Source organism: Kitasatospora sp. NPDC001225 (assembly GCF_053597855.1).
In genome coordinates, this window is record NZ_JBSFJC010000003.1 from 56,505 (window position 1) to 114,175 (window position 57,671).

Below are 57,671 nucleotides of genomic sequence, written 5' to 3' on the forward strand. Positions count from 1 at the left end.
CGGCTGGGCGATCGCCACCATGGTGGTGCTGGTGGTCGGCGTCAACTTCCTGTTCTGGCGGCCGCTCACCGCCTGGGCCGAACGGTTCAAGAACGAGCAGTCCGAGGCCACCGAGGTGCAGCGCTCGGTCGTGCTGGACCTGCTGCGCCGCTCCCGCCTGCCCACCGCGCTCGGCCGGGCGCTGCGGCCCGTCGGCCGGGCCCTGAACCGGGCCGGGCGGGTGTTCGGCACCGCCGAGCGCCCGCCGGCCGTCCACCCCGGCCGGCGGCGGGCCGGGGACGTGGCCTTCGGCCTCGTCTCGGGCGGCATCGTGCTCTGGGGCCTCGTCGACCTCGGCCGCTACCTCGCCGACCGCACCGGCCTCGGCGTCTTCGGCGAGCCGCTGCTGCTCGGGCTCGCCACCCTCGCCCGGGTGGTCGTGCTGGTCGCGGTGGCCACCGTGGTCTGGGTGCCGATCGGCGTGCGGATCGGCTTCTCGCCCCGGCTGACCAGGATCGCCCAGCCCGTCGTCCAGGTGCTGGCCGGCTTCCCGGCCAACTTCGTCTTCCCGCTGGTGGTCTGGCTGCTGCTGCGCACCGGGGTGTCGATCGACCTCGGCGGCATCCTGCTGATGGCCCTCGGCTCCCAGTGGTACATCCTGTTCAACGCCATCGCCGGGGCCATGGCCGTCCCCGCCGACCTGCGCGAGGCGATGGACGACCTCGGCGTGCGCGGCCGGCAGCGCTGGCGGCGGCTGATCATCCCCGGGATCTTCCCGGCGTACGTCACCGGCGGCATCACCGCCTCCGGCGGCGCCTGGAACGCCTCCATCGTCGCCGAGGTGGTCACCTTCGGCTCCACCACGCTCACCGCGACCGGCCTCGGCGCGTACATCGCCCGGGCCGCCGAGCACGGCGACCACCCGCGCCTGCTCGCCGGGGTCGCGGTGATGAGCCTGTACGTCGTCGTCCTCAACCGTCTGCTCTGGCGCCGGCTGTACCGGCTGGCCGAGCGCCGCTACTCGCTGTAGTCCGGAGTCCGCCGATGCGCTTCCCCTTCCGCCGCCGCCCCGTCGAGCCCGCGCCCGTCGAGCCCACGCCCGTCCCGCGCGGGGACGTCCCGCACGACGACGCCCCGCGCCCGGACGACGAGGTCCTGCTGGAGACCGTCCGCCTGACCAAGGCCTACGCCGGGGCCGCCGGCGAACTGCCGGTGCTCTCCGGCATCGACCTGACCGTGCGGGCCGGCGAGATCGTCGCCGTGCTCGGCCGCTCGGGCTCCGGCAAGTCCACCCTGCTGCGCTGCCTGGCCGGCCTGATCCCGCCCAGCTCCGGCACCGTCCGCTACCGCGGCACCCCGCTCACCGGCGCCAACCCCGGCACCGCGCTGGTCTTCCAGACCTTCGCGCTGCTGCCCTGGCTGACCGTCCGGCAGAACGTCGAGCTCGGCCTGGAGGCCCGCGGGGTGCCGCCCCGGGAGCGCGCCCGGGCCGCCGCCCAGGCCATCGACCTGATCGGCCTCACCGGCTTCGGGTCCGCCTACCCCAAGGAGCTCTCCGGCGGCATGCGCCAGCGGGTCGGCTTCGCCCGGGCGCTGGTCGTCGAACCGGACGTGCTGATGATGGACGAGCCGTTCTCCGCCCTCGACGTGCTCACCGCCGAGAACCTGCGCGGCGAGCTGATGGAGCTGTGGGACTCCGGCCAGTTCCCGACCCGGGCCGTCGTGCTGGTCACCCACAACATCGAGGAGGCGGTGCTGATGGCCGACCGCGTCGTGGTCCTCGGCGCCCGCCCGTACGGGACCATCCGGGAGACCGTCGAGGTCGACCTGGAGCGGCCGCGCGACCGCGACTCGGCCGCCTTCGACGAGCGGGTGGACCGGGTGTACCGGATCATGACCGGCCGCCCCAAGGACACCCGGGCGCCCGGCCGCACCGACCAGCCGGGCCCCGACCCCGACCGCCGCACCGTCGCCGGCACCCCGCTGCCCACCGCCGGCGTCGACGGCCTCTCCGGTCTCGCCGAGACGATCGCCCACCGGGGCGGCGGCTGCGACCTGGCCGGCCTCGCCGACGAGCTCGGCCTGGACATCGACGACCTGCTCCCCCAGGTCGACGCCCTCGACCTGCTCGGCTTCGCCGAGGTCCACGGCGACGACCTGCTGCTCACCGACGCCGGCGCCGCCTACACCGGGGCGGACGCCCAGGACTCCCGCGCCCTCTTCGCCGCCGCGGCCCTGGAGGTCCCGCTGATCAAGCTGATCGCCAACAGCCTCGGCGACCGGCCCGGCGCCACCGTCCGCACCGGCTTCCTGCGCGACCTGCTCGGCCGCCACTACACCGTCGAACAGACCGACCGGCAGCTGGAGACGGCGACCGACTGGGGCCGCTACGCGGGGCTCTTCGCGTACGACGCCGACCGGCAGGAGTACCGGCTGGACGCCCCGGACCGCTGAGGGCTCAGCCCGTCGCCGGGCGGCGGCGCACCGCGCGGGCCGCGCGGGCGAAGGGCTGCGGCGCGGTCGCACCGGCCGGGGCGGCGCCGTCGTCGCCGCCGTCGCGGCGGTCGGGCAGGTCGTGGGCGATCAGCGCGGCCTCGGTGAGCAGCCCGCGCACCTCGGTGGCCCGGTAGAAGATCCGGGTCCCCTCCCGCCGTGCCACCACCAGCCCGGCCGCCCGGAGCTTCGCCAGGTGCTGCGAGGTCGCCGCGACGTGCGCCCCCAGCAGCTCGGCCAGCTCGCTCACCGGCAGCTCCCGGCGGCTCAGCGCCCACAGCAGCCGGTACCGCGACGGGTCGGCCACCGCCTTCAGCACCGCCACCGCCCGCTCCGCCGCATCGGCGTCCCAGGCCTCTTCCCGCGCACCACCCATACAGGGATCGTACCGATCCGTACCCGGGCACCCGGAGCCGGGAATCCCCGCCGCCCGCGCCGACGGCGGCCGCCGGGTGAATGAAGCGCGACAGAACCGGGGGTACGCGCCGCGGCGGCGCCTAGCCTGGGCCTGGGCCCGGCCGGAACTGCGCACCGGCCGGGCGGAGTTGGTCCTGTCCGCCGCGAGGAAGGGTCGGCCGTGGCTGCCATCAGTGTGATCCCGGGCGACGGCATCGGCCCCGAGGTGGTCGAGTCCGCGCTAGGGCTGGTCGAGGCGTTCGGCCTGGGGCTGGACGTCGACGTGCTGGACCACGTGGGCGCGGAGCGCTACCGCCGGGAGGGCGTGGCACTGGGCGAGGCGGACCTGGCCCGGGTGGCGGCGAGCGGCGCGGTGCTGCTCGGCGCGATCGGGCGGCCGGACCTGGAGCACACCGGGTACGTGCGCGACGTCCTGCTGGAGCTGCGCTACGCCTTCGACCTGTACGCCAACTACCGGCCGGTGCGCCTGTGGCACGACCGGCTCAGCCCGCTGCGGGACCCGGCCCGGCGCGCCGTGGACTGCGTGATCGTCCGGGAGAACACCGAGGGGCTCTACAGCGGCATCGGCGGGAACCTCCGCGCCTCCTCCGACCACGAGGTGGCCGTCGACGCGGACGTCAACACCCGGCACGGCGTCTCCCGGATCCTGGACTTCGCCTTCGCCACCGCCCGCCGGGAGGTCTGCCTGGTGGACAAGGCCAACGCGGTGCGGGCCGGCGGCCGGCTGTGGCAGGAGTGCTGGCGGCGGGCCGCCGAGCGGCACCCCGGCACGGCCACCCGGCACCTGTACGTCGACGCCGCCGCGATGAAGCTGGTCACCGAGCCCGAGCGGTTCGACGTCATCGTGGCCAGCAACTCGCACGGCGACATCCTCAGCGACCTCGCGGCCGCGCTGGCGGGCGGGATCGGGCTGGCGCCCTCGGCGAGCCTCAACCCGGAGAGCGGCTTCGGGATGTTCGAGCCGGTGCACGGCTCGGCGCCGGACATCGCGGGCCGGGGCGTCGCCAACCCCTTCGCCTGCCTGCTGACCGCCGCGCTGCTGCTGCGCCACCTCGGCCACGACACGGAGGCGGCCGCGACCGAGGCGGCTGTCGCCGGATCGATCGCGGCCGGACGGACCACCCCGGACCTCGGCGGCACGCTGAGCACCCGGGAGGCGACGCGCGCGGTCCTCGCCGCCCTGTGACGGCGCCCGCCGGGGCCGGGACAGCGGGCTCAGGGCGCCGGGTACGCCTCGGGCTCCAGGGTCGAGCTGGTCCGGATCACCTCGGCGACGGTCAACTCGTAGAAGGCGTACCACTTCTCCTTCCCCTGCTGCTGGGCGTTGTGGTGCTCCACGTCGGCGCGCCACCGCGCCAGCGTCTCGGGGTCGCGCCACCACACCAGGGCGAGGCGTTCGCCGTCCTCGGTCTCGTAGTTCTTGACCTGGACGAGGTCGTCCCCGTAGACCGCCCGCACCTTCTTGGCGAGGTAGTCCTCCGTGGTCTCGTACTCGTGGTCGTACCGCTCCGAGAAGCGCGACCTGAAAACGACCAGAATCATCGTTGATCTCCCGTCAGTTCTGGCTGGTGACACGACAGTTCACGCGAATCGCGCAGATCGGGCGGACCGAGCAGGCAGAGCGGACCGGGCAGGCGGAGCGGGCCGAGCAGACCGCGCGGCTCAGCCTGCCCCGGCGAAGGCCCGCAGCTGCGGGTCGGGCAGCTCGGCGGCGCCGGCGCCGTGCCGGCTGAGGATCCGCCGGGCCAGCTCGCGCAGCCGGTGCTCCTCGGTGAGCGCCAGGGAGTAGCTCTCCTCGCTGAACGCGCAGCGCTCGTACAGGGGCCGGAACCGCTCCGGCATCAGGTCGACCAGTCGGCGCGCGATGGCCTCCTCCGCCTCGTGCCGGGGGTCCGGCAGCCGGGACATCGTCCAGTAGTGCCGGTAGGAGATGTCCGCGATCGCGTCGCCGTCGCCCTTGCGGATCCGCTCGTACGCGGCGAAGCCCCGTTCCCAGTCCCGCTCCCGGTCCAGGCAGGCGACCAGGGTGCGGACGTCCTCGAAGGCGGCGTTCATGCCCTGGCCCATGAACGGCGCCATCGCGTGGCAGGAGTCGCCGACCAGCGCGGCCGTGCCGCCCAGGACCCACCGGTCGCACCGGGTGAGCCGGACGGCGGAGACCGGCTTGGCGCCCAACTGCTCCTCCAGGTCCGGGATTCCGGCCGCCAGCCGGGGGAAGACGGCGGCGAACTGCTCGGCCAGGGCCCGCCCGCCGACCGCGGCCCGGTAGGACGGGCGCGGGCCCTCCCGGCGGAAGAACACCGAGCCCGCGAAGCGCCGGCTGGACACCTGCGGGAACGCCCCGAACAGCGCGCCCCCGGCCGGCCAGTAGTGCATCACCCCGCGGTCGCAGTCGGGCAGGTCCAGGACGATCTCCTGGTAGGCCAGTTCCAGGGTGCTCACCCGCGCCCGGGCGCCCCGCTCGACGAGGGCGCCGCGCACCGCCGAGTGGACGCCGTCGCAGCCGATGACGTGCCGGCACCGCACCCACCGCTCGGCGCCGCCCGCCCCGACCAGCAGCGCGGGCGCCGCCGGGTCGACGGCCAGCACCGGGTGGTCGAAGCGCAGGTCGACCCCCGGCTCGGCCTCGGCCGCGTCCAGCAGCAGCCGGTGCAGCGCCTGCCGCTCGACCGCCCAGATCGCCGCGCCGTCCCGGCTGTACGGGGTGACGGCGGTGCTGCCGTCCGGCAGGTGCCCGCACCGGCCGGTGATCGGCGCGCAGATCCGCCGCACCGCCGCTTCCAGGCCGAGTTCCCGCAGCACCCGCCGGCCCCGCTCGGAGAGGATCACCATCAGCGACCGGCCCTGTCCGGCCGGGATCCGCCGGGGGTCCGCGTGCCGTTCCAGGACGGTCACCCGGCCGTGGCGCCGGGCCAGGTAGAGCGCGGCGACCGGGCCGGCCAGCCCGGCCCCGACCACCACGATGCCGCCGCCCGCCGTCGCGGGCCCGTACGAGTCGCTCATCGGGGCCTCCCGCCGCTACCAGGTGACCGGGAGCTCGCGGACGCCGTAGGCCACGCCGTCGTACTTGAACGGGACGTCGGCGAAGTCGATGGCCAGGCGCAGCGTCGGGATCCGCCGGTAGAGCGTGCCGTATACGGTCTGCAGTTCGAGGACGGCCAGCGGGCGGCCCAGACAGTGGTGGGGGCCGAAGCCGAACGCCAGGTGGTGCGCGGCGTCCCGGGTGATGTCGAGGCGGTCCGGGTCGGGGAAGTTGTCCGGGTCCCGGTTGGCCAGTTCGCTGGTCAGGATGATGCCCTCGCCGGCCCGGATCACGACGTCGCCGACGGTGATGTCCTCCAGGGCGACCCGGCGGCGGCCGGAGTGCGAGATGTTGAGGTAGCGCAGCAGCTCGTCGACGGCGCGGTTGACCACGCCCGGGTCGTCGGTCTCCCGCAGCACCGCCAGCTGCTCGGGGTTGCGCAGCAGGGCCAGCGTGCCGAGGGCGATCATGTTCCCGGTGGTCTCCAGGCCGGCGACCAGCAGCGTCATGGAGATGTACGACAGCTGTTCGGGGCTGAGCGCGCCGGGGCGGACCTGGGTCTCGATCACCTCGGAGATCAGGCCGTCGGCGGGCTCGCGCAGCTGGCGGTCGATCAGCTCCCGCAGGTAGCCGCGCAGCGCCTCCTGGGCGCCGACCACCATGTCGGGCGAGCTGTCCCGGTGCAGCATCCGGGTGCTCTCGTCCTGGAAGAACTCGTGGTCGGCGTACGGGACGCCGAGCATCCGGCAGATCACCTTGGTGGAGGTCGGGAAGGCGAGGCCGCCGACCAGGTCGGCGGGCCGGGGCCGGGTGAGGAACTCGTCGATGAGCCCGTTGACGATGTCGGCGACCTCGTCCTTGAGCGCGTCGATGTTGCGGATCGCGAAGGGCGGGGAGACCATCCGGCGCTGGCGGGCGTGCTCGGGGTCGTCGAGGGCGACGAAGGAGCGGCCGTCCTTGCGCCGTTCGCGGCTGCCCAGGTCGAAGTGCGGGTAGCCGGACCTGGTCGAGTCGGCGCTGACCCGGGGGTCGACCAGGAGCTTGCGCCCGAGGTCGTAGCCGGTGACCAGCCAGGGGGTGCTGCCGTCCCAGAGCCGGACCCGGACCGGGCCGGCGCCGAGCTCGCGCATGGCGGAGGGCGGGTCGAAGGGGCAGGCGGGCTCCTTCAGGATGGGGAAGCGGGTGAGCTGCCCGGTCGCGGAGCCGCCGGCGGGGTCGCCGGCGGAATCGGTTGCGGACCCGGTCGCGGAACCGGTCGCGTCGTCGATGGTCACGGAATCTCCCTTCCTCGCCGCGCCGCGCGGGGTCCCGCCGGGCGGCCCTTCGTGGTCTGTCACCCGTGCAGGGCCCGGGCGATCTCCCGCAGGTCCTGTGCCGCGAGGACCGAGCGGATCGGCACGCGCACCCCGAGCTCCTCGCGCAGCGCGCCGATCAGCCGCCCCGCCAGCAGTGAATTCCCGCCCAGGTCGAAGAAGTTGGCCTCCGGCTCGACCCGCGGCAGGTCGAGCAGCCGGGCGATCGTGCGGTACAGCCGCTCCTCCCGGGAACCGGGCTCCGCGCCGCCGTCGGATCCGGTCGCACTGTCCAGGGCAGGACGGTCCGAGGCAGGACGGTCCGGCGCGGTGCGGTCGAGGGCGGCGCGGTCGATCTTCCCGTTCGGGGTGGTGGGGAAGGCGTCGAGCACCTCGATCCGGGCCGGCACCATGAACTCCGGCAGCACGTCGGCGAGTCGGGCGCGCAGCGCCGCGGGGTCGAGGGCGGCGCCGGGGCTCGGGGTGACGTAGCCGACCAGGCGCGCGTCGGCCTGTCCGCCCCGTACCAGCACCGCGGCCAGGTCCACGTCTGGCTGCCGGGTGAGCCGGTCCTCGATCTCGCCCAACTCGACCCGGAAGCCCCGTAGTTTGACCTGCCCGTCGGCCCGGCCGGCGAAGTGGAACCGGCCGTCGGCGGTGCGCCGGCCGCGGTCGCCCGAGCGGTACATCCGGGCGCCGGGGGGACCGAACGGGTCGGGCAGGAAGCGGGTCGCGGTCAGCCCGGGGCGGCCGACGTAGCCGCGGGCCAGCCCGGAGCCGCCCAGGTAGAGCTCGCCCTCCGCGCCGTCGGCCACCGGCCGCAGCCGCTCGTCCAGCACGTACACCCGCGCCCCGGTCCAGGGGACGCCGATGTCGACCCCGTCCGCCGCGTCGATCGGCCCGGCGAGGGTGCAGCCGACGGTCACCTCGGTGGGGCCGTAGCCGTTGAACATCCGGCGCCCGGGCGCCCAGGCGCCCAGCAGTGCGGGGGTGCAGGCGTCGCCGGTGGAGGTCACCGTGCCGCCCTGGAGCACGTTCTGACTGTCCGTCACACTCAGTGCGGCGGGCGGCAGGGTGGCGTGGTCGATCGCGTGCCTGGCCAGCGTCCCGTGCAGGGCGTCGCCCGGCAGCAGGTCCTCGTCGTCGGCGACCACCAGGGCGGCGCCGTGCAGCAGGGCCAGCGAGAGGTCCCAGAACCCGGCGTCGAAGCTGACCGAGGCCCAGGAGAGCACCCGCTCGCCGGGGGCCGGGCGCAGGTGCTCGGCCTGGGTGGCGACCAGGTCGGCGACGCCCTCCTGGGGGACGGCGACGCCCTTCGGCGTGCCGGTGGAGCCGGAGGTGTAGATCACGTACAGCAGGTGGTGCGGCGACAGCGGAGCCAGGCGCTCGTCCTGCCGGACGTTCCCGTCGCCGTACCGGGCGCAGGCCGCCGCGCACTCCGCGGAGTCGAGCACGACCTCGTCCAGTTCCACGCCCTCGGGCCGGGCGGCCGCGGTGCGCAGCAGCAGCCGCGGTGCCGCGTCCCGCACCATGAAGGCCTTGCGGGACGCGGGGTAGCGGGGGTCGAGCGGCAGGTAGGCGCCGCCCGCCTTGAGCACGGCCAGCTGGGCCACCACCAGCTCGGGCGAGCGCGGCACGGCCAGCGCCACCAGGTGGTCCGGGCCGACGCCGCGGTCGATCAGCAGCCGGGCCAGCCGGTTGGCCCGGGCGTTGAGCCGGCCGTAGTCGAGCGCGGTGTCCCGGTACAGCACGGCCGTCGCCCCGGGGCGGAGCGCCGCCTGCTCCTCGAACAGTTCGGCGACCGTACGGGCTCGCGCGGCCGCGGGTGCGGCCGCCGTACGGACGGGCGCGGTCACGGCGCCTCGCCCAGCCGCGGGCGGACCTCGGTGGCGAACAGCTTCAGGCTGCGCGACATGCTCTCCAGCGACTGCTGGCCGTAGTCGAGCTGGAACAGCACCACGTCCGTCCCCAACTCGGCCTCGATGCGCCGCAGTTGCTCGACCGCGCTGCGCGGGGAGCCGATCACCGCCAGGCCCGCCGCCTCGCTGGGGCCGGCCTGGTGCTTGTCCACCATGGCCTCGCGGTAGCCCTGGTAGGAGGTCGAGCTGCGCTCGCGCCAGGACTCCGCGGCCGCGCCGAAGGCGTCCCAGTGCCGGCGCAGCGCGGCGTTGCCCTCCGCCACGGCCTCCTCGTCGGAGTCGGCCAGGTACAGCGCGACGCTGATCGCGACCTGGGGCCGGCGGCCGGCGTTCTTCGGCGCCGCGGCGAAGCGCTGCCGGTACAGGTCGATCATCTCCCGTACCTGGCCGACCTGTTCGCGGCTGGGGGCGGAGGCGATCAGCAGGTTGTAGCCGGAGTCGCCGATCCACTCGAAGCTGGAGCGGGTGATCAGCGCGGCGGCCCACACCGGGGGGTGGGGGTCCTGGGTGGGCAGCGGGAGGGAGTCGGCGTCCCGGTAGCGGAAGAAGGGGGTGTCCTCGCTCACCCGGGACTCGGTCCACAGCCGCACCACCGCGTCCACCACCGCCCGGAACCGGTCCTTGCTGCTGTCCAGGTCGATGCCGAAGGCGTCGAACTCGTACGGCAGGAAGGCGCGGGCGAAGCCGACGTCCAGCCGGCCGCCGCTGAGCGCGTCGAGCTGCGCGGTGCGGGCCGCGAGCTGGATCGGGTGGTGGAAGGAGGCCTGGATGCCGCCGGTCATCAGCCGCACCCGGCTGGTGCGCGCGGCGACGGCGGAGAGGAAGGCGAGCGGGTCGGGGCAGTAGCCGCCGTAGGCGTGCAGGTAGTGCTCGGTCATCTTGACGTACTCGAGGCCGAGGTCGTCGGCCAGTTCGGACACCGCCAGCAGGTTGCCGTAGTACTCCTCGGCGCTGCGCACCAGCGGCGGGGTGTCGGGCAGCAGGGATATTCCGTAGGTCGTCATCTCTGGGCCTCCGTGGTCGGGTCCGATGGTGCGTCGGGCAGGGCGCCGCGGCCGCCGAGGGACCAGTACGCGCGCAGTCCGTGGACCAGCGGCCGCGGCCGTCCGTCGTCCGCCGCGGCGGCCCGGTAGACCTCTCCGAAGAGCACCACGTGGTCGGCGACGGTCACCGAGCCGGTGATCCGGCAGTCGGCGACGGAGTGCGCGGCCCGGTCGAGGTGCGGGCCGGCCCAGTCCGGGCGGGCGGTCCACCCGACGTGCTCGAAGCGGTCGGGCCCCCGGGCGGCGAAGAGTTCGGCGACGGCGCGGGCCCGGTCGTCGAGCAGGTTCACCGCGAAGCCGCCGCTCCGTTCGAGGACGGCGAGGGTACGGCTGGAGCGCTGCATGCACACCAGCAGGGTGGGCGGGTCGGCCGACACGCTGGAGATCGCCGTGCAGGTCGTGCCGTACGGCCGGCCGGCCTCGTCTGCGGCGGTGATGACGGCGACGCCGGCGGGGAAGCCCGCCATCAGGGTTCTGAACGCGGTCGCGGAGACCGGTCCGGCCGTCGTGCGGCCGCCGGCCCCCGTCATGGGCGTGGGGGGCATGGGGAGGAACCTCCTGGCGTCCCGTCGGGAACCGACGGTCGCGCTGTCCTCGGTCACGGTGTACGTCCTGGTCACGGCGTACGTCCTGGTGCGCGGCCTGGTCCTCGGCCGCCGCACACCGACTCTGGCACGGGCCCCGGCCGGGCCGTTCGGCGGAAAAAGATTTGCGAAAGAGGCGCTCCGCCCGCGCTGGTCGGGGCGGCCGGGCGGGGGCCGGAGCCGGGGCCGGGGCGGCCCGCACCACGTCGGGCGCCAGGGCGGCGGCGATCAGCCCGGTGTCCCCGGTGGCGGCCGCGAGCCGGAAGGCCGCCACCGCCTCCCGGTGGCGCTCCGGCTCCACCGGGTGCCGCTCCAGCGGGGACCGCACCTTCTGCCGGGCCCGGCTGGCCAGCTTCTTGGCGGTGGTCCGGCTGCGGTCGAGGAGCGCGCCGATCTCGTCGAAGGGCACCCCGAAGACGTCGTGCAGCACGAACGCGACCCGCTCGGCCGGGCTCAGCGCGTGCAGGACCACCCGCAGCGCGAGGCCCACCGACTCGGCCGCCAGCGCCTCCTGTTCCGGGTCCGCCTCCGCGCCGGGGCCGCAGGTGTGCGTCAACTCCTCGCCCCCGCACCGCTGTTGGCCACCCGACCGGCTGCGCAGCGCGTCCAGGCAGACCCGGGAGGCGACGGTGCGGATCCAGCCGGGCAGGTTGCGCACCGCCGTGGTGTCGGCGCGGTCCAGCCTCAGCCAGGTCTCCTGCACCGCGTCCTCGGCCTCCTCCCGGGAGCCGAGGATGCGGTACGCGAGCCCCAGCAGCGCCGTTCGGCTCTCCTCGAAGAATTCCGCCAGCAGTTGGCGCTGATCCATCGGTCACCTTCCGGGTTCACGGTCCGTCGTACTGATGACCCGCGCACCGCGGGGCTTGTGACTCACGACCGTTCGAAGGAGAGTTCCGATGACGGAGGCCGTCGCCGAGATCCCCGCCTACACCGCGGGAACCTGGAGCATCGACAAGGCCGACCCGCACATCACCCCGGACGTCCAGGCCTCGCTCGACGCCTGAGCCCGGCCCGGCGGGACGCCCTCTGCCCGTGTGAGGTACGGGCAGAGGGCACCGGCCGCATGCCGGGGTGGCGGCGTGCCGGCTGTACGGCGTACGGGCTTCGCGGTGTGCCGCCCGCGCGGGGTGTCAGCCGCGGTCGGCGCCGCCGGTCACAGGCCGTCCGCCTCCAGGATGTAGCCGCGGCCCCACACCGTCCGGATGCAGAGGCCGACCTCGGAGATCCGCCTCCGCAGCCGCATGATCTGCAGGTCCAGGGCGTTCCTGGAGATCGCTCCGGTGGCCCGGACCACCTGCTGCTCCAGCTCGGCCCGGTACACCACCTCGCCGTAGTGGGCGACGAGTTCCTCCATGATCCCCACCTGGGTGGTGGAGATGGCGACCGAGTTGCCGCCGAAGCAGAGCACCCCGGTGGAGTCGACGGTCGGGACCCTGCGCCCGTACACGCGTTGGGACAGCGCCTGGATGCGCGCCTCGACGTCCCCGCGCGGGGCCGGCGACCTGATCCAGTCCTCCCCGGGGTCGACGCACACGGGAGCGTCATTGCCGGCCTCCACGACGAGCAGGCAGGGAATTCCCGCCTTTCGGCAGTGATTCCGTTTGTCCGCCTCGATGGGCCATCGTATTAACGTGACACCTTTGCTCAAGGGTGTCTCCCTCGTCAGAGAAAAAGGCAGTCTCGGCTTTCCTTGCTTTCTCGTACGAACCGCCCCGAAGGCAGTGGGAATCGACGCCCGGCGCGGCTCACGGCCGGGCCCGCGGCCTCCCGCCGGGGCGGGGCTCCGCAAGGCCCGGTTGCACACGTTCACCGACTGGTAAGCACACGTTTGCTGCTGGGCACTCGGCCCTCGGCAGCGCCGTGCCCGCCCCCCTGGAATCCGGGAGCGGGCGCGACGTACCGGTGGTTCGGACCACCTCCTACCTTGCCCGAGCTCTATCCGCGCACCCGCGTGACATGGGTCACGGACGGGGGCGCAGACCCTTTCCGGCCACCGTCACCTCGTCGGCGGACGAACCGCCCGCCGGTCGGGGTCCGGCCGGCTCCGGAGTACTCGACTCCGGGGTGGTCGGCTCCGGGGCCGTCGGCAGCTGTCCGGCGCGCTGCCGGAACCCGGCCCAGGCCAGCACCGCCGCCACCGCCGTGGCCGCGGCGGCGATCCCGATCGACAGCTGGTAGCCGTGCAGGAAGGAGTCGACGGCCGGCTGCCGGAACGGCTCGCCGAGCGCCTCCACCACCGTGTGCAGCCGCCCGCCGCCGACCTCCCGCGACCGCTCCAGCACCTCGGCCCGCTGGGCCCCGTCCAGCCCGGCCGTCTTCTCCTGCCAGGCGGAGACCGCCGAGTTGACGCCGACGGCGCCCAGCACCGCGAGGCACACCGAACTGCCGATCTGCCGCGAGGCGTTCAGCACGCCCGAGGCGGCGCCGGAGGCCCCCGGGGGCACGTCCCGCATGGCCACGTGGGTCACGGCGGGCACGAAGGTGCCGAACCCGCCGCCGTACAGCACGTACCCGAGCGCGCTGACCGCGAAGGGCGTGGTCCCGGCCCGGCTGAGCAGGAACACCCCGACCGCGGCCAGCAGGATCCCCGAGACGGCCACCGTCACCGAGCGGAACCGCGAGTCCAGGCGGCCGCCGAACTGCGCCATGGTGAGGAACGGGATGTTCATGAACAGCCACGACAGCCCGGTGCGCAGCACCGACCAGCCCGCCACGTCCTGGAAGTACAGCGTCACCCAGAACAGCGCGCCGCTCATGCCGCCGTAGCACAGCAGGTAGATCCCCGAGGCGCTCGCGAAGCTGCGCGCGCGCAGCAGGGCGGGCGGCATCATCGGGTGCGGGGCACGGCGCTCCCACCCGAGGAAGGCCAGCAGCAGGACCACCCCGGCCGCCAGCGGGAACGCCACCACGGCCGAGCCCCACGGGTGGTCGGCGGACTCGACGAAGCCGAGCGTGAGGCAGACCAGCCCGAGCGCGCTGAGCACGATCCCCGGCACGTCGAGCCGGCGGGCCTGCGGGTTGCGTGACTCCCGCACCGCCAGGAAGGTGCAGGCGATGCCCAGGGCGGCGAACGGCAGGTTGATCCAGAAGACCGACTGCCAGCCGAAGAAGGTCAGCAGGATGCCCCCGCCGACCGGGCCCGCGCCGAAGCCGGTGCCGCCGATCGCCGCCCAGGCGCCGATCGCCGAGGCCCGCTGCTCCTTCGGGTAGGTCTCCGTGATGATGGACAGCCCCAGCGCGAGCATCGCGGCCCCGCCCAGGCCCTGCACCGCCCGGAAGGCGATCAGCGAGAGCGCGTTCCAGGCCACGGCGCAGGCGACCACGCCGATCGAGAAGACGACCATCCCGGTCAGGAAGATCCGCTTGCGGCCGTACCGGTCGCCGAGCGCTCCGCTGGCCGGGATGACCGCGGCCAGGCTCAGCGAGTACGCGCTGATCACCCACTCCAGCTCGGCGGCGCCCATGTGCAGTTCGCTCTGCATCGACGGGAGGGCCACGTTCACGATGGTCAGGTCGAGCGAGGTCATGAACGTGGCCATGCACATCGCGAACAGGGTCAGCCGCCGGCGTCGCGACTCCGTGAGGGAGAGGGTCATGGCCTCTCGCCCCTCCGGAGTCGTGTGATATGTGTGATACCCAGTGTGATCATCCCGCGCTCCAAGTAAGGTCCACGAACGACGGGGGCGGCTCGCCGCCCCCGTAGTGATGACCCCTCCCGACCGAGGAATGTGACCGTGCCCGACCACGATCGGCTGGCAGAGCAGTTCGAGCGGCACCGGCCGCACATGCGGGCCGTGGCGTACCGCATGCTCGGCTCGCACGCGGAGTCCGAGGACGCCGTCCAGGAGACCTGGATCAGACTCAGCCGCAGCGACGCCGACGAGGTGGCGAACCTCGCCGGCTGGCTCACCACGGTGATCGGCCGGATCTGTCTGAACATCCTCCGCTCCCGCGCCGCCCGGCCCGAGGACCCGGTCGGAGTGCACCTGCCGGACGTCGTCGTCGGGCAGGAGCCGTCCAACGGCCCGGAGGACGAGGCGCTGCTGAGCGACTCGGTCAGCCTCGCCCTGCTGATCGTGCTGGACACCCTCGCCCCGGCCGAGCGGGTCTCCTTCGTCCTGCACGACATGTTCCACCTGCCCTTCGACGAGATCGCGGCCGTCGTCGGGAAGACCCCGGCGGCGGCCCGCAAGCTCGCCAGCCGGGGGCGCCGCCGGGTGCAGGAGGAGCGCGAGGCGGACTCCGGCGGCGACTTCGCGACCCGCCGCACGCTGGTGAACGCCTTCTTCGCGGCGGCCCGGGACGGCGACCTGGACGGGCTGGTGGCCGTCCTCGACCCGGACGTCGAGCTGCGCGCGGACGGCGGGCCCGCCCTCGCCGCCGCCACCGCCTCGATCCGCGGCGCCCGGCCGGTGGCGGGGCGCGCCTCGCTGTTCCGCCAGGGCGGGGTGGCGGTCTTCCCGGTGCTGGTCAACGGCGCACCCGGCGCCCTGGTCACCCGGGACGGCGCGCCGACCTCGGTCATGGGCTTCTCGGTGCGCGGCGGGCGGATCACCCGGATCCAGATCCTGCTGGACCCGGAGCGGGTCGGCGCGGTCGACTTCGCCGCCTTCACCGCGTAGCGGGGGCGGTCCGGGAAGGGTCCGGGAACGCCGGTGGGGCGCCTCCCTCGGGGGGCGCCCCGGCTCGCTGCGCGCGCTACCGCTCCACCTCCGGCCCGACGCCGACGGTGATCGCCCGCGAGGGGCAGAGGTGGGCGGCCTGCCGCACCCGGTCCCCGAGTTCGTCCGCCACCTCCGCCCCGAGCAGCCGGACGGTGCCGTCCTCGTCCCGCTGGGCGAAGACCTCGTCCGCGGTGATCACGCACATCCCCGAGCCGATACAGCGCTGTCGGTCGACCGTCACCCGCATGGTTGTCCCTCTTCTCCGTTCGTTTCCGGTTCCCGGGCCCCGCCCGGGATGCTCAGCGCGGGAGCAGCCGCACCGGCAGGGAGCTGTAGCCGTTGAGGAAGGCGGACCGGATCCGGGTGGCCGGCCCGGTCACCTCCACGCCGCGCACCGCCTCGGCCAACACGCCCAGCAGAGCCCGCAGTTCGACCCGGCCGAGGAAGGCGCCCAGGCAGAAGTGGGCGCCGTGGCCCAGCGCGACGTGCTTGTTCGGGGAGCGGGAGAGGTCGAAGGAGCGCGGCTCGGCGAACGCCCGCTCGTCGTTGTTGGCCGAGATGTTCCACAGCGACACGATGTCCCCCGCCCGCACCTCCTGACCGCCGATCAGCTGGTCGCGGGTGGCGGTGCGGGCGAAGTGGAACGCCGGGGTGGCCCAGCGCAGGGCCTCCTCCACGGCGGAGTCGAGGTCCACCCGGCCGTCCCGGAGCGCCCGCCACTGCGCGGGGTTCTCGGCCAGCGCCTTGACCGTGCTGACGGCGGAGACCCGGGAGGACTCGTCGCCGCCGATGATCAGGCTGTAGCAGTTGAGCGCGATGTCGTCCAGGCTCAGCGGCTCGCCGTCGACCAGGCCGGTGGCGAGCGTGCTGATCACGTCCTCGCCCGGGGACTCGCGCCGCTGCTGCGCCAAGTCCATGAAGTACAGCACCAGTTCGTTGCGGGACTCGAGCGAGTCGAGCTCGTCCGCCCCGGTCAGCGCGCCCTTGCTCCAGTGCAGCAGGTCCGGCCGGTCCGCCTCCGGGACGGACAGCAGGTCGCAGATGGTGTTCATCGGCACGTGCTCGGCGACGTCGGTCGCGAAGTCCACGGTGCCGGCGTCGAGCGCGGCACCGACCAGTCCGGTGGTGCGCCGCTCGACCTTGCGGGCCACGGTGTCGAGGACCTTCGGCGACAGCGCCCGCCACAGCAGCGCGCGCAGCCCGCGGTGGCGGGGGCGGTCGGTGACGGCGAGCATCCGGCCGCCGGCCGAGTCGTCGCCGCGCAGGAGCACGTCGAGCACGGTGCCGCGGCCCGAGGCGAGCGCGTCGGCGGCGCCGTAGCAGGCGACCACGTCGGCGTACCCGGCCACCACCCAGAAGCCCGGCCGGTCGGCCGCGGCGGCGTGCCAGTACACCGGCTCGTTCGCCCGTACCCCGGCGAAGAACTCGAAGGGATCGTGCGCCAGGAAGGTGCGTGAGTCGGTCAGGTCGAGCGAGGCGGTCACGGTTCGGCTCATCGTCCACAAACCCCACGGAAGACGGGAAACGCACTGCGTGCAGTGCTCGGCACGGGCCCGGTGACCGGATCCTCACAGAGGCCCGAACCGGCCCGCGCCAGTTGTGTCGGATCTCTTTCAGTTGTGTCAGAACTCTTTCGTGGCCGGTCCGGTCAGGGAGGAAGAGCCGAAAGATTGCGGACACCTGCCGAAGCACCCGTACTCCGAAGCGGAGGAGTTCCGTCATGCTTCGTACCCGCCGCGACCACTGCCTGCGGACACTGGTCCGAGCGCCCGCGGCCACGGCACGGCTGGTCTGCCTCCCGCACTCCGGCGGCAGCGCGGCCGGCTACGGCCCGTGGTCCACCGCCCTCCCCCCGACCGTCGAGCTACTGGCGGTGCAGTACCCGGGGCACGGCGACCGCTTCGGCGAACCGCCGTCCACCGACGTGCGCGCGCTGAGCGCGGAGCTGGCCTCCGAACTCCTGCGCCTGCCACCGCTGCCCACCGTGCTGTTCGGGCACAGCCTCGGGGCCCTCGTCGGCTACGAGACCGCCGTCACCCTCGGCACCCTGGGGCGCCCGCCGGCCGGCCTGCTGGCCTCCAGCTGCCCGCCGCCCGGCCGGGCCGGACGGATCCGGGCCTGCGGACTGTCCGACGAGGTCCTGTGGTCCCTGATCCGCTCCCTGGGCGGCATCGACCCGGACCTCCCCGAGGAGCCGGAGGTCGCGGAGGCCGTCCTGCCCGTCCTGCGCGCGGACCTCACCGCGCACGAGCAGTACCGGGTGGAGCCGCGGACCGCGCCGCTGGCCTGCCCGGTCCGCTGCCACCACGGCACCCTGGACCCGCTGGTCGACCGCGCCCTGGTCGCCGAGTGGGCGGCCGTCACCACCGGACCGTTCAGCCTCCTCGAACGCGAGGGCCACCACTTCCACCTGTTCCAGCACCCCGAGGGCGTCCTCGCCGACCTCGCCGCCTTCCTCGACGCGGTGACCGTCGACGCGACGGCCGCCCCGGCACCGCGCCTCCCCGCCCCGAGCACCGCCGACCCGAGCACCGCCGACCCGAGCACCGCCGACCCGGGCGCCTCCACCCCGGGCGACTCCACCCCGCGCCCGGCGCGGGCCCTCTGATGCGGAGCTGACCATGACCGAAGCCGTCACCGAGACGATCACCGACCTGACCTACTCCACCTACCTCCAGATGGACACCCTGCTCTCGCTCCAGCAGACCCGCTTCCCCGAGTCCACCGACCGGAGCGTGGCCCTGGCCGAGCACTTCTTCATCGTCGCCCACCAGTCCTGCGAGCTGTGGCTCAAACAGATCGTGGCCGACCTGCGACTGGCCCGGGACCTCCTGAACGCCCCCGGCGACCCGGCCGGCGGAGCCGAGGACGGGGTCGAACTCCTCCAGCGGGCCGCCGAGTTGCTCCGCGTCCTGCACGAGCAGGTGATCGTCCTGGAACGCCTCCCGCTGCGGCACTTCGTCCGGTTCCGGCCCTACCTCGGCACCGCCAGCGGCGCCCAGTCGCAGCAGTTCCGGGTGCTCGGCCGGCTGCTGGAGGACGGCACCGAGACGAGCGAGCTGTACCGGGCCTTCCTGGCCGACGCCGACCGGCAGGGCCTGAGCGCCGCCGACGTCTGCCGCCTCGGCGTCGCCTGCGGCGGCCCGCACCGGGTCGCCGAGGCGCTGCTCGACGTGGGCAACGGTTACTGGCGCTGGAAGGTGGCCCACCTGGGCCTGGTGACCAAGATGGTCGGCGGGCAGCAGGGCACCGGCGGCACCTCCGGGGAGGACTACCTGCTGCGCCGGATCACCCTCCCGTTCCGCGACCTGCGGCAGCTGCGCGGCAACCCGCACACCGAGGTGCTCGCCACCAGCCCGGTGTAGGGCCCCTGCCCCCATCACCCGACGTCCGAAGCCTGAAGTCCGTAGGAGCGACCGAGCCATGCTGCACGTCGACGTGGCATCCATGACCGCCCGCCAGCGCCAGCGCCTGCTGCTGTGGAGCGTGGTCCCCCGGCCGATCGCCATGGTGAGCACGGTCTCCCCCGGCGGGGCCGTCAACCTGGCGCCCTTCTCGTACTACACGGCCGTGGGCTACTCCCCGATGGCGCTGCTCTTCTGCGCCAGCCGGCGGGCCGACGGCACCGAGAAGGACTCCTGCCGCAACGCCCGCCTCCCCGCCGAGGGCGGCACCGGGGAGTTCACCGTCAACGTCCTGATCGAGAAGCACGCCGAGGCCGCCACCACCACGGCGAAGCCGCTCCCGTACGGCGAGTCGGAGTACGACCTGGCCGGGCTGCGCGCCCTGCCCGGGCACGCCGTCCGCTCGCCGCGCATCGACGGCTCGCCGCTCGCCTTCGAGTGCCGCACCTCCTCGGTCGTGCCGGTCGGCGACCACTCCGTGGTCATCGGCGAGGTCGTCCACGTCGTCGCGGAGGAGGGACTGGTCGACGAGACCGGCTTCCACCTCGACCTGGACCGGCTGGGGTCGGTCGGCCGGATGGGCGCCGCCGAGTACGTCCGCACCCTGGACCGCTACGCCGTCGGCGGCTGACACCCGTCCGGCGGGACCTCGGCCCCCGGCCGTCACCTCCTCCGCGCCCGAACCGTTGCAGCAACGGGACGCCCGGCAGTGCCGGACGCGGCCCCGGAACGGTCGGGCGAGGTGTGAGGACGCGGCTGGTGGACGTCTACGAGGCTGTCGAGACCCGTCGGGCGGTGCGGGGGTTCACCGACCAACCGGTGCCGAGGGAGGTGCTCGAACGGGTGCTCGCGGCCGCGTCCCGCGCCCCCTCCGGCGCCAACCTCCAGCCCTGGCACACCTACCTGGTCACCGGGGAGCGGCTGGAACGGCTCAAGCGGCTCGCCGTCGCCCGCGCCTCCTCCGGCGACCAGGGCGACGACCCCGAGTTCGAGATGTACCCGCCCGAACTCAAGTCCCCCTACCAGGAACGGCGCCGGGAGGCCGCCGAACAGCGCTACCGCGCCTTCGGCATCCCCCGCGAGGACCGGGACGCCCGGCAGCGGGCCGTCGTCCGGAACTGGGACTGCTTCGGCGCGCCCACCGCGCTGTTCAGCTACATCGACCGGTCGATGGGCCCGGCCCAGTGGGCCGACCTCGGGATGTACCTGCAGACCGTCATGCTGCTGCTGCGCGCCGAAGGGCTGCACAGCTGCCCGCAGATGGCCTGGTCCGTCTACCACCGCACCGTCGCGGACGTCCTGTCGCCGCCCGCCTCCCTCGTGCTCTTCTGCGGCCTCTCCGTGGGCCACCCCGACCCGGCCGCCCCCCGCTACCGGGTGGGCCGGGCTCCGCTCGACCAGACGGTCACCATCCTCGACTGACCGCTCCCGACACCGCCTTGCCCCTTCACCTCCTTGCCCGTTCACCTCCTTGCCCCTTCACCGTCCGACGGCTCCATGTCCGACGGCTCCACCGACGTACCGCGGAGGCGACCTCCCGTGCCCGAGAGCCCGGCCCCGACGCTCATACCCGGCCGCGCCCCCGTCCCCGTCTACCGGGGCATGGACCGCGCGGCCCTCGACCGCCAGTACACCCCCAGCCACCGCGTCCCCGACCTCCGGGCCTACCTGGACCGCTACGCACGGGACAGCGCGAACGCCCGCCGCCGCCACCCCGTCCTCACCGGCCTCCCGTACGGCCCGCACCCGGCCGAGACCCTCGACTACTTCCCCGCCCCCGACGGCCCCGGCGGCCCTGACGGCCCGCCCCCGCTCCTGGTCTTCGTCCACGGCGGCAACTGGCAGGAACTGTCCAAGGACGACTCCGCCTTCCCCGCCCCGCCGCTGCTCCGGGCCGGCGCCGCCGTCGCGGTCGTCGGCTACGGCCTGGCCCCCGACACCCGGCTGGACGACATGGTCGCCATGGTCCGGCGCGCCGTCCACTGGCTCCACCACCACGCCGACGCCCTCGGCTTCGCCCCCGACCGCCTCCACCTGGCCGGCCACTCCGCCGGCGCCCACCTCGCCGCCATGGCCCTGCTCCCCCGCGTCCCCGGCACCCCCCACCACGGGCCCGACGTCTCCGCCGCGATCGCCGGCGCCACCCTGCTGAGCGGCATGTACGACCTGGAACCCGTCCGCCTCTGCTACGTCAACGACGCGCTCGCCCTCGACCCGGCCGCCGCCCACCGCAACAGCCCACTGCACCACCTCCCGCCGCGCCTGCCCCCCGTCGTCCTCGCCCGCGGCGCCGACGAGACCGCCGAGTACGCCCGCCAGCACGCCCTGATGGCCGCCGCCCTACGCCCCCGCACCGCCCTCACCGACCTCGTCGCCCCCGCCCACAACCACTTCTCCCTCCCCTACGCACTCGCCGCCCCCGGCTCCCCCCTCGGCGCCGCCGTCCTGACCGCACTCGCCCGCGGCAGGCCCCGGAGCGTTCCGGCCGGCCGTTCCAGTCGGGAGTGAAACCGCAGGCCGGAGGGGGGTGGAACCGGTGTCCTTCGCGGTGGACCTCGACGACGACCGGCCGTTCCGCACCGTGGGCGTGCACGACGCGCCGAACTACTTCCCCAACGGCACCTCCTGGGCCCCAGCCCACGCCGGGCAGTAGCCGGGGAGGGCCGGGCGGAGGGACCGGGGCGACTCCGGGTACGGGCGGCGGAGCGGACCGCCCGGCGCCGCCCGCCTCGTGCACCCCGGTGCCCGATGCCGCACCTTCAGGCCAGTCGGCCCGCCGAACGCAGGGCGGCCAGCGCGGTGTTGACCGCCTTCGCGGAGTGGTCCTCGCCGGTCAACCGCTGGTGGTAGCCCAGCCCGCCCGGGTTCTCCAGGTTGACCTCGATCACATACGGGTAGGCGAGGTCCAGCCCGGCCCAGAAGATGCCGTGGTCCATCAGCCGCTTGCCCAGCTTCCGGACGAACTCGTCCTCCTCCGGCGTCAGCCGCAGCGGTTCGTAGCGGGCGCCGACCGTGGCGTTGGCCCGGTTGTCGTTCTCCCGGGGGAAGCGCAGGAAGCCGGACACCGGGGTGTCGCCGGCCACGATGACCCGCTTCTCGTTGCTGCGCACGTTCGGGATGTAGGACTGGAGCACCGCGTGCCGCTTCGTCATTCCGATCACGTCACGGCCGTAACTGACCTGACGGGACTGGGCGTTGCCGGTGGCCGAGGAGAGCAGCGCGGTGCGGTTGCGGTCTCGTTCGTTGACCACGAAGACATCCGCCCCGCACCCCTGGTTGGTCGGCTTGACCACCCAGGAGCGCTCCGGGTCCGCCTCGACCAGCCCGTTGAACACCTCCAGGTCGTTGGAGACGTAGGTGACGGGCAGGTGCTCGCGCGGCACCAGCACGCCCAGGTTGCTCTTCGCGTTGAGGTAGAACAGCGCGGTGGCGTCGTTGACGAACGGCACCCGCTGGTTGAGCTGCCAGAGCAGTTGGACGCAGTCGGTGAGCGCCTCCGGGTGCGTTCCGGCCAGCACCCAGACCAGATCGTACTCCTCGGCCGAGGAGTACGACCGGCGGTGCGCCGGGAAGTCGCCGTCGGCGGCGAACTCCTCACTCAGCCGCACCTGGTCGCACACCACCACCGAATCGTGCACGCCGAGCGAGTCGATGTCCCCCACGTGGACCTCGTGGCCCTCCCGGTACAGCGCGGTCGGGATGATCGACTGGTTGTCGAACATCTTGAACCGGTGCACTTCGGAGATCAGGACCAGGATCTTGTACGGCATCAGCACTCCTCCAGGTTCGCCATCAGCCAGGCCTCGGCCCGCAACAACCGTTCCTCGACCTGCTCCGCGTCGGCACCGGCGACGATCACGAAGCACAGGTGCGAGGCGCTGTAGAGGGTGACCGCCCCGGGCTCCAGTTCCTCGTTCACCTGGTAGTGCCGCACCCACGGGAACGGCGGCCGCCCCGGCGCACGTACCGGCCGCCCCTGCGGCAGGACGGACACCGAGCCGTGCACCTCGGTCGGCGGCGCGGCCGGCGGCGGCTGGACGGGCAGCCCGGCGGACTGGCGCAGCACCGAGGTGTGCAGGTCCACCCCGTAGGTGGCCCGGGTGAGCCACGGAATGCGGTCGCCGCCGACCCGCGAGGCGATCTCGCACATCACCAGCTCGTCGTCCGGTGTGTGGAACACCTCCAGGTGGTAGGCGCTGACCGGCGGGACGTCGAAGGCGGACAGCGTCCGGTCGAGGAACTCCTCCAGCCGCCGGGCCATCCCGCTCTCCGGGTGCAGCTGGACCGAGCCGTTGTTCTGCCCGGTGAAGACCCCGAGGCAGCTGCGCAGGTAGCGGGAGGAGGCGACGAAGCGGTAGCCGTCGCCGAGCACCGCGTCGACGTGGTACATCGGGCCGTCGACGAACTCCTCGGCCATCAGGTCCTCGCGCCAGCGCCGCCGGGCGAAGGCGAGCAGTTCCTCGTCCCCGTGCAGCACCGCGATGTCCCGCGAGCCGCCCTGGCTGACCGGTTTGACGACCACGGGGTAGCCGACCGCCTCGATGAGGCCGGTGAGGTCGACGACCGTGTCGAGCCGGGCCCAGCGGGCGGTCGGCACGGCCCGGCCGGCGACCTCCTTCATCACCGCCTTGTCGCGGAACGACCGGGCGCTGTCCGGGGTCTGGCCGCCCAGGCCGAAGTCCGCGCGCATCCGGGCGGCCCGTTCCAGGTCGTACTCGTTGTCGGTGATGATGTGGGTGAACGGCCGTTGCCGGTGCAGCCGGCGGATCGCCAGCTCCGTGTAGGGGACGGCGTCGGAGTCCGGGACGTACTCGTAGCGGGCCAGCCGCTCGGTGTTCTTGAGCTCGTTCTGGCTGAACACCTGCAGCTTGTCGGCGAGTTCGGGGAACATCCCGGGGTAGTCGTGGCCCTGGCCGTAGTTGAGCACGGCGACGTTGGTCATGATGGGTCGGCCTCACAGTGGACGTGCGGTGCGGGAGGGGTGTTGGTCGGTGCGCCGGTGGGGGGCGGCGCGGGCGGTGCGCGGGGCCGCCGGAGCGAACACCGGTTCGGCGACTGCGCCGACGACATCGAGGACCTGATCGCCGACCAGCGGGAGACGACCCAGCGGGCGGCGGCCGGAGCCTGAGGAGGGCGCGGACCGGCCGGGTCGAGCGCCCGGCCCTCCCGCCGTTCAGCGGTGGACACGGTTCGCCAGGAAGGTGCCGGCCGAGGCGAGGACCAGCCCGGCCAGGGTCAGCGCGCCGAGCGGCTGGTCGAGCAGCACCGCGGCGAAGGCGGCGGTGCACATCGGGACCAGGTAGAACAGGCTGCTGACCTGGCTCGTGCCGTGCCGCTGCAGCAGGTGGTAGAGCAGGCCCACGCCGACGATCGAGTTGATCAGCGCCGTCCACAGCAGCACCGGCCAGTACGAGGCGGTGAACTCCACGGACCAGCCCTCGACCAGCAGCGCGGGAACCAGCGCCGCCGCCGCGGCGGCCAGCAGCTGCACCGCGTTGCCGCCCACCGGCTCCATCCGCGCACAGTGGCGCTTCTGGTGGACGGTGCCGTACGAGATGCCGAGCAGGCCCAGCAGCAGGAAGCCGAGGCCCAGCAGGTAGCCGCCGGACAGGTCGATCCGGTCGGCGACGGCCAGCGCGACGCCGCCCAGCCCGAGCACCAGGCCCAGGCACTGGCCGCGGGTGACCCGCTCGCCGAGCAGCGGCACCGCCAGCAGCGATGTGGTCAGCGGGTAGAGCGCGATGACCAGCGCGGCGAGCCCGGAGGACACCCCGAGCTTCATGCCCATGTAGATGCTGGAGAACTGCACGCCCTGGACGAGCACACCCGCCACCGCCAGGTGCAGCAGCAGGCGCCCGCGGGGCAGGCGCTCCCGGCGGATTCCGGCGATCGCCAGCAGTACCAGCCCGGCGATCGCGAACCGCAAGGTCGCGAAGGTGTACGGCGCGGCGTGCCGCAGGCCGAGCTTGCCGGAGATGAATCCGGAGCTCCAGACCACCACGAGCGCCACACGCAGGGCCGCGCCGGTCCCCCGGCCCCGCCGCTCGTCGGTCCCCACGGGCGGGCCTGCGTCCGGGACGGCTTCGCGCGCGGCGCCCTCGAGCGGCGGGGTCGGCATCGTCATCTCCGAGCTCCTCTGGATCTCCTCGATTGTTCGATATAGAGCACCGTAGAGCAGAATATCGCTCACGTCGAGACGGGCAGGCCCTGCGGCGACATCCCGGGAGCGAAACGCCGACTGCCCCACGGACCGCTGTCCGTGGGGCAGTTGGCGAGCAGGCGGCGACGCCCGGAAGTCAGTAGAGGCTGGAGAAGAGGACCCCCACCAGCTGGGCCGGCTCGTCCGTCTCGTTGCGGAAGCTGTGCGGATGGCCGGCCGAGAACTGGATGCTGTCGCCGGCTCCCAGCACGTGGTCCACCCCGTTGTAACGGACCACCAGCTCACCCCGGGTGACGGTGATCAGATCGGACCCCTCGTGCTGGAGCTCCTCGCCGAGACCGCTGTGCGGCGCGAAGTCACCGGTGACCACCTGGTAGCCGAGCTCCGGGGAGCGCACCACCCGGTAGACCACCCCCGGGGCCCGCTGGAGCTCCTCCTGCCCCTCCCGGGGGAACAGCGCGGGGGTCGCCCGCCCCCGGGAGAAGCCCAGGAAGGAACCGACGTCGTGGCCGAACACCCGGGCGAGCCGGCCGAGCCGCTCCAGCGCGATGTCGGTCTCCCCGCGCTCCAGCGAAGCCAGGAAGGAGACCGACAGTCCGCACTCGGCGGCCACCTGCCGCAGCGACATACCGCGCTGGGTGCGCAGCCGCTGCAGCACCTCGCCGGGGCGCGGGAAGCCCAGCTCCGGATCGCGGGGTCCGGGAGCGCCGGTGGAGGGTGCCGAATCAGCCATGATCGCATCCTAGGCGCCGCAGACCTGCCCACCAATGCCCGTGCACGCCGCTCCCGGCCCTCGTCCGACGCGGCCCGGAACCCGCCTCCCACGCCTCCCGCGCCTCCCCCGCCGTCCGCGGCTTCGGCGCCCGGGCGGCCGCGTGCCGCACCGTCTCCTGCTGAGGCCGGGCTTCCGCTCCCGACCCCTGGTTTGTGTCAGCATCCTTGACATAACCTCGGCGCATGACCGACCGCGTAGTCCCCGAGCCGCAACGGCGGCGGCGGCGCCCCACCAAGCAGGGTGTGGTGCTGTCCGCCGAGCTGATCGTCGACACCGCGATCCGGCTGATCGGCCGGCACGGCGCCGAGGCGCTCACGGTGCGGCGGCTGGGCGCCGCGCTCGGGGCCGATCCGAGCGCGGTCTACCGCTACTTCCACAGCACCGACGACCTGCTGCTCGCCGTCGCCGACGAGCTGATCGGCCGGGCCCAGCACGACTGGCGGCCCACCGGCGACTGGCGCGCCGACCTGCGTGCCATCGGCCTGCGCATCCACGCCAGTTACCTGGCCCACCCGCAGGCCGCCATCCTCGCCGCCCACCGCACCACCGGCCGCGCCCACGAGATCGCCGCCGTCGAGGCGATCCTCGGCGTCCTGCGCACGGCGGGCTTCCCGGACCCGGAGGCCGTCCGGATCTACCACGCCTTCGTCGACCAGAGCCTCGGCTTCGCCGCCCTGGACGCCGCCACCCTCGCCCTGCCGTCCGCCGCCCAGAACGCCGACCTCGAGGTCTGGCAGGCCTCCTACGCCCGGCTCGACGCCGCCGAGCACCCCCACATCGCGGCCACCGCCCACCTGCTCACCGCCGACATGCGCCGCAGCGGCTACCCGTACGCCCTGGACCTGCTGCTGGACGCCGCCGAGGCCCGGCTGCGGGCCGCCGGGGGCTGAACCCCCGATCCGGGGAACGCGAGGGCCGCCGGTGGTGGGCCCCCGTGCGCCCACCACCGGCGGCCTTCGTCCGGCCCCCTGCCGCGGTCAGTCCGCCGCGTGCACCAGCTCCCCGCCGACGTAGGTGCGCTCCACCCGCGCCTGCGCGATCTCCTCCGGCGGCCCGGTGAGGATGTCCCGGTCGAGCACCACCAGGTCCGCGAGCCGCCCAACGGCCAGCACCCCGGCGTCGTCGTGCCCGTTGAGGTACGCGCTGCCGGCCGTGTACGCGGCGATGGCCGAGCCCAGGTCGAGCCGCTGCTCGGGCAGGAAGACCCGCCCGTCGGTGGCCTCCGGCTCCATCCGGTTGACCGCCACGTGCAGCCCCGCCAGCGGGTCCGGGCTGCTCACCGGCCAGTCGCTGCCCGCCGCGAGGGTGGCGCCGGCCCGCTGGAGGGAGCCGAACGGGTACTGCCAGGCGGCCCGCTCCGGCCCGAGGAACGGGATGGTCAGCTCGTCCATCTGCGGCTCGTGCGCGGCCCAGAGCGGCTGGATGTTGGCGACGGCGCCGAGCCGGGCGAAGCGCGGGAGGTCGTCCGGGTGGACCACCTGGAGGTGGGCGAGGTGGTGCCGGGCGCCGCGCCGCCCGTTGGCGGTGCGGGCGGCTTCGATCGCGTCCAGCGCCTCGCGCACGGCCCGGTCGCCGAGCGCGTGGAAGTGCACCTGGAAGTCGAGCGCGTCCAGTGCGGTGACGTACCCGCGCAGGGCCTCCGGGTCGACGAAGCTGAGGCCGGAGTTGGCGGTGGCGCAGCCGCAGCCGTCCAGGTACGGGCTGGTCATCGCGGCGGTGAAGTTCTCCGCGATGCCGTCCTGCATGATCTTCACCGAGCCGGCCCGGAACCGTCCGTGGGCCAGTTCCCCGCGCCGCCGCACGAGGTCGGGGATCTGGTCGGCGCCGCGGTCCCGGTCCCACCAGAGCGCGCCGGTCACCCGGGCGGTCAGCGCGCCGGAGCGGGCGGCGGCCAGGTAGGCGTCGGACGGGTCCGGCTGGCCGTTGAACTCGCCGAGCAGCGCGTCCTGCCAGCCGGTGATGCCGAGCGAGTGCAGCAGCCGCTGGGCGCGGAGCAGTCCGGCCAGCCGGTCGGCGGCGGTGGCGGGCGGCAGCAGCCGGGCGACCAGGGCGGTGGCGCCCTCCTGGAGGGTGCCGCCGGGGGTGCCGTCGGCCTCGCGCTCGATCCGCCCGTCGGCCGGGTCGGGGGTGTCGGCGGTGAGCCCGGCGAGTTCCAGCGCCCGGGTGTTGGCCCAGGCGCCGTGGTGGTCCCGGTTGGTGAGGTACACCGGCCGGTCGGGGACGACGGAGTCGAGCAGCTGCCGGGTGGGCAGGCCGCCTTCGAAGCTCTCCATCGACCACCCGCTGCCGGTGATCCACTCCTGGTCCGGGTGGGCCTCGGCGTACGCCCGGATCCGCTCCAGGTAGTCGGCGACGCCGACCGTCCCGGTGAGGTCGCAGGAGGCCAGCTCGGCGCCGCCGAACACGGCGTGGATGTGGGCGTCCTGGAAGCCGGGCAGCAGCAGCTTGCCGGTGAGGTCGACGACCTCGGTCCGCGGCCCGATCAGCTCCCGGACCTCGTCGTGCCCGACGGCGGCGATCCGCTCGCCGACGACCGCCAGCCCGCTCGCCCGGGTGCGGGCCGCGTCGCCGGTGTGGACGGGGCCGTGGGTGAAGACCAGATCGGCCTGGGTCATGGGTGGTGCTCCGTTCTCGCGTGGTCGTGCCTGGTCGTGCGTCGTACGGGCGGCTACCCGGCCGCCGCGTCCTCCCGCAGGAAGTACGGCGAGCGCCGCCGCCAGCGGGCCCAGGCCGCCGCCGGCAGCCCGCTGACGATCATCATGATCACCACGGACAGCTCGAACCAACCGTTGTCGGCGGCGAGTTCGAAGTGGTCCGTGGAGTCGTAGAAGGTCCAGGCGAGGTAGCCGCCGACGGCGAGCAGCGCCGCCGCGCCCAGCAGCGGCCCGACCACCGCGCGCAGCCCCTCCAGCGGGGCGGTGCGCAGCAGGTGGCGGAACCGGACGGCGGCCGCGACGGCGGTCAGCGCGTAGTAGAGGGCGACGACGATGCCGATCGCGTTGACCGCGGCCGAGATCAGGTCGTTGACGGTCGGGATGGCGATGGAGGCCAGCGCCAGGGCGACGGCGACGCCGGTGATCAGCAGGGTGCCGACGGCGGGCGTGGCGTGCCGGGGGTGCAGGCGGGTCCAGACCGGGCCGAGCACCCGGTCGCGCCCCATCGCGTACATCCCGCGCGCGGTCGGGATCACCGAGGACTGCAGCGAGGCCACCGCGGAGAACATCAGCGCGATCAACGGCAGTGCGGCCAGCGGCTGTTCAGCCAGCTTCGTGCCGAAGTAGGTCAGCCCGTGGGCGCCGTTGTCGGCCAGCTCGTCGATCGGCAGGACCCGCTGGAAGGCGGTGCCGGCGAGCAGGAACAGCGCCAGCATCACCACCAGGGCCAGCAGGCCGCCCCGGGAGGCGTCCCGCGGGTCGCGCACCTCCTCGCCGACGCTGAACACCGACTCGAAGCCCCAGTAGCAGAACACCGCCAGCACCATGCCCTGGGCGACGGCGTCGAAGGAGGGGATGTCGAAGGGGTTGAACCACTGGAGCGAGAACGGCTGGTCGCCGGCGAACAGCCCGTAGCCGCAGAAGCCGAGCAGGACGGCGTACTCGAAGACCAGCAGCGCCTTCTGCAGCCGGGCCGCCAGGTCCAGTCCGCGCACCGCGACCAGCGCGGCGCCCACCAGCACCACCAGGCCGATCAGGGTGCACTGGACGGTGGAGTCGGCGTCGAGCCGCAGCCCGGCCACGCTGCGGACGTGGGCCTGGTCGAGCAGCTGGACGATCGAGGAGCCGGTGACGGTCGTGGTGTACGCCATGAAGACGACGGTCCCCACGGTGTTCACCCACCCGGTGAGGAAGCCCAGCCACGGGCTGAGGGTGCGCCCGACCCACCGGTAGCTGCTGCCCGCGTCCGGCTCGACGGCGTTCAGCCGCCCGTACCCGCCGGCGATGGCGAGCACCGGCAGGAAGGCCAGCAGCATGATCGCCGGGAGGTGCAGGCCGACCACCCCGGCCATCAGGCCCAGGCCGATCCCGATGCTGCTGGTGGCGGCCGTGCTGGAGGCGGCGATCGCCGCCCCGTCCAGCAGGCCGAGCGACTTGTGCATCGCGACGTGCGTTCCTGCCGCGTCCGCTCTCGGACCGCCGCCCGTGTCCTTCACCGTCGATGCCAACGGATCACCGCCTTGGTCGTGGGGTGCGCGTGTGGGGGAAGCTCCCGTACCGGTCGTGGGGGGTGACGCGGGCCGGAAGTGCGAGCCATGAAACCGGCGGCGCCGCCACACGTCAATGCCGTTGTCATAAGGCCGCGCGCACCGCCGAAAGCGCCACCGGGCGGGTCCGGCGGTGGTCATGCTCCGCTCGACGCGTTGTCGGTGTCCGGAGCCAGAATGGGATCATGCCCTCCCTGGAGACCACTCCGAAGATCCGCGCCCGGATGAGCAAGCAGCGCAGTCACGACACCGGTATCGAGGTCACCCTCCGCAGGACCCTGCACGCCGCGGGGCTCCGCTACCGCGTCCACCGCAAACCGCTCAAGGGCGTACGCCGTGAGGCCGATGTCCTCTTCGGCCCCGCGCGCGTCGCGGTCTTCGTCGACGGCTGCTTCTGGCATGGTTGCCCCGAGCACGCGACATGGCCGAAGAACAACGCCGACTTCTGGCGCGAGAAGATCGAGAAGAACCGCGCTCGGGATGTCGACACGGACGCCCGCCTCGCCGACGCCGGCTGGCTGTCCGTCCGCGTCTGGGAACACGAGAACGCCGCCGAGGCCGCCGAGCGGATCGTCGCCTTGGTGCGCGAGCGGCGGGCGAGCCATGGACCGCAGCCCGCATCCGAACCGACCGAGTACGTCAGACCCTCCATCGCCGGCTAGACTCTGGCCACATGACCAGCTCGGACGCAGCCCGTTCCATCCCCGCGAAGCCGCACATTCTCGACCTTTTCGCCGGTCCGGGCGGTCTTGACGTGGCCGCAAAGATGCTCGGCGTCGAATCGCTCGGGATCGAGTGGGACAAAGATGCCTGTGACACGCGTTACGCGGCCGGGCTCAGGACGTGGCACGCGGACGTCAGCACGGTCCGACGCAAGCGGTTCGAGGAACTCGACGCAGACCTGAATGTGCTGGCGGGCGGTCCGCCCTGCCAAACGTACTCCGTGGCCGGGAACGGCGCGGGGCGCAAGGCCCTGGAGAAGGTCGAGAAACTCATCCACCAACTGGTGGACGGGGCCGGCGAGGACGAGATCGACGAGCAGTTGGAGAGGATGGGTGGCGATCCCCGAACCGCCCTGGTCTTGGAGCCGCTCCGATACGCGATCAAGGCCCTCGACAGCGAGAAGCGGGACCGGCGACCGTTCGACGTGATCGTTCTGGAGCAGGTTCCCGCGGTCAAGGCGCTCTGGGAGGTCTACAAGGTCGCTCTGGACAAAGGCCTGCCTCGGGAGAACGGGACGCGAGTCCGGTACAATGTCGCCGAGGTCAAGACCTTGCACACCGAGGCATACGGCGTTCCCCAGACCCGTCGCCGCACGATCCTGATCGCCCGGCTCGCCGAGTACGACGCTCCACGGCTCCCGGCGCCCACCCACCACATCTTCAACCTACGCAAGCCCGAACAGGGCAGCCCCCAGGACATCCGAACCGCACTGCCGGTGGACGGGGTCGCGGCGCCGCTACTGCCCTGGGTCCCGATGGAGGACGTCCTCACCGACCGACAGCCTCCCTTCGAGATCGTGTCGAACTACGGCAGCGGCGGCGACCCCAAGAAGCGTGGCATCCGTACGTACCGGCAGCCGTCGTTCACCGTCACCGGGAAGGTGTCCCGTAACGCCGTCCGACGACACCCGAACGGCGAACCGCTCACCCCGGATCGCCTGACCATCGACGAGGCCGGTGTCCTCCAGTCCTTCCCGCCCAACTACCCCTGGGACGGTGGCGACCGGTCCCAGCAGGTGGGCAACGCGGTGCCTCCACTGTTCGGCATGCACGTGCTGGCAGCGGCGCTGAACATCCCACTTCCCTCGGAGAAGGTCCTACGGAAGCGCTGGGCCCGGCTCGACACGGAGTCGCCAAAGTACAAGAAGCTCCGCCTGGAAGGCTGCGATACCGAGAAGGGCTGCGGCACCAACTGCCCGAGGCCCGAAGATCAGGCATCCGCATCGACCTCCGCCGCTGCCACGTCCCGCCCCCGGACCGGTGCGTCCGCGAAGAGGTCGGCGAAGTAGTCCACCAACACGCTCACGGACAGCTCCGGCGCGGGTTCCTCAGCGGGGCCCGCCGGGAGCGCGTTCCGTGACACCTGGCGGGCGGTCTCGGCCTCGTCGATCCAGTCCAGCAACGGGCGAGGGTCGCGATCGGGGTGGTCGGGTGCGATCACGTCGTACATCAGGGTCGCCGCGGAGGCGTTGACGGCCCCGGCCAGGGCGTTCGCCTCGCGCCCACCGGTGACCGTTCCCTTCGCGACCAGCCGCGCGATCGCCTGCGCGGTCGGCCGGTGGTTGATCACGGACATCCGTAGCGCCGTGTTCAGGATGTCCTGGTTGCCGCAGGCCGCGACCACGGGGGCGTAGTCCGCCCCGTCGCGGAAGAGTTCGGCCGCCCACCACAGCCGGGAGAAGGCCTGCTTGTGGTACGTCCCGCGAAAGCGGTCGGACGCCACCTTGGCCGGCTTGCCGTCCTTGGGTTCCGCCAGGTGCCGCCAGACCACGTAGTCCGGGGCGACGCCGAGGGCGAGGTAGTTCCAGAAGCCGGGGTCGGCCGCCTCGCGGCGGGTGAGTCGGAGCACGGCGTGGAGGCGGGGAGCCAGCCAGGCGTCGGCCTGGGTGACCTTGAGCCCGCCGGCCCGGCAGTAGGCCATGGCGTCATCGACCAGGTCGCGGACGGGTTGCAGTTCGCCGCGTCGGTCGGCGTGCGGGAGCGGTTCGGTGACCTGGTTGAGCTTGATGCTCGGCACGCTCTCACGACCGGTGAGCAGGCCCTCGGTGACGAACTCCGTCGCCTCGGCGCCGGGCAGCAGGGCGAGCCGCCCCGGGAGGTAGTCGGGCCGGTCGGTCATGCGTCGTCCCCCTGCGTGAGGCGTTCCAGGTCGTGGATGGTGGCGGAGAGCGTCCGGGGGACGCCTGCCCGCCGGGAGGCGGCGTAGTGGATCCGGGATTGGAGTTCACCCCAACCGGCGGCGGTCACCCCGGTGCGAGCCCTGTGGACCGCCCGCAGGGCGGCCTCCGGCTCACGGTCGGCGTACACGTCCGGGAGCATCTCCCGGAGCACCTCGCCCTGCCAGCCGTGCGGGAAGACCGGGGTGCCGTCCTCCTCGACCTCCAGGTCGCCGACGGCGGAGTGGAAGACCGCCGTCCAGACCTCGGAGCACATCTGGGCGAGCAGGAGCTCCCGGACGGTCTTCTCCGGGCCGCTTCCGCCGTCGGCGCCGATCAGGTCGCCGAGCCCGTCGAAGTCGGAGTTGACGCGCACGAGCGGGATGCGGCCGGTGGTGTCGACCAGCCACGGCGAGTCCTTGAACTGCTGGAGCCGACTCGCTCCGGACCCGAACTTGAGCATCTTGACGTCGAGTTCACGGGCGAGCGACGGAACGGCCTCGATCACGTCGACGAACCACTCCACGTCGGAGGTGGCGATCACCCGGCCGGGCACGCCGTCCACGGTGGCCACCACGTGCACAGTGAGCGAGGAACGATCGAGGAGGTCGCACCGGTACAGGTAGAGCTCGGCCGTCCGCGCGCGACCGTCCTCGGAGACCGGGGAGAACTCCGTCGTCGTACGGGTGTTGGTGGCACGCTCGGCGAGAACCGCGACGACCTTGACGTTCTGCCAGGGCCCGGACGGGTCCACGGCCTTCGCCGGGAGTTCGACGGACAGGCGGAGCCGGGCCTGGGTCCAGTCGGGGCGGTCCTCGTCCGGCCCTAGGGCGACGACGCGTTCGATGGTGGAGAGGTACTTGCTCTCCAGATCCTCCCAGGGCTCGCCCTCGGCCTTGAGCTGGGCGCTGTCGACGCGCCAGGACACGGTTCCGGTGAATCGTCGGTAGGGGTAGACCTTCACGCCTGCTCCTCCTTTCCGCTGCGGAGTTCGACGACGAGTCCGGTGAGTTGGGCCCGGACCGGGTGGCGGGAGACGTCGGTGACGCCTCGGAAAACGGCCTTGCGGCTGCCCGGTGACAGGTGCAGGGATCCGTCGACCACCTCGCAGCCGGTGACGGCGACGAGCTCCTTCCACGGCGCGGCCGGCCGCGGGCCGGAGCGCACGTCGAACTTGGCGACCGGCGTGACCGGACGGCCCGAATCCGCTCCGGACGGGATCCGGAGGTCCACGGTGACCGACCAGGCCCCCGTCTCGTCGATCACCGCATCCACGTTGTCCAGTTCGGGCAGGGCCACGGCGGCCGCCTGACGTGGCCGCTTCTTCGTCGCGCCGCCGACCTTGAGCCGACCGGCGATCTTGGCTTCTCCCCCGTTGCGGCGCTTGGCCTTGGGAATGGCGACGAGGTCACGCACGGCGGCGTTCACCTCGGTGGTCAGGTTGTTGATGCGCCGGTAGGCGGAGGGGGAGTAGGAGAGCCGCAGCTCCTCCGTCTGCCCCCACTTGTTGTGCTCCGGCGGCTCGGAGGCCCGGAGGAACTCCTCGGCAGCCTCGGCGCCGAGCGCGTCCGGGCCCGCCGCGCGGCCGGTGAGGAGGACGGCCTGAAAAGGGTTGGTGCCGATCGGCATATTGGGAACGGCACTGTCCTTGACCGTCATACGGTTGCCCCGCATGGAGACCACGCGGTTGGAGCGACCGTCGGCGTCCTCGGCGTCGGTGACCAGGACCACGGCCTCGTGCGGCACGAAACCATGTGCCGGGCCGCCGCCGTGGAGCGGAACCTTGAGCGTCACGGTGGCCCGGGCGACCTGACCGCGTCCGGTGAGACGGTCGACGGTGGCGCCCTCCAGGAAGGCCCGCAGCGCACGGGTCCGGGCGGGCTGGGCCGCGGCCGGGTCCACGTGCTCCTCTCGAATGAGTTCTTCGCCGTTGCGATAGGTACGGACGGACGCCTCCAGGTGCGGCCTGTGCTCACCGCCGCCGGTCATCGCGGCCCAGAAGTTGCGACCGAGCGCGTCGACCAGTCGGGCGTGCATGCGGTGGATGGAGTCGTCGTCCTCGGTGGTCTCCTCCTCGTCCACGGCACCGTTGACGGCCGAAAGGCTGGCCACGTCGTGGGCGCCGACGATGAGGAACGACGTGCCGGGGGCCCCGCTCTCACGGGTGAGATGGAGATTCTCCACGGTCTCTTCGTCCGCCCACCAGGAACGGACCACTTCCGCGGCCCCGTTGACCGGGTCGGCACGTCCGAACCAGGCCGGGCCGGCGCACGCCCGACCGTCGACCTCGCGCCAGGGCAGGTCGAGTCGGCCGATGAGCCGTCGCTCGGTGCGCCCCTCGTGTGGTTCGGAGAGGGTCGAGTTGATCAGCACCAGGCCGAGTCGGCTGGTCGCCCACAGTGTGGCCTTGCCCAGACCGTAGGAACCACCTGCGCCGAGATCCCGCTTGTGGCTGTCGAGTTGACGACGGACCACGGCGGCGAAGAGCCCGTCCGCGTAGTCATCACCGGTCAGGCCGGTGGCGTTGTAGTCGTCGACCCGGAGCAGCACCAGGCGGTCGTTCTGGTACATGTCGCGCAGCCCGGCCGCGATCGTGCGCGACACCTTGCTCTGCTTCCCGCCGTCGGCGGTGAGCGCCTCGTAGTGCGGAGACAGGCGATCCCATCGGATGGCCTCGCGGAACCGGGCGAGAGTCTCCCCGGTGAGCTCGTGCAGGGTGTAGCGTACGCGGACCGGCTCGGCCGGATCGAGGCGGGCGTCGAGACTGTTCTGGGTGGCTTCGCGGGCGAGTACCGAGACATCCGCCTCGAAGGCGAAGGCGGCGGCGTTGCCGTACTCCCGGCCGCCGTCGGGGTGGGCCGGCCGGTGGTACCAGTCGACGGGCAGACCGAGTTGGGCGTCGGCGCTGCGGGTGTGGATGGTCTCCAGGTCGGTGTTGAGCACTTCGGCGATGCGCCGGACGGTGTCGTCCCGGGGCACGGAGCGTCCCACGATCCAAGCCGAGACGGCGGCCCGGGTCACTTCCAGGTCGATCGCCAGATCGGTCTGGCTCTTCCCTGCATTCCTGAGCTGGCGCGCCAGCCAGGGGCCGAACTCCTCAGCCGCCTTCACGTCCCACCTGCTTCCGCATGGCCTGTTTCACGAGGTGAGAGCCACGATAGCACGCATGGTTGACAGGGCCACCATCTTGTCAACAAACCCTTGACAGGCGCCGGCTTCAATGCGGGAAGGCATTGGACGCAATCGAGAAAAAGGAATCGAGAGCCCTCGCCCTCTTGTCCGAATTAACCCGATGGCCCCTTATGACCACAGTTGCAGGACGCCGGAGCCGCGGGTAAGGTCGTTGCCAATTCCACGGCAGGAGCCGCGGAAGGAAGCCCTAACACGGGGTGTGGTACATCTTTTTCCTGGGGGGGAATACTCTACGGCTGCCTCCGGAATTCCTTCGCGGATTCCGTGGATCCTCGCGCGGCCCGTTCTCCTCCTGCACCAGTTCGCACCATCCCGTCGTGCAATCCCACGAATGCGAAAGCGCAGGTACCGCGGTGTCCCCGAAGCACTCTCCGAACCACCACATGCGTTCCATCGTCTCCACCTGCGACGCGCTCGCCGACGACCCGCAGGCCCTGGGCGTGTACCTCTACCTGCACGACCTGACCCCCGACATGGTCGCCATCTACCGGAACGCCATCCGCGACACCGAGGCCCGGGCTCGCCGCCCGCGCCGGAACCCCGGCCAGTGTCAGCGCATCACCGGCCGCACTCGCCGCTACATCGTCACGGTCACCGTTCACCGCACCCACTGACGGAACGTCCGACAGTCCTCGCGCCCACCTTTCCTCCGCACCCGAAGTGGAACCATTCGTGGCCGACCCGCAGTCCCCCGTGATCCGCACCGTCGTCGAGCAGTCCCTCCGTGTCCTGGAGACCTATGCCGTCGACCCGGGCCTGATCCCCGAACACGCCAACGGCGAACGCCGCATCACCCAGGGCGGGTACGGCGACCGGCAGCTCTTCGAACTCGTCCAGAACGCGGCCGACGAGCTGCGCGACGAACCCGGCGGCCGGATCCACGTCGTCCTCACCGGCACCCATCTGTACTGCGCCAACCAGGGCGACCCGGTGACGCCCGACGGCGCGGAGACCATCCTGCGCATGAGCACGTCCCGCAAGCGCGGCGGGCAGATCGGCCGGTTCGGTGTGGGGGTGAAGTCGGTCCTGGTGGTGACCGACGCGCCCGAATTCTTCAGCCGCGAGGGCAGCTTCGGCTTCGACCGGGCCTGGTCGTTCGAGCTGATCCGCAACGTGCCCGGGGTGCGCGAGCGGTTCGGCGCGGAATTCGAGGCACCCGTACTGCGCATGGCCCGCGAGCTGGACATGGCGGCCGAGCGCCTCAAGGACCAGGTGCTGGACGAACTGCTGGCGTGGGCCACCACGGTGGTCCGTCTCCCGCTGCTGCCCGGCGCCGCCGATCGGCTGGGCAAGGACATGCACGGCCACCAGGGCACCGCCGGTCACGACACCCGCGAGGAATTCCCGTCCGGCTTCCACCTGTTCTCCCCGCACGTGGGCCAGGTGGTCCTGGAGGACCGCCGGCCCCGCCCGATCGCGCGCCGGGCCCTCCAGGCCGAGCGGGTCGGCAACCTGCACACGATCCAGGAGGAACGGGTCGGCAAGCCGCCGGCGACCTCGCAGTGGCGGGTCTTCACCCGCACCCACGAACCGACCGAGGTCGCCCGACGCGACGCGGGCGAGCTGCACGACCGGCTGACCGTCGACCTGGCCTGGGCGGTCCCGGCCTACAACACGGACGAGCGGACCGGCCTGCTCGGCTACGCCGACGCCAAGGGGCGGGGCCGGTTCTGGTCGTTCTTCCCGACCAAGTACGAGATGACCCTCAGCGGCATCCTGAACGGGGCGTGGAAGACCAACGAGGACCGGCAGAACCTGCTGGACTCCTCGCCGTTCAACGTCGAGATGATCCGGACCGCCGCCGGCCTGGTGGTCGACTCGCTGCCCGAACTCGCGCCGGCGGAGGACCCCGGCGCGTACCTCCCACTGCTGCCGGGCCGTTCCAAGGGCGTGGAGACGATCAGTTGGGCCGACCGGCTGCTCACCGAGCAGATCTGGGCCACCACCGCGGTGCGGCCGTCGCTGCCCGACCAGGACGGTGTCCTGCGCGTCCCCGGCAGCCTGAACATCCACCCGGACCTGGGGAAGGACGGCACCGCGGTCAACCGCTGGCTTCGGTCCTGGCACGCGTACCCCGGGCGCCCTCGCGACTGGGTGCACCCCTCGGCCGAGGCCACCGACCTGCGCACGGGCAAGGTCCAGCACATCCTGGCCGCCGCCCGCCGGCAGCGGGCCTCGATCGTCGAGTGGCTCGAGGCGCTGGTCTCCGACGGCACGGCCGAGGCTTCGGCGACGGCCGTCCGGATCGTCGCCGACATGATCGCTTCGAACGCCGGCTGCGCCGCGGAGGCCCGCACGGCCAGGATCGTGCTCACCGAGGAGAACGGCCTGGTCGCCCCTCGGGGAAGCGTGGTGTACCGCCGCACCGAGGAGGACGGCCTGCGGGAGTCGCTGGTCTACGTGGACCGCGCCCTGTCCGACGACCCGTCGCTGCACTCCGCCCTCACCGCCCTCGGCATCCAGGAAGCCGACGTCCGGGGGCGCTTCGTGAGCGTCCTCGACCAGGGCTTCGGCTCGTACGGCCCGCAGGAGTGGAACCGGTTCTGGGAGCTCTTCCACCGGGCGGGTGCCTCCGTGGTGGGCCATGAGGTGACCACTCGGGTGGACGCGCCCCTGGAGACGCTGATGGTGCGGACGGCGGACGGCCGCTTCCACACCATGCGCGACTGCATGCTGCCCGGTGTCGTCGTCACCGCGGAGAGCGACCCCGAGATCGCGGTGGACATGCGCTTCCACTCCGACGACGCGGGATTCTTCCGCGAGTTGGGCCTGCGGGACCGCCCGACCGGCAAGCACAGGCCCGAGGAGGAGCCCTGGTTCGAGGAGTACCGGGCCGCCGCACACGCGGCGTACTGCCGCACGCTCGACGACCGGGCGAGTCGGCCGACCCTGGCCAGGATCAGGATCGACGGTTCGCCCGTCGGTGGGCCCCTGCACCTGCTGCCCCGACTCTCGGAGCCGGCCCGCGCGGCCTTCGTCCGGGCGCTGCCGGAGGACGCGCTGGTCGAGCACTGGACCCTGCAGATCGGGGCCCAGGTCGACTCCCGTCGATCGGTGCAGTCCCCCATCCGGTGGATGATCTCCCGGCACGGTCTGATCGAGACGTCCCAGGGCCTCAGGCCCCTCAAGGAAGCCGTGGGACCGCAGCTCGGCGGCTACCGTGATGTGCTCCCGGTGGCGTCGATCAGCGAGGAGAAGTCCCGGAAGCTCGGGCTCGCGGACAGCGTCGAGAAGGTCCGTACGAAGCAGTGGGAGCAGCTCCTGGAGAAGCTCCAGGAGAGCGAGGACGACACCTTCGTCGGTTCCACCTACGCCCTGCTGACCCGGTTGGAGATCCCCTTCCCCGAGGACTCGCTGACCCGCTGCCGGATCGGCGACGCCTGGGACACCCGGGCGGACGGCGAAATCGCCGTCGCCGCGAACCCGGAGGAGTACCGCTCCTTGCAGGCCGAGCGGGTGCCCGCGCTGCTGATGCCGGACCGGGAGTCCGCCGACCTCATGGTCGAGCAGTGGGGCATGCTGCGCCACGACGACGTCGTCAGCCGGGAGACCCGGCACGAGTCGAGCGTGGAGCCGGTTCCGCTGGGCGAGGAGTTCCCGACGCTGCGGCAGAAGATGGGCGGCTCGGTCGGCACCTACTCGCTGCTGCGCTGCTCCACGCTGGAGGAGGTCGTCCGTACCCCGCACGGTGCCCGGGCGAAGTCCCTGGCGAGCGCCCGCCAGGGCAACGTGATCAAGGTCGTGGACTCGCTGGACCGGCTGGGCACGCTCCGGGCCGTGGACCGCGAGTTGGGTCTGCGGATGGGAGAGTCCGGCTGCCGGGCGCTCCTGGAGGCGCAGGTCCGTCAGGAGCAGGACGAGAAGGTGCGTTCCTCGCTCAAGGCGATCCGCGAGGCCGAGGACGTGACGGCCAAGCTGGAACTGCTGATCGGTGCAGAGGCCCTGCGCGACCGGCTCCCCTCAGGACTCATGGACGCCGAGCGCCAGGATCCGGACGGGCCGGAGCCCACCGGTCGCCGGATCGCGCAGATGGCGTTCAACGCGCACGGCGACAGCGTGCTCAAGACCCATGCGCGCGACATCCAGGAACGCTTCCCGAGCGCCCCGTCCTCCTACACCGGGGGCCCGGCGGCGGTCTCCTTCGTCGCCGATCTCGGCCTGCCCGCGCCCTTTGCCGGATACCGGGCCCCGGCCCTCGAACAGAGCCTGACCGTGGACGGCCCCCGGGACTTCCCCCGCCTGCACGAGTACCAGGAACGTCTCGCCCTCAACATCTTCGAGATGCTGGACCGACTCGCCCCGCAGCGCGCCATGCTCTCCCTGCCCACCGGCGCCGGCAAGACGCGGGTCACCGCCGAGGCCGTCATCCGTTGGGTCAAGCAGGCCGGTGAGCTGAACGGTCCGATCCTGTGGATCGCCCAGACCGAGGAACTGTGCGAACAGGCCGTGCAGAGCTGGCAGTTCGTCTGGAGCAAGGCCGGCGCGCAGGAGCGGCTGACGATCAACCGGCTGTGGACCTCGAACGAGGCCGCCCCGGTCACCGACGGGCCGCAGCTCGTGGTGGCCACCGACGCCAAGCTGCGGGTGTGCCTCGACACCGACCGCTACGCCTGGCTGCGGGCCGCCGCCCTGGTGGTGGTGGACGAGGCGCACGTGGCCACCAGCCCGAGCTACACCGAGATCCTGAGCCTGCTCGGCCTGACCCAGCACCGGACGGATCGGCACCTCCTCGGTCTCACCGCCACCCCGTTCCGCGGCCACAACGAGGAGGAGACCCGCCGGCTGGTCAACAGGTTCGGCACCCGTCGGCTGGACGAGGGCGTCTTCCCCTCCGACGACGCCTACGGCCACCTCCAGGAGATCGGTGTACTGGCACACGTCGAGCACAAGGAGCTGACCGGCGGCACCATCGAACTGTCGCGCCAGGAGCGGGAGAGCGCCGAGCAGTTCAGTCTGCTGTCCAAGGCCGCCGAGCAGCGTCTGGCCGACGACCACGACCGCAGCCGCCGCATCGTCGACGAGGTCGCGGACATGGACGCGAACTGGCCGGTGCTGGTCTTCGCCACCTCCGTGGAGCACGCCAAGTACCTGGCGGCCATGCTGATGGACCGCGGGATCTCGGCTTCCTCGGTGGACGCCACCACCTCCGACAGCGACCGTCGTTCCAGGATCCGGGACTTCCGTGACGGCCGAGTACGCGTGCTCACCAACTACGGGGTGCTCACCCAGGGCTTCGACGCCCCCGCCACCCGCGCGGTCGTCGTCGCCCGGCCCGTCTACAGCCCCAACGTGTACCAGCAGATGATCGGCCGCGGTCTGCGCGGCCCCCGCAACGGCGGCAAGGACACCTGCCTCATCCTCAACGTCCGCGACAACATCCGGAACTTCGACACCGCCCTCGCCTTCACGCAGTTCGAGCACCTGTGGAGCAACCGATGACCACCCACCCCGAGGACGGCCCCGTCCTCACAGCCGAACAGCAGGCCGTCGTGGACCGGCCGTGGGACACCCGGCTGCTGGTCACCGCGGGAGCGGGGACGGGCAAGACCCACACCCTGGTGCGCCGCATGGACGCGCTCGTCGGACACACCGACCCGGACGAGGCGCTGGAGGCGTCCGAGCTGCTGGTCCTCAGCTTCTCCCGCGCCGCCGTCCGGGAGCTGCGGGACCGGATCGCCCGACACGGGGAAAACGCGCGACGGGTACGGGTACAGACCTTCGACTCCTGGGCCTACTCCCTGCTGCTCCAGGCGCACCCGGACGGGGAGTGGTCGGCGCTCTCGTTCGACGAGCGGATCCGGGCGGCCACCGACGCGATCGAGAAGGGCGCACTGGAGTCCCTGGAGGCAGGCCCGCCCACGCACGTGATCATCGACGAGGTGCAGGACCTGGTGGGCGCCCGCCGGGAGATGGTGGAGTCGTTGCTCGACCGGCTCCAGGACTCCTGCGGGTTCACCCTGGTCGGCGACTCCGCCCAGGCGATCTACGACTTCCAGATCGAGGACCCGGAGGAGTACGCCGATCGCGCCGACCTCTTCCTCCGCTGGGTGCGGATCTCCTATGCCGACGACCTGGAGGAGCTGCGACTGACCCGCAACTTCCGGGCCGTCACCCCCGAGGCGCGCACCGCGCTCCCGCTCGGCCCCGCCGTCCAGGCCGTCGGCAGCGCCCCCGAAGGCGCGGACGCGGCCGCCGAACGCCTCCACGAGGAGCTGCGCGAGCTGCTGCTCGATCTGCCCGACCTGGGCTCGTTCACCGACTCGTTCACGCTGGACACGCTGCGGTCGTTCCCCGGCACCTGCGCGATCCTGTGCCGCGACAACCGGCAGGCTCTGGTCGTCTCGGAGCTGCTGCACACCCAGGGCGTCCCGCACGCCCTGCGCCGCCCGCTCCGGGACCGGCCGGTGCCGTACTGGGTCGCCGAGGTGCTGCGTCGGACCGCGGCCGCCACCCTGGCCGAGGAGCGACTGCGCGACCTGCTCGCCGCGATCCCCCTGCCCGAGGAGACCGACCTCGACCGGGTGTGGCGCTCCCTGCGCCCGGCGGCACGCGGCGCCGGGCGGGGCACCCTCGACGTGGTGCGGTTGCGCCGTCTGGTGGCGGAGCGCCGGTTCCCGGACGAGTTGGCCGATCCGGAACCGGCCCGGCTCGTGGTGTCCACGGTGCACCGCTCCAAGGGCCTGGAGTTCGACCGGGTGATCGTGCTCAACCCGCCGACCGTCGCCGAACTGCGTCGCCGCACCGAGGCACCGGACGTTCCCGCCGAGGCCCGCGCGCTCTACGTGGCGATGACCCGGGCGCGGGAGGACCTGTACCGGGTCGCCCCGCCTGACACGGTGACGGTGCTCAGACACAAGCCGACCGGCCGGCTGTACCGGGGAGTCCCGAACCAGCGTCTGCAGTGGCGGCGCGACGGCATCGAAGTGCGGGCCGGAGACGTGGACGCCCTGGAACCGGCCGACGCCGTCGGTGACGCCCCCGGCGCCCAGGCTTACCTGCTGGAGCGGGTGCGGCCGGGGGACGCGGTGTCGTTCCGGCTGCGTGACGCCCTCCCCATGGGCGCCGAGCAGAGCCCTCGGTACGCCCTGCTGCACGAAGGGCGGGAGATCGGCGACGCCTCCGAGGTCTTCCGGAGTCAGTTGCACTCCGTCCTCAAGGTCGGCTCCACGTGGGAGATCCGCTGGCCCGAGGAGATCTCCGGTCTGCGCATCGACTGCCTGGAGTCGGTCGCGGGCAGTCCGGCCGCCGGGGCCAACGCGGGCCTCGGCGACCACGGGGTGTGGATCGCCCCTCGCATCAGCGGAATCGGACGGTTCCGGCACACCACCGGAACCCAGGAGGAGCAGGAATGACCATCCACGCAGGGCGGCACGCCGAGCACTACCGGGTCCGTGAGGACCTGGTGTCCCGGCTCCGCCGGGAGCTGCTGGGCCCCGACATCGGGGACTCCGCCGAGGACCGGGCCGAGGTCCTGGACCAGGACGCCCCGATCACCCGCTATCCCATCGGCGTGCTCTACCCGCGCCCGGCGGACGCCGCGGCGAGCCGTCGTCTCGAGGAGGACGACGAGGAACAGAACGGCCTCGACGAGGAGCCCCTGCCCAGGTCGGCCGGCCTCGACGAGTCCGGCCCGTCCGTCGACCACCACGACTCCGGCGGTCGACGGCCGTCCAGTGTCGGTCTGACCTTCGCGGTCGACCCCACCGTGTGCCAGGAGATCGTGGTCTCGGCCCGTGCCGCCGTGTACGAGCCGGAGGACGCCGAAGGGCGCAAGGTCTCGGCGCGTCGCAGCGAGGCCCGCACCACCTCCGACCAGCGGGAGCACTGGCGTCGGGTGGAACTCGACCTGGCGGACGTCACGATCGACCTCGCCCTCCCGGACCGTCGTGGCGACTACTACCCGATCGACCGACCGGTCCGGCTGGACGTGCACGTCCGCCGCCCGTCGAAGGAGACCGGCACGGTCACCGTCACGGTCACCCTGGTGAACGAGCAGAGGGTCGGCGAGCGGGAGCTCCAGGACGCCTTCGCCCTGTTCCAGGCCGGGCTGACGGTCCGTGCCGCCGACGGGTCCAGTGCGTTCGTGGAACGTCCGACCGCGCTGTCCGCCGTGGACCCCGAGCTGGAAAGCAGCAGGCTGCTGCACCGGCACGCCCCCACCTTCGCCACCGGCCACGGCTGCGCGGCGGTATGGGACTGGACCCCGCCCCCGATCGGTCTCACCGACGTGGTGCAGGCGGGAGTGAGCGAGGTGCGCACCGAGTTCGTGCCCACGCACGAGGTGCTGCTCACCGACTCCAACCCGACGATCGACGCGAGTGCCCTCACCATGCTCGGCCTGGCCGAGGCCGGGGACGCCGAGGTGATCGCCGCGCTGGACGGGCTGGCCGACGGCTACGAACGGTGGATCGAGCGGAAGCGGGACGAAGCCGCCGAACTCGCCGGTACCTCGTACGAGACGGCCGCCGCCGAGCAGGTCCGCGCCTGCCGCGAGGCCCTGGAACGGATCCGGGGGGGCATCGCGCTGCTGCGCGACAAACCCGACCTGATGTGGGCGTTCCGCCTGGCCAACCGGGCGATGGCGACCCAGCGGGCCCGGGCCGCCTGGGTCAAGAGCGGCCGGATCGGCGAACCCGACCCGACGACGGCACGCTGGCGTCCGTTCCAGATCGCCTTCGTACTGCTGTGCCTGGCCGGGGTGGACGACCCGGAGCACCCCGACCGGGGCGTGTCCGACCTGCTGTGGTTCCCCACCGGTGGTGGCAAGACCGAGGCGTACCTGGGCCTGATCGCCCTGACCACCTTCCTGCGCCGCAAGCGGCTCGGACCGGCCGGCGGCGGGGTCACCGTCCTGATGCGCTACACGCTGCGCCTGCTGACCCTCCAGCAGTTCGAGCGCGCCGCCATCCTGATCTGCGCCATGGAGCGGATGCGGCTGGAGAACCCCGGGGAACTGGGCCACGAGGAGATCTCCATCGGCATGTGGGTGGGGCGCTCCGCCACGCCGAACACCCTGGAGGTGGCCTCCCGGCAGCTCGCCGCCGCCCGCTCCGGCCGGGTGCTCCAGACGGAGAATCCCGTCCAGTTGCACGCCTGTCCGTGGTGCGGGACCGCCCTGGACGCCCACCGCTACGCAGTGGACGAGGAGGCCAAGCGGATGGACGTGCGCTGCCCCGGCACGGACTGCGCGTTCTCCGACGGGCTGCCCGTGCACCTGATCGACCAGGCGGTGTACGCGGCCCGGCCCACCCTGGTGATCGCCACCGTCGACAAGTTCGCCTCGATGCCCTGGCGGGAACAGACCGCCGCCCTCTTCAACCGGGACCGTCAGGACTCCACCCCTCCGCCGGAGTTGATCGTGCAGGACGAGCTGCACCTGATCTCCGGACCGCTGGGCACCCTGACCGGCCTGTACGAGACCGCCGTCGACGTGCTCGCCGAGCGGCCCAAGGTGATCGCCTCCACCGCGACCATCCGCCGGGCCGCCGACCAGGGCAGGGCCCTGTTCTCCCGCGAGGTACGGCAGTTCCCGCCCGCCGGACTGGACGCCCGCGATTCGTGGTTCGCCGTGGAGACCCCGGCGAACGAGAAGGCGTCGCGCCGCTACGTGGGCCTGCTCACCCCCGGCACGAGCCAGTCCACCCTGCTGATCCGCACCTACGCCACGCTGCTCCACCAGGCACTGCGGACCGACGCGCGCCAGGAGGTGCGCGACGCCTACTGGACCCTGGTCGGCTACTTCAACAGCCTCCGCCTGCTGTCCGCCGCCGAACTCCAGGTCCACGACGACGTCGTGGCCTATCTGGAGCACCTGGCCGAACGCGACGGGAGCGAGCCGCGGTCCGTCGGGAACTACTCCGAGCTGACCAGCCGGGTGGACGCCAGCGAGATCCCGGCCCGGCTGAAGCAGATCGAGCGCAGGCTGACGGACGGTGACACGGCGGACGTGGTGGACGTGCTGCTGGCCACCAACATGATCGCCGTCGGCGTGGACGTGGACCGACTCGGTCTGATGGCCGTCATGGGCCAGCCGCAGACCACCGCCGAGTACATCCAGGCCACCAGCCGGGTCGGCCGCGCCCACCCGGGCCTGGTCGCGGTGATGCTCAACTCGAGCCGTTCCCGGGACCGTTCGCACTACGAGAACTTCCAGCACTTCCACTCCGCGCTCTACCGCGAGGTCGAGTCCACCTCAGTGACGCCGTTCTCGGCCCGGGCCCGTGACCGTGGCCTGCACGCGGTGATCGTCGCACTGGCCCGCATCCTGATCCCGGCGGCCCGCAGGGACGAGGACGCGGGGCGGATCGACCTCTTCCACGAGGAACTGCGGGAGCGGATCCGCCCGCTGATCCTCGACCGGGTCGCGAACGTCTCCCCGGAGGAGGTCGACCACGTCGACGCGGCCTTCGAGGAGTTCGTCGGATGGTGGTACGAGGAGGCCGAAGCGAACGGCAACCTGTGCTACGAACCGAAGCGCGGGCGTTCCAACCCCTCGCTGCTCAAGCCCTACGACGACGCCCTGGAGGACGTCGAGGCGTGGGAGACCCTGTGGTCCCTGCGCGACGTCGACGCCGAGTCCGCCCTGTTCATGGAGGCATCCCGATGACCCCGCCCCCGTCCCGTCGACGGCGCACCGCCGGCTCCACGACTCCGGCCCACAACCTGCCCCGGCGCGGCGCGGTCCGTCGGGCCCAGGCCATCACCACCTACGGCGTGGGTTCGTTGGTCGCCGTGGAACAGGAGTCCTTCATCGTCTCGGGCATCGACGGCGCGGCGGACCAGTGGCCGCGCGACGAGGCCCCGGTGATCCGCGAACCCCGTCTCGCCCGGGTGCTGGGAGTGACGCACTTCCGTCTGCCGCCCGCTTCCGGTGACGGCAGTCGCGACGGCATCCGGGTGCGCCGCTTCCCCCTCTGGCACCACTGCCCCGAGTGCCACGCACTGGACCACGTACGGAAGTTCAACTCTCCGCCCGGACGGAACGAGTGCGGCGAGTGCGGCGAGCCGCTGGTGCCCTCCCGGTTCGTGGTCGCCTGCGAGGACGGGCACATCTCCGACTTCCCGTACTGGCGGTGGCTGCATCGGGGCCGGCGCGCCGAGAGCGGCTTCTGCGGCGGTCGGATGAGCCTGACGTCCTCCGGACGCACCGCCTCGCTCCGTTCCGTCGTGATCTCCTGTTCCTGCGGCGTGCCCGAGGTGTCCATGGAGGGCTCCTTCCGGGCCGGCGCCCTCAAGGAGCTGGGGTTCGACTGTCCGGGCGATCGCCCCTGGCTGAAGGGGGCCGACAGGATCCCCTGCTCCCGGAGGCCCCGGACGCTCCAACGCGGCTCCTCCTCCGTCTGGCAGCCGGTGCTGCGCTCGGCCCTGTCCATCCCCCCGTGGAGCGACACCCGGGTGCACGCCCTGGACGAGCACTGGGACGATCTCCGCGCGTGTTCCGACCTCGCCCAGATCGAGATCCACCTGAAGTACATCTTCAAGGGGTCCACGTCCCCGGTGAGTCCCCAGCAGGTCCTGGACCTGATCTCCGCGATGGAGGCCGAGGACCCCTCCGCCGAGGACACCCCCGATCGGGACCAGGAGCAGCGCTACCGGGCCCTGCGCGACCTGGAGTACCGGCGTCTGTGTGCCGGCAACCCGGAGGAATCCGGGCACCACACCGAGCAGTTCGTCTGCGAGCCGCCGATCGGCGACGAGAAGCCCCTGACCGAGCTGGGCCTGGTCACCCCGATGCTGGTGAAGAAACTGCGCGAGGTCCGCGCCCTGAAGTCCTTCACCCGGGTCATCGATCCCGAGACCTCCGCCGAGGGCCACGAGGCGCAGTTGTCGCTCGCTCCCACCGACTGGTTGCCCGCCATGGAGGTCCACGGCGAGGGGGTGTTCCTCCGGTTCGACGAGGAGCAGGTGGACGCCTGGGCCGAACAGCCCGCCGTCGTCGACCGGGTGGCCCGTATGCGGCACCACCACCAGCGGGTCCTCACCGAACGGGCCTCCGACCCGGCCCGGGTCCCGGTCTCCCCCACCACGCCGCGCATGGCCCTGCTGCACACCTTCGCGCACGTGATGATCAACGAATGGAGTCTGGACTCGGGCTACCCGGCCGCGTCGCTGCGCGAACGGATCTACTCGGGCGACGAAATGGCCGGGGTGCTGATCTACACGGCCACCAGTGACTCGGCCGGCAGCCTCGGCGGCCTGGTCGCCCAAGGCGAGATCGACCGCCTGGCCCAGGCCGTGAGCTCGGCCGTCCACCGTGCCGAGTGGTGCTCCGCCGACCCCCTGTGCATCGAGACCGAGGTCTCCGGCGCGGGTGGCACCAATCTGGCCGCCTGTCACGCCTGCGTGATGCTCCCGGAGACCAGTTGCGAGCACAACAACGGCCTGCTCGACCGGGCCCTGCTCGTCGGCACCCCGGAGGACCCGTCGATCGGGTTCCTCGCGCACCTGCTCACCCGCTGAGCACCGGGCGCCGAGGGCGGGACGGCACGGCCGGTGCCGTCCCGCCCCGGTGTCACGAGCGCCGCACGGCTCCCTTCACCGTCCGTCGCACGGTACCGGCGCCGGGTTGCCCAGCGCGGCCCGGATCGCGAGACCGAAGGCCCGGGCCACCGGGGGCGGTGACGCGTGGCCCACCTGCCGGTAGCGGTCCGTCTTGCCGCCGGCGAAGGTCCAGTCCTCGGGGAAGCCCTGCAGCCGCGCCGCCTGCTCGACCGTCAGCTTCACCATGTCCGTGCCGTCCGGTGACGGGTCCCAGAGGTCCTCGGGCCCGGGGACCTCATTGGCGACGGTGCCGCCGTTGACCCGCATGCGGGCCCAGGACCGCTTCGATCCGGTCGGCCCCAGATCCGGCCCACCGCGATTCCAGGAACCCCCGACCAGGGTCGGGGCGACCTCGTCGGCCTGTGCGGCCCAGGCCGCGGCGTGCGGCCATCCGCGGGCGGCCATCGAGACGCCCAACGCCTCCCCCACCGTCAGCGGTGGCTCGGTGTCCCGCGCCGGGGGCACGAAGTCACGCATGGAGCCCTCCTTCAGCGCCACCAGGATCCCCTGCTTGCGGTCCTGAGGCACGCCGTGCCACTTCGCGTTGACGACGAACCACTCGTACTCGTACCCGAGGTGTCGGAGTTCGGTCTCGACCTCCGAACGGATGGACTCGTACGCGGGCTTGGAGGCCAACTCGGAGAGGTTCTCGATGAGCAGGGCACGGGGCTGCACGCCGTGCAGGAGCATGACGGTCGCATCGAGCAGCCGGAGCTCCTCCGCGCTGTCCTCACGCCTCACCGCGGCGCTCGCCTTCACCCGGGGCAGACCGGCGGCCAGGAGGTCCACGTCGTAGCACTCCTGGTGCTCCTCCGGAACGAAGTCGAGGAGGTCCGTCCGGAGGACGTGCCAGTCCGGGCGGTTCGACCGCAGCGTCTCGCAGGCCACCGGACGGTTGTCGAGCAGCAACACCGGATCGAACCCGGCTTGTTCGAGACCGAGCGCGAGGCCCCCCGCACCGGCACACACGGCGAGGCAGGTCAAACGGTCGGGACGGGACGCTTCCATGATCACCATTCGTACTCGTCGGAGAACTCGGCAGCGGCCGGGGCCCTGGGTACCGACGGCCGCGTCTCTCCCTGGCGGGAGACGACGGTCAGGATACGCACGGCACGTTGTCCGAGCCCACTGCCCTACCGTGCTCACGCGCCGGGCGCGCGGGCCGGTCAGAGTTCGTCGAGGGGTTCGTCCAGGACGCCCTGGCGGGCGATGATGTAGCCGAGGTGGCCGCGGCTGCGGCTGCCGAGGAGTTCGCTGGCCTTCTGGATGTGGCTGGACACGGTGCGGGTGCTCATGCCGAGGCGGGAGGCGATGGCCTCGTCGGTGTAGCCGTTGACCATCAGGCGCAGCACGTTCTGCCGGGTGCGGGCGGTCAGCAGCCGGGGACGGTGGTGGCCCTGCTGGTAGGTGACGGGCTCGGCGCGCTCCCACATCAGCTCGAAGATCTTGAGCAGGTACTCGACCAGCGGCGGGAGTTCGATGAGCATCGCGGCGGCCTGGCGGTCGGCGCCGGCCGGGATGAAGGCGGTGGAACGGTCGCAGATGATCACCCGGTCGAAGACCTCGTTCAGGGTGCGCACCTGGGCGCCCTGGGCGGTGACCTGCTCGATGTAGGCCAGCGTCGGGCCGTGCGAGCGCACGGTGTGCTGGTAGAGGGTGCGTTGGCGCACGCCGCGGCCGGCCAGGGCGAGGTCGCGCGGGAGCGCGTCGCCCAGTTGCTCGGGGCCGCGGCCGCCGCCCGGCTGGGCGGTGAGCAGTTCCTCGGAGCAGGCCGCGACGGCCTTCTCCAGCGCGGGGTTGATCTCCTCGCCCGCCAGCAGCCGGATCGGCAACTTGGCGCGCCGCATGACGTCGCGGTAGGTGTGCTCGGCGGCGTGGAAGGAGGTGTGCAGCGCGGCGAGCCGCTCCTGGTGGGCCAGTACGGCGAGTTCGAGCGGCCGCGCCAGTCCGGTGGCGGCGATGTCGGGCGGGACGGGGACGAGCCGGTCACCGGAGCCGGGCAGCGGGCGCAGCAGACCCATCGCGAGCAGGCATTCGGGGGCTTCGCCGACCGCCTCCCCCTCGGCCAGCGCCGTGCGGTAGAACTCGATGCCCCGGTCGCAGAGCTGGGGTGTTCCCCTTTCCGCGCAGTTGTCCTGACTTGGGCACATCTGGGCATCCTTCCGGCTTCGGCATTGCGGTTTCACGAATGCCCGTACCGGCTACCGCCAGGCATCCGAACCGGCAAGATGGAAGTGACTGCCGTTCGGAAGCCGCCCCCCGGGCTCCGACAGCCGTGAGTGTACGCCCAAAGGGCGCGGAAATCATCGGCTGACGGTAGTCGGGCGTGCACGCAAACGGGGAGCCGGGGTCGCGGTCGTGACCGTACCCGGCAGCGGTGACCGGGGGATTGCCGGCGCATCGCACCTGGCGTTCCGACGGGACGTCCGGAGCGGGCGGTCGGTGCACGGAACGGCCTACAGACGGAAGGCACCCCCAGTTGCGAGCTGATTCCGACCCGGCGGCACCGCCCGCCGCCCTCGCCGGCCTGGTGGACCAGCGCCTGGTGCGGCAGTTGGCGGAGGCCGCCGCCGCGCAGGTCGGCTCCGGCGCGGTCCGGCTGCTGGGCGACGGCGGGATTCTCCAGGCCTTCGCCAAGCAGCTGATCGAGGGCGCCCTGGAGCTCGAACTCCAGGAGCACCTGCGCGGCTCCGGCAGCGGCAACGGCAGCGGCACCGGCAACGGCTCCGGTCCCGGCGGCAACGGCCGCAACGGCGCCCGGGCCAGACGGCTGCTCACCGAGATCGGCCCGGTCGAGGTGCGGGTGCCCCGGGACCGCGAGGGCAGCTTCACCCCCAAGGCCGTCCTCCCCCGCGCCCGGCGGCTGCCCGGGCTCGACCGGCTGGTGATCTCGCTGACCGCGCGCGGCCTCAGTTCGGGCGAGCTGGTGGCGCACCTGGCCGAGGTGTACGGCGTGGAGCTGAGCCGGGAGACCGTCTCGGCCATCACCGACCAGGTGCTGGACGAGCTCGCCGAGCGGCGCGGGCGGCGGCTCGATCCGGTCTACCCGGTGGTCTTCGTCGACTCGGTGCGCAGCGGCCGCTCGGGCGGGCCGCTGGTGCACCTGGCGCTCGGGGTCTCCACCGAGGGCCGGCGCGAGGTGCTGGGCCTGTGGCCGGCCGCGGACGGTGAGCAGTGGCCGCAGGTGCTGGCGGGGCTCGCCGAGCGCGGGGTGCGGGAGGTCTGGGTGCTGGTGGGCGGCACCGGCGCGGTGCTGGCGGAGGCGGCGGCCGAGCAGTGGCCGCGCACGGTGGTGCACGGTTCGGTGGCGCACCTGCTGCACGCGGCGCTGCGGCACGCGCCCGGCGAGGACTGGGCCGCGCTCTCACGGGCGCTGCGCGAGACCTGTACGGCGCCGACCGAGGCGGCGGCGCTGGAGCGGCTGGCCCAGGCCGAGCGGGAGTGGGGGCCGAGCCACCGCGAGGTGTTCCGGGTGTGGCGGTCGGCCTGGCCGCTGCTGGCCCCCGGTTTCCGCTTCGGCCCGGAGGCGCGGCGGCTGCTGACCGGCGGGGGCGCGCTGGAGCGGCTGCACGCCCGGCTGCGCCGGATCGAGCAGTCCGCGGGGCGGGTGCAGGACGAACGGGCGGCGCTCAAGCGCGCCTACCTGGCGACGCTCGCCCTGGAGTCGCCGACCGGGACGGGCCGGCCGTGGGTCGAGGACTGGCCCGCCGTCCGGGAGGAGTTGCGCCGGGGCTCGCTGCGGCGGGCCGGAGTACCCGCTTCCGCCCCGCGATGTCCTCCGCGATGTCCCACGCGCCCACGGAGTTCCCACCACTGATCTGACAGACCCAGGTACGACTTGGATCATGTCTGTCTGTTTTTGGCACGATCTGACCGGGCTTCCGGTTCCCGCATTGCGTGTTCACGATCACAGTGAGAGCTTCCAAGCACGTTTGGGGCTTCGGCAGGATGCATTTCAGAGCGAAGAGGGCAGACCGCCCTCCTCAGGAAGAGGAATTCGCGATGCCAAGCCTTGCCGTCCGCGTCCACAAGATGCTCGGGATGCTCGCCGTCCTGCTGGCCGCCGTGGTCGGCCTCCAGCTCCACGCCCAGCCGCACCTGTCCACGGTCTCCGTCACCGCCCACGACGCCCCCAGCGAGGACTCCGGCTGGGGTCCGTGAGCCGCGGCTCCGTTTGATCACATCCGGTCACGTCCGACCACCCTGCTCCTCCCCTTCTCGCACTGCTCTGCACGGCTACGAACAGAGAGGAACCGACGATGGCGAACCCGTTCGAGGATGCCGAGGCCAGCTACCTCGTCCTGACGAACGACGAGGGCCAGCACTCGCTGTGGCCGGCCTTCAGCCCGGTGCCCGCCGGTTGGCAGCAGGTGTTCGGTGCCGCCGGACGACAGGACTGCCTCGACTACGTCGAGCAGAACTGGCAGGACCTGCGGCCGAAGAGCCTCATCGCGCACCTGTCCGAGCACTGACCCCGGCCACCGCCCACCGACCGTCGGACCGCTGAGCACCGCGCGGCCGCCGGACGGGGATCCGCGCCGAACGGCCGCTCACCCGGTCGCACCACCTCGGCGGCGCAGCACCCGGCACATCAGCACCCGGCAGGGCACCACCTGACAGCGCACCACCTCGGCAACGCACCCGGGGCAGACCGCCGCTCACCCGGCACCGCCCCGCACCCGAGCCGCCCCTCACCAGGCCGCTCGCCCGGTCGTCGGCGCACCGCACCGCCGGAACCCGCCGACACCGCCTCACCACACCACCGCAGCACCCCGTCACCGCCGCGCGGCCGCACCGTCACGCCGCCGGCGCGGTCCCGTGTCCGACGTCTACGCGCGTGCATCGAACAGCACCGGCGCGCCACCACCCTCCGCACCGCCGCACCGCACCCGTGTGCCGCACGGACGTCACACGAAGCACACCGCAGCACCGCAAGACGACCGCAACATCGCTCCGCCGACCCCCGGGCCGACCGCCCCGGGGTCAACCCAGCTCGCCGCTCCCGCCACCGCGGGAGCCAGCCGCACGAGGGAGAGAGTCACATGTCCGGGGTCCAGCAGACGCACAGATCCGAGCAGCGGCCGGAAGCGGCCGAGGTCCTGTGCCGACTGTTCGCGGAGGTGCTCGGCCGGGAGTCGGTCGACCCCGCGGCGGGCTTCTACGACCTGGGCGGCGACCGGCCCGCCGCCGAGCGGCTGCTGGCCCGCGTCCACGAGGAGTTCGGCGTCCGCCTGGAACCGTCCGTCCTGGCGGACGCCCCCACCCCCGCCGCGCTGGCCGCCCGGCTGGCCCGCCCCGACACCCGCCCGACCCTCACCGAGCTGGTCGACGCCCAGGTCGCCCGCACCCCGGACGCCCCCGCCCTGTACGCCGAGGGCACCACCCTCACGTATGCCGAGCTGGACGCCCGCGCCAACCGGCTGGCCCGGGTGCTGGCCGCCCGCGGCCTGGGCACCGAGGACGTCGTCGCGCTGGCCCTGCCGAAGTCCCCCGAGGCGATCGCCGCGATCCTCGCCGTCGCCAAGACCGGCGCCGCCTGGCTGCCCGCCGACCCGGCCTACCCGGCCGAGCGGCTGCGCCACATGCTGAGCGACTCCCGCGCCGCCCTGGTGCTCACCACCGCCGGGGCCGCCGGCCAGCTGCCGGAGACCGGCGCCCCCCGGCTGCTGATCGACTCCGCCGAGCACCTCGCCGACCTGGCCGCGCGCTCCGGGGACCGGTTCACCGCCGCCGAGCGGGTGCGGCCGGTGAGCGCGCCGAACACCGCGTACGTCATCTACACCTCCGGCTCCACCGGCGTGCCCAAGGGCGTGGCCGTCACCCACACCGGGCTGCCCAGCATGGTCGGCACCCAGGTCGCCGCCACCGGGGTCGGCCCCGGCAGCCGGGTGCTCCAGGCCTCCTCGCTCAGCTTCGACGTCTCGGTCTCCGACCTGTCCGTGGCGCTCACCACCGGCGCCGCCCTGGTGCTGCCGCGCGAGCAGAGCCAGCTGGTCGGCGAGCCGCTGGCCGCCCTGATCGACCGGTTCGGCGTCACCCACGCCGACGTCGCCACCGCGATGATCTCCACCCTGCCCGACCTGCCGATGCCCTCGCTGCGCACCCTGATCGGCGGCGGCGAGGCGGTCTCCCGCGAGCTGGCCGCCCGCTGCGGCCGCGGCCGGCTGATGCTCAACAGCTACGGGCCGACCGAGGCCACCGTCATCGTCAGCATGAGCGAGCCGCTCACCGGCGAGGAGCTGCCCCCGATCGGCCGGCCCTGCCAGGACGTGCGCATCCACGTGCTGGACGAGCAGCTGCGCCAGGTCGAGCCGGGCACCGTCGGCGAGCTGTACCTGGCCGGCCCGCACCTGGCCCGCGGCTACCTGAACCGCCCGGGCCTGACCGCCGAGCGCTTCGTGGCCGACCCGTACGGCGAGCCCGGCGACCGGATGTACCGCACCGGGGACCTCGGCAGCTACCGCCCGGACGGCCAGCTGGACTTCCTCGGCCGGGCCGACGACCAGGTGAAGATCCGCGGCTTCCGGGTGGAGCTCGGCGAGATCGAGCAGACCCTCTCCGCCCACCCCGAGGTGCGCCAGGCCGTGGTGCTGGTCCGCGAGGACCGCCCGGGCGAGCGCCGCCTGGTCGGCTACACCGTCGGCGCCGCCGACCCGGCCGAGCTGCGGGCGTACTGCGCCGAGCGGCTGCCCGACCACATGGTGCCCGTCGTCGTGGTGCTCGACCGGCTGCCGCTCACGCCCAACGGCAAGGTGGACAAGCGCGCCCTGCCCGCGCCGGTGTTCGGCGCCGGCGAGGAGGACGGCCGCGCCCCCGCCGGCGAGCTGGAGCACACCCTGGTCCGGCTGTTCGGCGAGGTGCTGGGCCTGCCCCGGGTGGGCGTCACGGACTCCTTCTTCGAGCTCGGCGGCGACTCCATCGTGGCCATCCAGCTGGTCTCCCGGGCCCGGCACGCGGGCCTCCAGCTCACCCCGCGCGAGGTGTTCCTCGCCCCGACCGTCGAGAAGCTGGCGCTGATCGCCCGTCCGTTGGAGGGGCCGGTCGTCGTCGAGCCCGCCGGGTCCGGCCTCGGCGAGGTGCCGCCGACGCCCATCGTGCACTGGCTGGCCGCCCAGCACGGCGCGGTGGAGAGCTTCTACCAGTCCACCCTGCTCACCCTGCCCGCCGGCACCACGCGGGAGCACCTGACCACCGCCGTCCAGGCCCTGCTCGACCACCACGACCTGTTCCGCGCCCGCACCTCCCCGCTCGCCGAGCGCCCCTGGACGCTGCACGTGCCCGAGCCCGGCGCCGTCCCCGCCGACGCCGTGCTGCGCCGGGTCGAGGGCCGGGCCGACGCGGACGCGCTGCGCGCCGAGACCGAGGCCGCCCGCGGGCGCCTGTCGCCCGAGGACGGCCGGATGGTCCAGGCCGTGCGCTTCGACGCCGGCCCGGAGCAGCCCTCGCAGCTGCTGCTGGTGATCCACCACCTGGTGGTGGACGGCGTCACCTGGCGCATCGTCGAGGAGGACCTGCTCGGCGCGCTCGCCGCGCTCCGCGAGGACCGCGCCGTCGAGCTCGCCCCGGTGCCCACCTCCTTCCGCCGCTGGGCCCAGCGCCTCACCACCGAGGCCAACACCGACCGCCGGGCCGCCGAACTCCCGCTCTGGCAGGCCGCGTTGGCCACCCCGGACCCGCTGCTCGGCGACCGCCCGCTGGACCCGGCCCAGGACACCTACGCCACCGAGGGCCTGCTGCGGCTCGTGCTGCCCGCCGCGACCACCCGGGCGCTGCTCACCAAGGTCACCGCCGCCTACCACGCCCAGGTCAACGACGTGCTGCTGACCGGGCTGGCCCTGGCCCTCGGCCACTGGCGCGGCCAGGAGACCACCGGGCCCGACGGCGCCGTGCTCGTCACCGTGGAGGGCCACGGCCGCGAGGAGGTCGTCGACGGCGTCGACCTGCACCGCACCGCCGGCTGGTTCACCTCCGTCTACCCCGTCCGGCTCGCCCCCGGGGCGCTGCCCTGGTCCGAGGTCACCGCGGCCGGCCCCGCACTCGGCCGGGCCCTCGGCCGGGTGAAGGAGCAGCTGCGCGCCGTCCCCGACAACGGCATCGGCTTCGGCCTGCTGCGCCACCTCAACCCGGACACCGCCGCCGCGCTGGCCGGGCACGCCGACCCGCAGATCGAGTTCAACTACCTGGGCCGCTTCGCACCCGAGGGCGTCACCGCCGAGGACGTGCTCGCCGGCACCGAGGCGATGTCCGAGGGCGCCGCGACCGGCCTCGCCCTCGGCCGGGTGCTCGGCCTGGACGCCACCACCGTGGACACCCCGCAGGGCCCGCTGCTGGTCGCCCAGTGGTCCTACGCCACCGGGCTGCTCTCCGAGGAGCGGGTGCAGGCCTTCGCCGAGGCCTGGTTCGCCGCGCTGGGCGCGCTCGCCGAGCACGCCGAGCGGCCGGACGCCGGCGGGCACACCCCCTCCGACTTCCCGCTGGTCGCCGTCACCCAGGACGAGCTGGACGGGCTCGCCGCCCACCACGCCCCCGCCCGCCTGGTCGACGTCTGGCCGACCTCGCCGCTCCAGCAGGGCATGGCCTTCCACTCGGCGTACGACGCCGACGGCGCGGACGTCTACACCTCGGTCGTCACCTTCGACCTCGACGGCCCGGTGGACGCCGACCGGCTGCGCGCCGCCGCCGAGGCGCTGCTGGTGCGCCAGCCCAACCTCCGGGCCGCCTTCCACCAGCGGCACGACGGCCCGCCGGTGCAGGTCGTCCCGGACGGCGTCGAACTGCCCTTCACCGTCGTGGACCTGAGCGGCCACGCCGACCCGGAGGCGGAGGCCGGGCGGATCGCCGCCGCCGAGTACGGCCGCCGCTTCGACCTCGACCGCCCGCCGCTGCTGCGCTACACCCTGCTCCGGCTCGCCCCCGGGCGCCACCAGCTGATCGCCTCCGCGCACCACATCCTGCTGGACGGCTGGTCGACCCCGCTGTTCGCCGAGGAGCTGTGGGCGCTGTACTTCGAGCAGCCGATGGCCCCGGCCGCCCCGTACCGCGAGTACCTGCGCTGGATCACCCGGCGCGACGGCGACACCGCCCGCGCCGCCTGGGCCCACGCCCTGG

General features: G+C 73.0%; 43 protein-coding genes and 2 pseudogenes (2 of these 45 cut by a window edge). 22 read left to right on the forward strand and 23 right to left on the reverse strand.

Annotated elements, in window-relative coordinates:
- Both ACWDCZ_RS01565 and ACWDCZ_RS01570 read left to right on the forward strand, forming a co-directional pair.
- Nucleotides 1–1,009: the 3' portion of an ABC transporter permease gene (locus ACWDCZ_RS01565; RefSeq protein WP_074004082.1), read on the forward strand. 749 nt of this gene lie to the left of the window's left edge; 1,009 of the gene's 1,758 nt are visible here — the last part of the coding sequence; its start codon lies off the left edge, out of view; the stop codon is at nt 1,007–1,009.
- Nucleotides 1,010–1,023: 14 nt separating this feature from the next.
- Nucleotides 1,024–2,433: an ABC transporter ATP-binding protein gene (locus tag ACWDCZ_RS01570; protein WP_449814942.1), complete on the forward strand. Its 1,410-nt coding sequence runs from the start codon at nt 1,024–1,026 to the stop codon at nt 2,431–2,433.
- Between the two features lie 4 nt (nt 2,434–2,437).
- Here ACWDCZ_RS01570 and ACWDCZ_RS01575 read toward each other — a convergent pair whose 3' ends face one another.
- Nucleotides 2,438–2,848, reverse strand: coding sequence for an ArsR/SmtB family transcription factor (locus ACWDCZ_RS01575; RefSeq protein WP_049656270.1), 411 nt, complete (start codon nt 2,846–2,848; stop codon nt 2,438–2,440).
- Nucleotides 2,849–3,049: 201 nt separating this feature from the next.
- Between ACWDCZ_RS01575 and ACWDCZ_RS01580 the strand changes: the two genes are divergently transcribed.
- Entirely contained in the window at nt 3,050–4,075 is a 1,026-nt protein-coding gene (locus tag ACWDCZ_RS01580; RefSeq protein WP_449814943.1) for an isocitrate/isopropylmalate dehydrogenase family protein, read from the forward strand.
- Between the two features lie 29 nt (nt 4,076–4,104).
- Here ACWDCZ_RS01580 and ACWDCZ_RS01585 read toward each other — a convergent pair whose 3' ends face one another.
- The 9 genes and pseudogenes from ACWDCZ_RS01585 to ACWDCZ_RS01625 all read right to left on the reverse strand — a co-directional run bounded on the left by ACWDCZ_RS01585 (nt 4,105) and on the right by ACWDCZ_RS01625 (nt 14,345).
- Nucleotides 4,105–4,431, reverse strand: a complete 327-nt coding sequence (locus tag ACWDCZ_RS01585) for an antibiotic biosynthesis monooxygenase family protein (RefSeq protein ID WP_387820452.1) — start codon at nt 4,429–4,431, stop codon at nt 4,105–4,107.
- A gap of 120 nt (nt 4,432–4,551) precedes the next feature.
- Nucleotides 4,552–5,892 carry an FAD-dependent oxidoreductase gene (locus tag ACWDCZ_RS01590; RefSeq protein ID WP_449814944.1) on the reverse strand — a complete coding sequence of 447 codons (1,341 nt, stop codon included), beginning with the start codon at nt 5,890–5,892 and terminating at the stop codon, nt 4,552–4,554.
- Nucleotides 5,893–5,907: 15 nt separating this feature from the next.
- Nucleotides 5,908–7,083 carry a cytochrome P450 gene (locus ACWDCZ_RS01595; protein WP_049656281.1) on the reverse strand — a complete coding sequence of 392 codons (1,176 nt, stop codon included), beginning with the start codon at nt 7,081–7,083 and terminating at the stop codon, nt 5,908–5,910.
- Between the two features lie 161 nt (nt 7,084–7,244).
- The gene (locus tag ACWDCZ_RS01600) at nt 7,245–9,059 is read right to left on the reverse strand and encodes a non-ribosomal peptide synthetase (protein ID WP_449814945.1); all 1,815 of its coding nucleotides are present in this window, start codon (nt 9,057–9,059) and stop codon (nt 7,245–7,247) included.
- Entirely contained in the window at nt 9,056–10,126 is a 1,071-nt protein-coding gene (locus ACWDCZ_RS01605) for an LLM class flavin-dependent oxidoreductase (protein ID WP_449814967.1), read from the reverse strand. Before ACWDCZ_RS01605 ends, ACWDCZ_RS01600 begins: the two co-directional genes overlap by 4 nt.
- Nucleotides 10,123–10,710, reverse strand: a complete 588-nt coding sequence (locus ACWDCZ_RS01610; protein ID WP_449814968.1) for a flavin reductase family protein — start codon at nt 10,708–10,710, stop codon at nt 10,123–10,125. The genes ACWDCZ_RS01605 and ACWDCZ_RS01610 overlap by 4 nt, the downstream gene beginning before the upstream one ends.
- 415 nt (nt 10,711–11,125) lie before the next feature.
- A pseudogene (locus ACWDCZ_RS01615) lies at nt 11,126–11,557 on the reverse strand (sigma-70 family RNA polymerase sigma factor); the annotation flags it as partial.
- A gap of 345 nt (nt 11,558–11,902) precedes the next feature.
- Entirely contained in the window at nt 11,903–12,283 is a 381-nt protein-coding gene (locus ACWDCZ_RS01620; RefSeq protein ID WP_198959425.1) for a winged helix-turn-helix domain-containing protein, read from the reverse strand.
- Nucleotides 12,284–12,710: 427 nt separating this feature from the next.
- Nucleotides 12,711–14,345, reverse strand: a complete 1,635-nt coding sequence (locus ACWDCZ_RS01625; protein ID WP_387966952.1) for an MFS transporter — start codon at nt 14,343–14,345, stop codon at nt 12,711–12,713.
- A gap of 138 nt (nt 14,346–14,483) precedes the next feature.
- Here ACWDCZ_RS01625 and ACWDCZ_RS01630 point away from each other — a divergent pair, with 138 nt between their 5' ends.
- On the forward strand, nt 14,484–15,371 hold the full coding sequence (locus ACWDCZ_RS01630; protein ID WP_449814946.1) for a sigma-70 family RNA polymerase sigma factor: 888 nt from the start codon (nt 14,484–14,486) through the stop codon (nt 15,369–15,371).
- 76 nt (nt 15,372–15,447) lie between these two features.
- Here the strand turns inward: ACWDCZ_RS01630 and ACWDCZ_RS01635 are convergent, their stop codons facing one another.
- Together ACWDCZ_RS01635 and ACWDCZ_RS01640 are read right to left on the reverse strand one after the other, a co-directional pair.
- Nucleotides 15,448–15,660 (reverse strand): ferredoxin, encoded by a 213-nt coding sequence (locus ACWDCZ_RS01635; protein WP_049649205.1) that lies wholly within the window; start codon nt 15,658–15,660, stop codon nt 15,448–15,450.
- 52 nt (nt 15,661–15,712) lie between these two features.
- Nucleotides 15,713–16,909, reverse strand: coding sequence for a cytochrome P450 (locus tag ACWDCZ_RS01640; protein WP_449814947.1), 1,197 nt, complete (start codon nt 16,907–16,909; stop codon nt 15,713–15,715).
- A gap of 224 nt (nt 16,910–17,133) precedes the next feature.
- Between ACWDCZ_RS01640 and ACWDCZ_RS01645 the strand changes: the two genes are divergently transcribed.
- From ACWDCZ_RS01645 to ACWDCZ_RS01665, 5 genes are all read left to right on the forward strand, one after another.
- Complete coding sequence (locus ACWDCZ_RS01645) at nt 17,134–18,021, forward strand: thioesterase II family protein (RefSeq protein WP_449814948.1); 888 nt, start codon at nt 17,134–17,136, stop codon at nt 18,019–18,021.
- Between the two features lie 13 nt (nt 18,022–18,034).
- Nucleotides 18,035–18,778: a tryptophan 2,3-dioxygenase family protein gene (locus ACWDCZ_RS01650; protein ID WP_049649214.1), complete on the forward strand. Its 744-nt coding sequence runs from the start codon at nt 18,035–18,037 to the stop codon at nt 18,776–18,778.
- A gap of 58 nt (nt 18,779–18,836) precedes the next feature.
- Complete coding sequence (locus tag ACWDCZ_RS01655; RefSeq protein WP_074004076.1) at nt 18,837–19,448, forward strand: flavin reductase family protein; 612 nt, start codon at nt 18,837–18,839, stop codon at nt 19,446–19,448.
- Nucleotides 19,449–19,576: 128 nt separating this feature from the next.
- On the forward strand, nt 19,577–20,239 hold the full coding sequence (locus ACWDCZ_RS01660; RefSeq protein ID WP_049649215.1) for a nitroreductase: 663 nt from the start codon (nt 19,577–19,579) through the stop codon (nt 20,237–20,239).
- A 117-nt stretch (nt 20,240–20,356) separates the two neighbouring features.
- Nucleotides 20,357–21,325, forward strand: a complete 969-nt coding sequence (locus ACWDCZ_RS01665) for an alpha/beta hydrolase (RefSeq protein WP_449814949.1) — start codon at nt 20,357–20,359, stop codon at nt 21,323–21,325.
- Between the two features lie 251 nt (nt 21,326–21,576).
- Here the strand turns inward: ACWDCZ_RS01665 and ACWDCZ_RS01670 are convergent, their stop codons facing one another.
- The gene (locus ACWDCZ_RS01670) at nt 21,577–22,587 is read right to left on the reverse strand and encodes an ATP-grasp domain-containing protein (RefSeq protein ID WP_387966958.1); all 1,011 of its coding nucleotides are present in this window, start codon (nt 22,585–22,587) and stop codon (nt 21,577–21,579) included.
- On the reverse strand, nt 22,587–23,759 hold the full coding sequence (locus ACWDCZ_RS01675) for an ATP-grasp domain-containing protein (RefSeq protein WP_449814950.1): 1,173 nt from the start codon (nt 23,757–23,759) through the stop codon (nt 22,587–22,589). The genes ACWDCZ_RS01670 and ACWDCZ_RS01675 overlap by 1 nt, the downstream gene beginning before the upstream one ends.
- 42 nt (nt 23,760–23,801) lie before the next feature.
- Between ACWDCZ_RS01675 and ACWDCZ_RS01680 the strand changes: the two genes are divergently transcribed.
- A complete protein-coding gene (locus ACWDCZ_RS01680) occupies nt 23,802–23,945 on the forward strand; it encodes a hypothetical protein (RefSeq protein WP_449814951.1) in 144 nt (47 codons plus the stop codon).
- Between the two features lie 45 nt (nt 23,946–23,990).
- Here ACWDCZ_RS01680 and ACWDCZ_RS01685 read toward each other — a convergent pair whose 3' ends face one another.
- Complete coding sequence (locus tag ACWDCZ_RS01685) at nt 23,991–24,941, reverse strand: DMT family transporter (protein WP_449814952.1); 951 nt, start codon at nt 24,939–24,941, stop codon at nt 23,991–23,993.
- Nucleotides 24,942–25,113: 172 nt separating this feature from the next.
- Entirely contained in the window at nt 25,114–25,710 is a 597-nt protein-coding gene (locus ACWDCZ_RS01690; RefSeq protein ID WP_049649217.1) for a cupin domain-containing protein, read from the reverse strand.
- 224 nt (nt 25,711–25,934) lie between these two features.
- Here ACWDCZ_RS01690 and ACWDCZ_RS01695 point away from each other — a divergent pair, with 224 nt between their 5' ends.
- Nucleotides 25,935–26,642 (forward strand): TetR/AcrR family transcriptional regulator, encoded by a 708-nt coding sequence (locus tag ACWDCZ_RS01695; RefSeq protein ID WP_117490533.1) that lies wholly within the window; start codon nt 25,935–25,937, stop codon nt 26,640–26,642.
- Between the two features lie 87 nt (nt 26,643–26,729).
- Here ACWDCZ_RS01695 and ACWDCZ_RS01700 read toward each other — a convergent pair whose 3' ends face one another.
- Both ACWDCZ_RS01700 and ACWDCZ_RS01705 read right to left on the reverse strand, forming a co-directional pair.
- Nucleotides 26,730–28,367 carry an amidohydrolase gene (locus ACWDCZ_RS01700; protein WP_387820476.1) on the reverse strand — a complete coding sequence of 546 codons (1,638 nt, stop codon included), beginning with the start codon at nt 28,365–28,367 and terminating at the stop codon, nt 26,730–26,732.
- A 53-nt stretch (nt 28,368–28,420) separates the two neighbouring features.
- On the reverse strand, nt 28,421–29,848 hold the full coding sequence (locus ACWDCZ_RS01705) for an APC family permease (RefSeq protein WP_049649220.1): 1,428 nt from the start codon (nt 29,846–29,848) through the stop codon (nt 28,421–28,423).
- Between the two features lie 290 nt (nt 29,849–30,138).
- Between ACWDCZ_RS01705 and ACWDCZ_RS01710 the strand changes: the two genes are divergently transcribed.
- The gene (locus tag ACWDCZ_RS01710; RefSeq protein WP_387966963.1) at nt 30,139–30,615 is read left to right on the forward strand and encodes a very short patch repair endonuclease; all 477 of its coding nucleotides are present in this window, start codon (nt 30,139–30,141) and stop codon (nt 30,613–30,615) included.
- An 11-nt stretch (nt 30,616–30,626) separates the two neighbouring features.
- On the forward strand, nt 30,627–31,964 hold the full coding sequence (locus ACWDCZ_RS01715; RefSeq protein ID WP_387966964.1) for a DNA cytosine methyltransferase: 1,338 nt from the start codon (nt 30,627–30,629) through the stop codon (nt 31,962–31,964).
- On the opposite strand, the gene ACWDCZ_RS01720 is transcribed toward ACWDCZ_RS01715, so the two are convergent.
- The 3 genes from ACWDCZ_RS01720 to ACWDCZ_RS01730 are packed head-to-tail and all read right to left on the reverse strand — an operon-like array spanning nt 31,886 to nt 35,942.
- The gene (locus ACWDCZ_RS01720) at nt 31,886–32,794 is read right to left on the reverse strand and encodes a DUF6339 family protein (protein ID WP_380776276.1); all 909 of its coding nucleotides are present in this window, start codon (nt 32,792–32,794) and stop codon (nt 31,886–31,888) included. The genes ACWDCZ_RS01715 and ACWDCZ_RS01720 overlap by 79 nt on opposite strands.
- Nucleotides 32,791–33,795, reverse strand: coding sequence for a hypothetical protein (locus tag ACWDCZ_RS01725; RefSeq protein WP_449814953.1), 1,005 nt, complete (start codon nt 33,793–33,795; stop codon nt 32,791–32,793). The genes ACWDCZ_RS01720 and ACWDCZ_RS01725 overlap by 4 nt, the downstream gene beginning before the upstream one ends.
- Nucleotides 33,792–35,942 (reverse strand): helix-turn-helix transcriptional regulator, encoded by a 2,151-nt coding sequence (locus tag ACWDCZ_RS01730; protein ID WP_449814954.1) that lies wholly within the window; start codon nt 35,940–35,942, stop codon nt 33,792–33,794. Before ACWDCZ_RS01730 ends, ACWDCZ_RS01725 begins: the two co-directional genes overlap by 4 nt.
- A gap of 464 nt (nt 35,943–36,406) precedes the next feature.
- Between ACWDCZ_RS01730 and ACWDCZ_RS01735 the strand changes: the two genes are divergently transcribed.
- Genes ACWDCZ_RS01735 through drmB form a run of 5 tightly spaced genes read left to right on the forward strand, consistent with a single transcriptional unit; the run spans nt 36,407 to nt 48,482 of the window.
- Nucleotides 36,407–36,637, forward strand: a complete 231-nt coding sequence (locus tag ACWDCZ_RS01735; protein ID WP_449814955.1) for a hypothetical protein — start codon at nt 36,407–36,409, stop codon at nt 36,635–36,637.
- A gap of 58 nt (nt 36,638–36,695) precedes the next feature.
- Nucleotides 36,696–41,462 (forward strand): DEAD/DEAH box helicase, encoded by a 4,767-nt coding sequence (locus ACWDCZ_RS01740; protein WP_449814956.1) that lies wholly within the window; start codon nt 36,696–36,698, stop codon nt 41,460–41,462.
- Entirely contained in the window at nt 41,459–43,375 is a 1,917-nt protein-coding gene (locus tag ACWDCZ_RS01745) for a UvrD-helicase domain-containing protein (protein ID WP_449814957.1), read from the forward strand. The genes ACWDCZ_RS01740 and ACWDCZ_RS01745 overlap by 4 nt, the downstream gene beginning before the upstream one ends.
- The gene (locus ACWDCZ_RS01750) at nt 43,372–46,629 is read left to right on the forward strand and encodes a helicase-related protein (protein WP_449814958.1); all 3,258 of its coding nucleotides are present in this window, start codon (nt 43,372–43,374) and stop codon (nt 46,627–46,629) included. The genes ACWDCZ_RS01745 and ACWDCZ_RS01750 overlap by 4 nt, the downstream gene beginning before the upstream one ends.
- Nucleotides 46,626–48,482 (forward strand): DUF1998 domain-containing protein, encoded by a 1,857-nt coding sequence (drmB, locus tag ACWDCZ_RS01755; RefSeq protein WP_049649230.1) that lies wholly within the window; start codon nt 46,626–46,628, stop codon nt 48,480–48,482. The genes ACWDCZ_RS01750 and drmB overlap by 4 nt, the downstream gene beginning before the upstream one ends.
- A 75-nt stretch (nt 48,483–48,557) precedes the next feature.
- Here the strand turns inward: drmB and ACWDCZ_RS01760 are convergent, their stop codons facing one another.
- Both ACWDCZ_RS01760 and ACWDCZ_RS01765 read right to left on the reverse strand, forming a co-directional pair.
- Nucleotides 48,558–49,580 (reverse strand): DNA cytosine methyltransferase, encoded by a 1,023-nt coding sequence (locus ACWDCZ_RS01760; RefSeq protein ID WP_199823021.1) that lies wholly within the window; start codon nt 49,578–49,580, stop codon nt 48,558–48,560.
- A 149-nt stretch (nt 49,581–49,729) separates the two neighbouring features.
- Entirely contained in the window at nt 49,730–50,713 is a 984-nt protein-coding gene (locus ACWDCZ_RS01765) for a helix-turn-helix transcriptional regulator (protein ID WP_049649231.1), read from the reverse strand.
- 329 nt (nt 50,714–51,042) lie between these two features.
- Here ACWDCZ_RS01765 and ACWDCZ_RS01770 point away from each other — a divergent pair.
- The 4 genes and pseudogenes from ACWDCZ_RS01770 to ACWDCZ_RS01785 all read left to right on the forward strand — a co-directional run.
- Nucleotides 51,043–52,299, forward strand: a pseudogene (locus tag ACWDCZ_RS01770) (IS256 family transposase); the annotation flags it as partial.
- Nucleotides 52,300–52,565: 266 nt separating this feature from the next.
- Nucleotides 52,566–52,724: a hypothetical protein gene (locus tag ACWDCZ_RS01775; RefSeq protein ID WP_158077742.1), complete on the forward strand. Its 159-nt coding sequence runs from the start codon at nt 52,566–52,568 to the stop codon at nt 52,722–52,724.
- Between the two features lie 98 nt (nt 52,725–52,822).
- Complete coding sequence (locus ACWDCZ_RS01780) at nt 52,823–53,035, forward strand: MbtH family protein (RefSeq protein ID WP_049649760.1); 213 nt, start codon at nt 52,823–52,825, stop codon at nt 53,033–53,035.
- 570 nt (nt 53,036–53,605) lie between these two features.
- Nucleotides 53,606–57,671: the beginning of an amino acid adenylation domain-containing protein gene (locus ACWDCZ_RS01785; RefSeq protein WP_449814959.1), read on the forward strand. Its footprint extends 5,693 nt past the window's final position; the window shows 4,066 of its 9,759 coding nt (coding positions 1–4,066); it begins with the start codon at nt 53,606–53,608; the stop codon falls past the right edge of the window.

Excerpts from the sequence above, each read along its gene's own strand:
- ACWDCZ_RS01570 (WP_449814942.1), top strand. The coding sequence starts at position 1,024 with ATGCGCTTCCCCTTCCGCCGCCGCCCCGTCGAGCCCGCGCCCGTCGAG.
- ACWDCZ_RS01575 (WP_049656270.1), bottom strand. The coding sequence starts at position 2,848 with ATGGGTGGTGCGCGGGAAGAGGCCTGGGACGCCGATGCGGCGGAGCGG.
- ACWDCZ_RS01585 (WP_387820452.1), bottom strand. The coding sequence starts at position 4,431 with ATGATTCTGGTCGTTTTCAGGTCGCGCTTCTCGGAGCGGTACGACCAC.
- ACWDCZ_RS01590 (WP_449814944.1), bottom strand. The coding sequence starts at position 5,892 with ATGAGCGACTCGTACGGGCCCGCGACGGCGGGCGGCGGCATCGTGGTG.
- ACWDCZ_RS01605 (WP_449814967.1), bottom strand. The coding sequence starts at position 10,126 with ATGACGACCTACGGAATATCCCTGCTGCCCGACACCCCGCCGCTGGTG.
- ACWDCZ_RS01610 (WP_449814968.1), bottom strand. The coding sequence starts at position 10,710 with ATGCCCCCCACGCCCATGACGGGGGCCGGCGGCCGCACGACGGCCGGA.
- ACWDCZ_RS01625 (WP_387966952.1), bottom strand. The coding sequence starts at position 14,345 with ATGACCCTCTCCCTCACGGAGTCGCGACGCCGGCGGCTGACCCTGTTC.
- ACWDCZ_RS01635 (WP_049649205.1), bottom strand. The coding sequence starts at position 15,660 with ATGCGGGTGACGGTCGACCGACAGCGCTGTATCGGCTCGGGGATGTGC.
- ACWDCZ_RS01640 (WP_449814947.1), bottom strand. The coding sequence starts at position 16,909 with ATGAGCCGAACCGTGACCGCCTCGCTCGACCTGACCGACTCACGCACC.
- ACWDCZ_RS01645 (WP_449814948.1), top strand. The coding sequence starts at position 17,134 with ATGCTTCGTACCCGCCGCGACCACTGCCTGCGGACACTGGTCCGAGCG.
- ACWDCZ_RS01650 (WP_049649214.1), top strand. The coding sequence starts at position 18,035 with ATGACCGAAGCCGTCACCGAGACGATCACCGACCTGACCTACTCCACC.
- ACWDCZ_RS01655 (WP_074004076.1), top strand. The coding sequence starts at position 18,837 with ATGCTGCACGTCGACGTGGCATCCATGACCGCCCGCCAGCGCCAGCGC.
- ACWDCZ_RS01670 (WP_387966958.1), bottom strand. The coding sequence starts at position 22,587 with ATGCCGTACAAGATCCTGGTCCTGATCTCCGAAGTGCACCGGTTCAAG.
- ACWDCZ_RS01675 (WP_449814950.1), bottom strand. The coding sequence starts at position 23,759 with ATGACCAACGTCGCCGTGCTCAACTACGGCCAGGGCCACGACTACCCC.
- ACWDCZ_RS01685 (WP_449814952.1), bottom strand. The coding sequence starts at position 24,941 with ATGACGATGCCGACCCCGCCGCTCGAGGGCGCCGCGCGCGAAGCCGTC.
- ACWDCZ_RS01690 (WP_049649217.1), bottom strand. The coding sequence starts at position 25,710 with ATGGCTGATTCGGCACCCTCCACCGGCGCTCCCGGACCCCGCGATCCG.
- ACWDCZ_RS01695 (WP_117490533.1), top strand. The coding sequence starts at position 25,935 with ATGACCGACCGCGTAGTCCCCGAGCCGCAACGGCGGCGGCGGCGCCCC.
- ACWDCZ_RS01700 (WP_387820476.1), bottom strand. The coding sequence starts at position 28,367 with ATGACCCAGGCCGATCTGGTCTTCACCCACGGCCCCGTCCACACCGGC.
- ACWDCZ_RS01705 (WP_049649220.1), bottom strand. The coding sequence starts at position 29,848 with ATGCACAAGTCGCTCGGCCTGCTGGACGGGGCGGCGATCGCCGCCTCC.
- ACWDCZ_RS01710 (WP_387966963.1), top strand. The coding sequence starts at position 30,139 with ATGCCCTCCCTGGAGACCACTCCGAAGATCCGCGCCCGGATGAGCAAG.
- ACWDCZ_RS01715 (WP_387966964.1), top strand. The coding sequence starts at position 30,627 with ATGACCAGCTCGGACGCAGCCCGTTCCATCCCCGCGAAGCCGCACATT.
- ACWDCZ_RS01720 (WP_380776276.1), bottom strand. The coding sequence starts at position 32,794 with ATGACCGACCGGCCCGACTACCTCCCGGGGCGGCTCGCCCTGCTGCCC.
- ACWDCZ_RS01735 (WP_449814955.1), top strand. The coding sequence starts at position 36,407 with ATGCGTTCCATCGTCTCCACCTGCGACGCGCTCGCCGACGACCCGCAG.
- ACWDCZ_RS01745 (WP_449814957.1), top strand. The coding sequence starts at position 41,459 with ATGACCACCCACCCCGAGGACGGCCCCGTCCTCACAGCCGAACAGCAG.
- ACWDCZ_RS01750 (WP_449814958.1), top strand. The coding sequence starts at position 43,372 with ATGACCATCCACGCAGGGCGGCACGCCGAGCACTACCGGGTCCGTGAG.
- drmB (WP_049649230.1), top strand. The coding sequence starts at position 46,626 with ATGACCCCGCCCCCGTCCCGTCGACGGCGCACCGCCGGCTCCACGACT.
- ACWDCZ_RS01760 (WP_199823021.1), bottom strand. The coding sequence starts at position 49,580 with ATGGTGATCATGGAAGCGTCCCGTCCCGACCGTTTGACCTGCCTCGCC.
- ACWDCZ_RS01765 (WP_049649231.1), bottom strand. The coding sequence starts at position 50,713 with ATGTGCCCAAGTCAGGACAACTGCGCGGAAAGGGGAACACCCCAGCTC.
- ACWDCZ_RS01775 (WP_158077742.1), top strand. The coding sequence starts at position 52,566 with ATGCCAAGCCTTGCCGTCCGCGTCCACAAGATGCTCGGGATGCTCGCC.
- ACWDCZ_RS01780 (WP_049649760.1), top strand. The coding sequence starts at position 52,823 with ATGGCGAACCCGTTCGAGGATGCCGAGGCCAGCTACCTCGTCCTGACG.